At 61.4% G+C, this 41,784-nt stretch carries 35 protein-coding genes and 1 pseudogene (1 of these 36 only partly in view); 15 read left to right on the top strand and 21 right to left on the bottom strand.

Features of this window, described 5'->3' with window-relative positions; genetic code table 11:
* Window positions 1-160 precede the first annotated feature (160 nt).
* Window positions 161-394 (bottom strand): annotated as a pseudogene (locus AQS8620_RS12795) (transposase); the annotation flags it as partial.
* Window positions 395-952: 558 nt separating this feature from the next.
* On the opposite strand from AQS8620_RS12795, the gene AQS8620_RS16920 reads away from it, so the two are divergent.
* From AQS8620_RS16920 to AQS8620_RS12770, 4 genes are all read left to right on the top strand, one after another.
* On the top strand, window positions 953-1,459 hold the full coding sequence (locus AQS8620_RS16920; RefSeq protein ID WP_143267520.1) for a hypothetical protein: 507 nt from the start codon (window positions 953-955) through the stop codon (window positions 1,457-1,459).
* A 53-nt stretch (window positions 1,460-1,512) separates the two neighbouring features.
* Window positions 1,513-2,106: a hypothetical protein gene (locus tag AQS8620_RS12780; RefSeq protein ID WP_085837289.1), complete on the top strand. Its 594-nt coding sequence runs from the start codon at window positions 1,513-1,515 to the stop codon at window positions 2,104-2,106.
* A 58-nt stretch (window positions 2,107-2,164) separates the two neighbouring features.
* Window positions 2,165-2,431 carry a hypothetical protein gene (locus AQS8620_RS12775; RefSeq protein WP_085837288.1) on the top strand — a complete coding sequence of 89 codons (267 nt, stop codon included), beginning with the start codon at window positions 2,165-2,167 and terminating at the stop codon, window positions 2,429-2,431.
* Window positions 2,432-2,867: 436 nt separating this feature from the next.
* Window positions 2,868-3,146, top strand: coding sequence for a hypothetical protein (locus tag AQS8620_RS12770; RefSeq protein WP_085837287.1), 279 nt, complete (start codon window positions 2,868-2,870; stop codon window positions 3,144-3,146).
* A gap of 299 nt (window positions 3,147-3,445) precedes the next feature.
* On the opposite strand, the gene guaB is transcribed toward AQS8620_RS12770, so the two are convergent.
* The 7 genes from guaB to yajC form a co-directional block, all read right to left on the bottom strand.
* Complete coding sequence (gene guaB, locus AQS8620_RS12765; RefSeq protein ID WP_085837286.1) at window positions 3,446-4,897, bottom strand: IMP dehydrogenase; 1,452 nt, start codon at window positions 4,895-4,897, stop codon at window positions 3,446-3,448.
* Between the two features lie 143 nt (window positions 4,898-5,040).
* The gene (locus AQS8620_RS12760; RefSeq protein WP_234990484.1) at window positions 5,041-5,421 is read right to left on the bottom strand and encodes a chemotaxis protein CheD; all 381 of its coding nucleotides are present in this window, start codon (window positions 5,419-5,421) and stop codon (window positions 5,041-5,043) included.
* 133 nt (window positions 5,422-5,554) lie between these two features.
* The gene (locus tag AQS8620_RS12755; protein WP_085837285.1) at window positions 5,555-6,601 is read right to left on the bottom strand and encodes a protein-glutamate methylesterase/protein-glutamine glutaminase; all 1,047 of its coding nucleotides are present in this window, start codon (window positions 6,599-6,601) and stop codon (window positions 5,555-5,557) included.
* 54 nt (window positions 6,602-6,655) lie between these two features.
* Complete coding sequence (locus AQS8620_RS12750) at window positions 6,656-9,745, bottom strand: methyl-accepting chemotaxis protein (protein WP_085837284.1); 3,090 nt, start codon at window positions 9,743-9,745, stop codon at window positions 6,656-6,658.
* 125 nt (window positions 9,746-9,870) lie between these two features.
* Window positions 9,871-11,451, bottom strand: coding sequence for an aldehyde dehydrogenase family protein (locus tag AQS8620_RS12745; protein ID WP_085837283.1), 1,581 nt, complete (start codon window positions 11,449-11,451; stop codon window positions 9,871-9,873).
* 141 nt (window positions 11,452-11,592) lie between these two features.
* On the bottom strand, window positions 11,593-14,244 hold the full coding sequence (gene secD / locus AQS8620_RS12740) for a protein translocase subunit SecD (protein ID WP_085837282.1): 2,652 nt from the start codon (window positions 14,242-14,244) through the stop codon (window positions 11,593-11,595).
* Between the two features lie 122 nt (window positions 14,245-14,366).
* On the bottom strand, window positions 14,367-14,696 hold the full coding sequence (gene yajC, locus AQS8620_RS12735) for a preprotein translocase subunit YajC (RefSeq protein WP_085837281.1): 330 nt from the start codon (window positions 14,694-14,696) through the stop codon (window positions 14,367-14,369).
* A gap of 267 nt (window positions 14,697-14,963) precedes the next feature.
* On the opposite strand from yajC, the gene serS reads away from it, so the two are divergent.
* The 3 genes from serS (at window position 14,964) to AQS8620_RS16915 (ending at window position 17,937) form a co-directional block, all read left to right on the top strand.
* On the top strand, window positions 14,964-16,256 hold the full coding sequence (serS, locus tag AQS8620_RS12730) for a serine--tRNA ligase (protein WP_085837280.1): 1,293 nt from the start codon (window positions 14,964-14,966) through the stop codon (window positions 16,254-16,256).
* 189 nt (window positions 16,257-16,445) lie between these two features.
* Window positions 16,446-17,192: a TspO-related membrane protein gene (locus AQS8620_RS12725; protein ID WP_085837279.1), complete on the top strand. Its 747-nt coding sequence runs from the start codon at window positions 16,446-16,448 to the stop codon at window positions 17,190-17,192.
* 325 nt (window positions 17,193-17,517) lie between these two features.
* Window positions 17,518-17,937 carry an RcnB family protein gene (locus AQS8620_RS16915; protein ID WP_159453245.1) on the top strand — a complete coding sequence of 140 codons (420 nt, stop codon included), beginning with the start codon at window positions 17,518-17,520 and terminating at the stop codon, window positions 17,935-17,937.
* Window positions 17,938-18,012: 75 nt separating this feature from the next.
* On the opposite strand, the gene uvrA is transcribed toward AQS8620_RS16915, so the two are convergent.
* Window positions 18,013-20,886: an excinuclease ABC subunit UvrA gene (uvrA, locus tag AQS8620_RS12715; protein WP_085837277.1), complete on the bottom strand. Its 2,874-nt coding sequence runs from the start codon at window positions 20,884-20,886 to the stop codon at window positions 18,013-18,015.
* A gap of 233 nt (window positions 20,887-21,119) precedes the next feature.
* Between uvrA and AQS8620_RS12710 the strand changes: the two genes are divergently transcribed.
* Window positions 21,120-21,464, top strand: coding sequence for a rhodanese-like domain-containing protein (locus AQS8620_RS12710; RefSeq protein ID WP_159453244.1), 345 nt, complete (start codon window positions 21,120-21,122; stop codon window positions 21,462-21,464).
* Between the two features lie 17 nt (window positions 21,465-21,481).
* Here the strand turns inward: AQS8620_RS12710 and AQS8620_RS12705 are convergent, their stop codons facing one another.
* The 7 genes from AQS8620_RS12705 to AQS8620_RS12675 all read right to left on the bottom strand — a co-directional run bounded on the left by AQS8620_RS12705 (window position 21,482) and on the right by AQS8620_RS12675 (window position 29,120).
* Window positions 21,482-21,898 carry a YeeE/YedE family protein gene (locus AQS8620_RS12705; protein WP_085837275.1) on the bottom strand — a complete coding sequence of 139 codons (417 nt, stop codon included), beginning with the start codon at window positions 21,896-21,898 and terminating at the stop codon, window positions 21,482-21,484.
* A gap of 10 nt (window positions 21,899-21,908) precedes the next feature.
* Window positions 21,909-22,334 carry a YeeE/YedE family protein gene (locus AQS8620_RS12700; RefSeq protein WP_085837274.1) on the bottom strand — a complete coding sequence of 142 codons (426 nt, stop codon included), beginning with the start codon at window positions 22,332-22,334 and terminating at the stop codon, window positions 21,909-21,911.
* A gap of 261 nt (window positions 22,335-22,595) precedes the next feature.
* Window positions 22,596-23,984, bottom strand: coding sequence for a TRAP transporter large permease (locus tag AQS8620_RS12695; RefSeq protein WP_085837273.1), 1,389 nt, complete (start codon window positions 23,982-23,984; stop codon window positions 22,596-22,598).
* 3 nt (window positions 23,985-23,987) lie between these two features.
* Window positions 23,988-24,677, bottom strand: coding sequence for a TRAP transporter small permease (locus tag AQS8620_RS12690; RefSeq protein ID WP_085837272.1), 690 nt, complete (start codon window positions 24,675-24,677; stop codon window positions 23,988-23,990).
* A 77-nt stretch (window positions 24,678-24,754) separates the two neighbouring features.
* Complete coding sequence (locus AQS8620_RS12685) at window positions 24,755-25,756, bottom strand: TRAP transporter substrate-binding protein (protein WP_085837271.1); 1,002 nt, start codon at window positions 25,754-25,756, stop codon at window positions 24,755-24,757.
* 370 nt (window positions 25,757-26,126) lie between these two features.
* Entirely contained in the window at window positions 26,127-27,362 is a 1,236-nt protein-coding gene (locus AQS8620_RS12680; protein WP_085837270.1) for a sigma-54-dependent transcriptional regulator, read from the bottom strand.
* Window positions 27,363-29,120, bottom strand: coding sequence for a sensor histidine kinase (locus AQS8620_RS12675; protein WP_200809629.1), 1,758 nt, complete (start codon window positions 29,118-29,120; stop codon window positions 27,363-27,365). It lies immediately after the preceding gene.
* Window positions 29,121-29,255: 135 nt separating this feature from the next.
* Here AQS8620_RS12675 and AQS8620_RS12670 point away from each other — a divergent pair, with 135 nt between their 5' ends.
* Window positions 29,256-30,440, top strand: coding sequence for a cytochrome P450 (locus AQS8620_RS12670; protein WP_085837269.1), 1,185 nt, complete (start codon window positions 29,256-29,258; stop codon window positions 30,438-30,440).
* An 81-nt stretch (window positions 30,441-30,521) separates the two neighbouring features.
* On the opposite strand, the gene AQS8620_RS12665 is transcribed toward AQS8620_RS12670, so the two are convergent.
* On the bottom strand, window positions 30,522-30,986 hold the full coding sequence (locus AQS8620_RS12665; RefSeq protein WP_085837268.1) for an Lrp/AsnC family transcriptional regulator: 465 nt from the start codon (window positions 30,984-30,986) through the stop codon (window positions 30,522-30,524).
* A gap of 149 nt (window positions 30,987-31,135) precedes the next feature.
* Between AQS8620_RS12665 and AQS8620_RS12660 the strand changes: the two genes are divergently transcribed.
* The 5 genes from AQS8620_RS12660 to AQS8620_RS12640 all read left to right on the top strand — a co-directional run bounded on the left by AQS8620_RS12660 (window position 31,136) and on the right by AQS8620_RS12640 (window position 35,267).
* A complete protein-coding gene (locus AQS8620_RS12660) occupies window positions 31,136-31,438 on the top strand; it encodes a DUF2849 domain-containing protein (protein WP_085837267.1) in 303 nt (100 codons plus the stop codon).
* Window positions 31,439-31,449: 11 nt separating this feature from the next.
* On the top strand, window positions 31,450-33,120 hold the full coding sequence (locus tag AQS8620_RS12655) for a nitrite/sulfite reductase (protein ID WP_085837266.1): 1,671 nt from the start codon (window positions 31,450-31,452) through the stop codon (window positions 33,118-33,120).
* Window positions 33,110-33,934, top strand: a complete 825-nt coding sequence (locus tag AQS8620_RS12650) for a phosphoadenylyl-sulfate reductase (protein ID WP_085837265.1) — start codon at window positions 33,110-33,112, stop codon at window positions 33,932-33,934. Before AQS8620_RS12655 ends, AQS8620_RS12650 begins: the two co-directional genes overlap by 11 nt.
* The gene (locus AQS8620_RS12645) at window positions 33,931-34,344 is read left to right on the top strand and encodes a DUF934 domain-containing protein (RefSeq protein WP_085837264.1); all 414 of its coding nucleotides are present in this window, start codon (window positions 33,931-33,933) and stop codon (window positions 34,342-34,344) included. Before AQS8620_RS12650 ends, AQS8620_RS12645 begins: the two co-directional genes overlap by 4 nt.
* Window positions 34,345-34,427: 83 nt before the next feature.
* Window positions 34,428-35,267, top strand: coding sequence for a ferredoxin--NADP reductase (locus tag AQS8620_RS12640; protein WP_085837263.1), 840 nt, complete (start codon window positions 34,428-34,430; stop codon window positions 35,265-35,267).
* Window positions 35,268-35,443: 176 nt separating this feature from the next.
* On the opposite strand, the gene AQS8620_RS12635 is transcribed toward AQS8620_RS12640, so the two are convergent.
* The gene (locus AQS8620_RS12635; protein WP_085837262.1) at window positions 35,444-36,334 is read right to left on the bottom strand and encodes a hypothetical protein; all 891 of its coding nucleotides are present in this window, start codon (window positions 36,332-36,334) and stop codon (window positions 35,444-35,446) included.
* 302 nt (window positions 36,335-36,636) lie between these two features.
* On the opposite strand from AQS8620_RS12635, the gene infC reads away from it, so the two are divergent.
* On the top strand, window positions 36,637-37,131 hold the full coding sequence (gene infC, locus AQS8620_RS12630) for a translation initiation factor IF-3 (RefSeq protein ID WP_234990483.1): 495 nt from the start codon (window positions 36,637-36,639) through the stop codon (window positions 37,129-37,131).
* Window positions 37,132-37,445: 314 nt separating this feature from the next.
* On the opposite strand, the gene AQS8620_RS12625 is transcribed toward infC, so the two are convergent.
* From AQS8620_RS12625 to AQS8620_RS12620, 3 genes are all read right to left on the bottom strand, one after another.
* A complete protein-coding gene (locus AQS8620_RS12625) occupies window positions 37,446-39,575 on the bottom strand; it encodes an enoyl-CoA hydratase-related protein (protein ID WP_085837260.1) in 2,130 nt (709 codons plus the stop codon).
* A gap of 536 nt (window positions 39,576-40,111) precedes the next feature.
* Window positions 40,112-40,312, bottom strand: coding sequence for a hypothetical protein (locus AQS8620_RS16910; RefSeq protein WP_143267517.1), 201 nt, complete (start codon window positions 40,310-40,312; stop codon window positions 40,112-40,114).
* A 441-nt stretch (window positions 40,313-40,753) separates the two neighbouring features.
* A protein-coding gene (locus AQS8620_RS12620) for a flagellar motor switch protein FliM (RefSeq protein WP_159453243.1) crosses the window boundary here: on the bottom strand, window positions 40,754-41,784 show its 3' portion. It continues 1 nt past the right edge of the window; 1,031 of the gene's 1,032 nt are visible here — the last part of the coding sequence; the start codon is cut by the window's right edge — 2 of its three bases fall inside, at window positions 41,783-41,784; its stop codon occupies window positions 40,754-40,756.

The raw sequence follows: 41,784 nt of genomic DNA, 5'->3' as shown, positions 1-41,784 counted from the left end.
CACAACCGCGACGTCACCACTCTCAAGTGCGCATCAGCCCATGTGCCACGTTTTTTAACGGGGTCCAGCCCACCAATAAGCCATCGGCAACTGCCCTTCGGCGTCAGTGTAGCACAGGCTGTTTCTACCGCGCACAGGCGGGCGTCGGCCCAGAATGGTTTTTTAGGATGTCGCGCTCCGCCGTGACCCGGGCCAGCTCTTTCTTGAGACGGCGAACTTCGGCATCCTGATCCGTCTGCCTCTGCGGCTTCGAAAATTGCGCCATCCAAGTGTAGAGAGATTTGGTGCTCACCCCGAGCCGTTCGGCGACCTCCTTGACCGAATAACCCCGCTCCGTGACCTGCGCCACCGCATCGATCTTGAACTCATCCGAGTAGCGAATTTGCCTTGACATTTGCATCGTCCTTTGCTTCCAAAATTATCAAGCAAAGCGTCTACAAATCTAGGGGCACCTCATCTTTGGTTTTAGCGTATATGCAAGACGGCGGTTACATTGCTGACTGGGGTTCTGCGGGTGAGGCCAATCGTCATGACTACTTTGTCGAGCTCAACAACGGTCGGACAGCTATCATCGAATTGAAGGGGTGTCTTGACGGCAACAACACAAACATATTCCAACGACCTCCGCACGTCGATGAGTTTATCGTATGGAGTGTGTGCAGCAATCCAGGTGCCGCCCCTAGACACAACGTCTGGTCCGGCATTCACACACGCCTCAGTGCGGAGATGATAGACCGCAACCAGCGCATAGACGGCTTGGTTGTATGGGACTGGATCTGCGGAACGACCGCAAGACCCTGCCCCAAGCTGCGCGGTGCTGAGGATCGCCTAACAGACATCGGCCCTTATCGACTGCCCCCACCCTGCATCTACCTTTTCCCTGGCACCGTGCCCAGCGTTCGCAACAACCCCGATCCTCGCGTCAACACGCTCGGCGACGTGGGTATACTGGATGCTATGCATCGTTGCTTTGGGGGTGAAGATGCTGAAGTTAATAGCGTCGGAATTGAGGTCGCACATCGCGGCGTCGAAACAGTCAGAACAACAACAATTCGAAGGGATGGTGTCGTGCAAAAGACTACTGACCCGACGCCTATTAGACGATCATAGCGAATTATTCAGTCGAATACTAAAAAATCCTGATTTCATTTTGAATCAGGAATCCCTTCTCTATTTCCACTGTATCGGAGTGACACAGCGCCCGATGCACACTGAAAATGGAGAAGAACAAATGACGGAAAAAACAATCTTCAAGCTACATCTTTGCGATGATCAAGAACACGTCCGCGAAGACTGCGACTTTGTGCGTAGCGAAACGGATCAACTCGAAATCGCACGGATGGACGAAACTGAGATCGCGGAACCAGCGTTTCTCTTGAGTAGGCTTAGCGTTCGGATCGAAACTCTGCTTGAGAAAAAGCGGTTAGAAACAGCCAGGCTCTACGGCGACATTCAATAATCAGAAACCACAAAGATCTCCGCCTCCCCGCCGGGCGGTTACGGAGACTAAACATGACTACACAATACGAAGATGATAAAATAATTGATGCTGTTTATGTCGAAAAAGACTGGCGCGAAATTGAGCTCGGACGGCTTGCTGCATTGCCGGGCGCGACTTTCGCAAGCACATTTGTCAAAGCGATATATGATTATGCCCGCGAAGATTTGTCAAACCGCGGCAACTACTACGGCTGGACAGAGCGCGATCGCGAAGCGCATTGGCCGACGGCTTTGACTAATGGTTACAAAATATATTCGGGCAACAAGCTTGCGGCAGGCTTCGATGACACGCCGACGCCAGAGCAGATAAAGACCGCTCAGTTGCGCTCCAAACAATTTTTGGACGGATGGAAGTTCATGACCGGCAACGACATGAAAGGCGGCCTACTGTTTGCACATGCTCGAATTGAAATCGGAAAGGGTGTTTCGGAAAATTTCAGGGACGCAGCAAAGGAGTTGAGAGATGAGGGCGTAACAGCTTTCGTCGATAAGCAACTGCAGCGCGGCTACATGCTGTCTCACGCAGAACGTGACCATCGAGATATGCATCAGGGGCGAGCGATAGCGCCGGTTAAAACGGCGCGTCAAAAACAGCGGGTGAGATGACCCTCGCAAATATGACAGCTCTTCGATATGAGAGCCGTCAAAATTGTGAGGATAGATTGTGGCAGATGATGAATTTGAGACTGCGTTCAAGCAATTGGGCGCGGCTGTTGATGTTTTTGCGGGCCCGATTGAGAAGAGCCCTCTGGCGCAGAGTGCGGTGCATATCGAGCGCCAGGACGGGGCTGACTATGTGCTTGTGAACCGGGACGTGTTCGAGGCTGTAGAAGCTAAGGCAGCGGCTTGGGATGAGGCTCACCGCGACGGCGATGCTGAAGTATCTGCAGAGGCAGAGCTGCTTGGGATGCTGAGTGAGCGCAAGCACTGAAATTGCCGAGGGCGGATCTTGAGACCCGCCCTCTTGCTTCCGGACCGGAGCGAACCCGGTGCCTGCCCTCCGCGCGGGGCATCCTCTTTGCAGTCAAGTGAGTCCGTGTTGACAAAATCGGCCGGACACGAACCCAACGCTTGAGGCGCTGGCGGTCATCGCCGAGGCGTGCCGCAGTTGAGACGAACACCAAAATTCAGGGTCGCAGGTAATGTGAGCCGGGGTATCAGTAGATCCCCGGCCCTGTCGTTTGCCAGCATCATCCGGTCATGAACCCGGCGATCGGCTGACTGAAAACCCCGCTGTTGCGCTTCGCCGAGAGGCGTGCGGGGTGTGTTGAATAGGAGATGTGTCCCAGCACGCCATTTCGTGCGCATTCCCAATTTTTTTTGATCGGCTCCGGGGACTAATTCCTTTTCAGAAAAAGGAGTCTGGCATGAGCGCAACAACGATCACGGATCAGGAGATCGAAAAAATACACGAGGCGCTCAGTGATGCATGGAGCGAGTATTCTGAGTGGATGCAGATCGCAGATGCCGCCGCCGAGGACGGCAAGGAGTTCCCGTTCTACATCTCCGGAACCAAGCGGCGCAGAGATCGGATGCACGGTGCCCGGGGGCTCATGCATAAGCTGAGGTGGGCCCTTGACGAGATGTCTGCATACCAGGAACTTCAGCATGTCGCGACGAGGTCTCGAGGGAATGCTGATGTTTGACTGACATGACACGCAACACATACGGCCGCCTGGTCGCCGCTGCCCACAAATACAACCGCACTCGCCGACCAGGAATTTTCCTGAAGCTGGCCGTCTGGCGATTACGTCGGATTGATCCGCGTAATCCGGCGTTGAAGGATGCATCAGTTGACGGGCAAGGCTATCTCAACCTGCATCAGTCCAGCAACTGATGCAATGTCCAGTTCAGGGTATGTTCCGTCCCGTTCACGGTGCGCTCCGACAAAAAAGCCGGAGCGATTTCCCGCCCCGGCCTCCGTAACGCACTGAAATATATAACTTTACCCGATCCTGTAGTTCGGCGATTCCCGGGTGATCTGCACATCGTGGACATGGCTTTCCTTGAGGCCCGCGTTGGTGATGCGCACAAAATTACAATTCTTGCGCATCTGCGCCACGGTCGCATTGCCCGTATAGCCCATCGAGGCCCGCAGACCGCCGACCAGCTGATGCAACACGGTGCCAGCCGGACCTTTATAGGCTACCTGCCCCTCGATGCCCTCGGGCACGAGTTTGTCGGAGGCGGCGTCTTTTTGGAAGTAGCGATCCGCGGATCCGCGCGCCATCGCGCCCAGCGACCCCATGCCCCGATAGGCTTTGAACGAGCGACCCTGATAGAGGATCACCTCCCCCGGGGATTCATCCGTGCCCGCGATCATCGAACCGACCATGGCCACAGAGGCCCCCGCCGCGATGGCCTTGGAAAAATCGCCCGAGAACTTGATCCCGCCATCGGCAATCACCGGAATGTCTTTGGCGGCTTTGGCGCAATCCATGATCGCCGTCAGCTGCGGCACGCCCACGCCTGCCACCATCCGCGTGGTACAGATCGACCCGGGGCCGATGCCGACCTTGACCGCATCCGCACCAGCACCGATCAGCGCTTTGGTCGCCTCGCCCGTGGCGACGTTGCCCGCGATGATCTGAACCTTATCGCCAAAAGCGACTTTGGCACGTTCGACGGCTTCAAGCACCCCTTGCGAGTGGCCATGCGCCGTGTCGATGACGATGATATCCACCTCGGCATCCACCAGCGCCGAGGACCGCTCGAACCCCGCATCCCCCACGCCCGTTGCAGCCGCCACGCGCAGACGGCCAAGGCCATCCTTGCAGGCAGAGGGATTCAGCACGGCGGTTTCTGTGTCTTTGAGCGTCAGCAGACCGGTCAGATGGCCGCTCGCATCCGTCACCAGCAGCTTCTCGATGCGGCGCGCTTTCATCAGGGAAATCGCCTCATCGCGGTCCGCCGGCTCGTGCAGAATCGCCAGATTGTCAGCCGTCATCACCACCGAAACCGGCGTGTCGTCGGAGGTCGCAAAGCGCATGTCGCGGTTGGTCACGATCCCGACCACGCGACGATTGGCGTCCACCACCGGAAAGCCGGTGAAATTATAGCGCTCGGCCAGCGCGCGTGCATCGGCGATGGTCTGATCGGCGCGCAGGGTCACGGGATTGTACACAATGCCGGACTCAAACCGTTTGACGCGGCGCACCTCGATGGATTGCCGCTCGATGTCGAGGTTTTTGTGGATCACCCCGATGCCGCCCGCCTGCGCCATCGCAATGGCCATACGCGCCTCCGTCACCGTGTCCATCGCGGACGACATGAGCGGAATGTTCAATTTGATCGATTGGGTCACCCAAGTGGATGTATCTGCCGTGGACGGCAAAACGCTGGACGCAGCGGGAACCAGCAATACATCGTCGAAGGTGAGAGCCTCGCGAATCTCCATCGGGTGTCTCCTTTGGGTGATCGATTTGGCACGTCCCTATTACATGGAAACGGGAGGCTGAAAAGCCAAATATGCCCCAGCCCGAAATTGAACGCCCGATGGTTTGTGCAGGCCACAGCCAATCTGCCCCCCAGCGCCGCGGATCAGAACAGTTCGACCTCATTGGCCGGAAGAACCACCGCCGCGACCGCGCGGATCGGTGCGTCAGAGACGTATTTTTGCCGCGCCTTGCCTTCATAGGGCACGAATTCAACCCGCCGTGCATGCGTCCCGCCCAGACTTTTACCCTCGCAAGGGATATTTTCGCGCTCGAGATAATCAAGCACAAACCGCCCGTTGAGCGTGCCGGCATCGGTCAGACCGCGATACATCTGCGCGCCGCCAAAAACCTTGGCGCGCAAACGGTCGCGATTGGCCCCGTGCCGGATCAGCGCATTGATCAACAGCTCCATGGCATTCGCTCCGTAGGAACTGACACCTTTGGTCGCATCGCCGCCCCCCTCCGGGAGAAGGAAATGATTCATGCCGCCGATCTGCTTTTGCGGGTCCCACAGACAAGTGGCGACACAACTCCCTAGAATCGTTGAAATAACGATGCCTGGTCGATCACCGACCGCGAATTCCCCTTGGGTGATGTAGCAAGATTGCATCGGACGATTATCCCCCATGCGCCGCGCTCCGTGGCGCGGTGGCCGCCAGGGCCAAAATGCGGTCCCCCATATCCTCGAGATCGACCCATTCGCTGACACCGCCCATTTCCCCGGCAACGCGGGGCATGCCAAAGACGACGCAGCTGTCTTTCGATTGCCCTAGGGTCACAGCCCCTGCGTCGCGCAACGCGGTCAAGCCGTCGGCACCGTCACGTCCCATGCCCGTCAAGATTGCCGCAACCACGCGCGGCGCGTGCGACAGGGCCGAGCGAAACATCACATCCACCGACGGGCGATGCCCCGACACCGGCGGCGATTGCAGCAAGCGGGTTACGGGCGTGCCTTCCGGTCCAAGTTCCAGATGGAAATCGCCCCCCGGCGCCAGGACCACCTCGCCTGCGCGCAGGGGCCGTCCGTTTTCGGCCAAAGTGACATGCGGTTTCACAATCGGGTCCAGCCGCGCCGCAAAACTCGCCAAGAACGGGGCCGGCATATGCTGGGTGATCATTGTCGGCGGGCAATCCGCAGGAAAGCGGGATAGAATCCGCTCGATCGCGTCCACAGCACCGGTCGAGCCGCCGATCAGGCAGATTTTTTGATAGGTCTGCCCCGACTGCACCCGCGCGACATGCGGCGTAACGGCTGCATCTTTCACCCGGGCATTGGCGGCAACGCAAATCGCTTCGATGAGCTTCTCGAAGGTGTCTTGCGCATTGCCATACCGCGGCTTTTCGATGCATTCCACCGCGCCGAGCGCCAAGGCCTCGACGGCGGCAGCGCTTCCCTGACGCGTCAGGGTCGATATCATGACAACCGGCATCGGGCGATGACGCATCAACCGTTCGAGAAATTCCAGCCCGCTCATATTGGGCATCTCGATATCCAGCGTCATCACGTCCGGCGCGTGAAGATTGACCGCATCACGCGCCTCACGGGCATCGCTGGCTTCGGCCACCACGTCAATGCGTGGGTCGGCGCTGATCGCCGTGCGGATCAATTTTCGCATCGTCGCTGAATCATCGACGATCAGAACACGGATCTTTTTCAAACTCATACTCCCGCTTTAAAACGCCGCCGCCTGTGGGCGCACTGCCCTTCGGTCGGCCTCCTAAAAATCTTCCCATCCGCCATCCGAGGCGGCGCCGGGCATTTCCGGAGCGTTCACCGCCTGCTTGACGACAGGGGCTGTCACGGCAGCGCGTGTCTGCGCAGGCGGCGTGGCCGGAGCCCGCGCTGCGGCCTGCCGTCGCCCGCTGTCGATGGTAAAGCGCGCCATTGTCACGGTGAGGGTTTCGGCCTCGCGGGTCAGCGAATGGCTGGCGGCGGTCGTTTCCTCGAACATGGCGGCATTTTGCTGTGTCACCTGATCCAACTGGTTCACGGCGATGTTGATTTCCGCCAAGCCTGAGGATTGCTCTCGCGAGCTGACCGCAATTTCGGCGACATGATTGGCGATTTCGGACACGGAAACGACGATTCCGCGCAACGCCTCCCCGGTGTCTCCGACCAGGCTGACGCCGCGTTTGACATGGGTGCCCGACTGGGAGATCAGATCGTTGATTTCGCGCGCCGCATCCGACGAGCGCTGCGCCAGGGCGCGCACCTCGGAGGCCACCACCGCAAAGCCACGCCCCGCCTCACCGGCCCGCGCCGCCTCGACACCCGCGTTGAGCGCCAGCAGGTTGGTTTGGAAGGCAATATCGTCAATCACAGACGTGATTTTGGAAATCTGCTCCGATGACGACTCGATCTCGCTCATCGCGCGGACGGCCTCTTCGACCACCTTGCCCGAGGCCTCGGCGTTGGATTTGGCGGAGGCGACCATTTCGGAGGCCTGATTGGCCCCATCCGCCGCAGAGCGGACCGAGGAGGTCAGCTGGTCAAGCGCGGTCGCCGTTTCCTCAAGCGTTGCCGCCTGTTTTTCGGTGCGCCGTGACAAATCGTCTGCAGCGTTGGAAATTTCCGACGCCTCGCCGCGGATCATATCGGCATTCTCGACAACGCTGCTCATGGCGTTCAACAGGTTTTCCATCGCCAGATTGAAATCGGCACGCAGGGTTTCATAGTCTTGCGCGAAAACCGTCTCGATCTTGCTGGTCAGATCGCCATCCGCGAGCTTTTTCAAGCCGACGCGCAGCGCATCCACAACCGATTGCTGGGCTGCCTGCATTTCTTCGCGCCGGACTTCGCCGTCGCGCAGGGCCTGCTGGGATTGCGTGATGTCATTGCCCAGCAGAATGACGCGAAACGGCTTGCCGCCCTGTTCCTTGACCGGGCTGAACGCCCCGTCAATGATCGAGGTCGCCCCCGCCCCATCGGTCAGGTTGAAGCGGCCATAGACGCTTTCGCCCGCCGTCACCCGATCCCAGACCGCGCCACGCTTTGCCGCCAGCGCCGGATCAAAGGCAAAGAGGTGATCGTGGTCACGTCCCACAAGTTCCTCAGAGGTCGCCCCCGCCAATTTGCAGAAGTTTTCGTTTGCGACCAGAAGCTTGCCATCCAGAGAAAACTCGGCCTTTGCCTGATTGGCATCCAGGGCCTCGATGATGGCGGCATTCTTGCGCATCTCGGTGACGTCTTTCCATTCCATCACACAGCCGATTTGCTGCCCTTCGAGATCGACCACAGCATTCACATCGAGCGCCAGATAGGTCTCGCCCACCTTCATGTCGGTGTAAAAGGGCAGTTTCGCCGGATCGGAAAGCGTCTGGCGGATCTCCTTTGGGTTTTTGTAAAATATATCAATTGTTTGACCGACGATCTTTTCAGCATCAAAGCTCGGGACCGTCTGGCGAAAGCTGGTATCATGGGCCTTCATCAGGGCCGAGGCCGCCGAATTCATGTAGATGACTTCGAAATCCGTGTTGATCATCATCAAGGCCGCGGAGGACCCTTCAAAGGCTGCGCCTTTGAACAAACCGTCGCGCGTGGCCTGTTGGGCACGCGACAAGGCGCCGCGAAAATCATCAAGGGCTTTCGCAATGCCGCCGATTTCATCCTGGCGTTCAATACCTTCGACGCTGATCCCGTAGTCGCCTTGCGAGACGGTGCGCATCGCACGCTCGACCAAGGTCAGTGGGCGCGACACCGAGCGGGCAATCAGATAGCCGATGATCCCGACGCCCAAGATCATCAGGCCGCCCTGCCACATCATCTTGAAGGCAAGGGCTTTGGCGGGCGCAATGATTTCGTTGACCTCCTGGGAGACGAGAACCCCCATGCTGATGCCTTCGAATTGCAGCGGGCGGTGGAAAATCAACACCTCTGCCTGCGTGCCTGCACGCGGAATCAGCGCGGTGACCATACCGCGCTCACCGCGCAGGGCCGCTTCGGTTGCGGGGCCCTTGACCGGTGTTTCCAGCGGCTTGGCCTCGGGGTCGAGACGCAGAGAGGTCCGGGTGGTGTAATCGGTGCCAAACAGCAGTGCCTCGCCCGTTTCCCCAAGCCCGTCGGGGCTGTTCATGATCGCATCCATGCGGCTGATCGGCATCTGGAACGCAATCGCGCCCTTCACATTGCCACGACGGTCAATGATCGGTGACGCGATAAAGGAGGCCGGAGCCCCGTAAGAGGGCGCATAGGACTGAAAATCCGCAAAGACGACCGTCGGCTCCGTGGCCGCCAGCGCGGCGGTGATCACCGATTGCAGCCCCGTGCCATCCACAATGCCGTCATTGATATTGGTGGCAAAATCCATCTCTTTGAAGACGGAGTAAACGATATCGCCCCCCTCGTTGACGATGAACACATCGTAATATCCACGCTGTTCTACGAGCGAGCGGAAATACGGGTGGTAGAGTTTGTGAACCTGGCTATAGGCGGAGCCGTCCTCTGCAAAGTCGAGGTTCAGTTTCTCGCCCTGTGCGAAGCTATTGTCCTCGATATACCACTTTTGCAGGTAGCCCTGCGGGTCCTCTGCGATGGCGCGCCATGCCTCGCCAAAACCGCGCACCGCCGAGCCGACGGTCGGGTTTGCGGCCTGACTTTCGATGTCCACATGGATCGAATCAAGGAAATCCGTCAGTTGGGTGGTGCGCGCATCCGCAACGACACTCAGTTTTGATTCCGCCTCCACCAGCAGCGATTTCGACGCGGCCTGATAGGACACGATGCTGCTGATCAGGATGGCAATCGCCGTCAGTCCGACCATGAAAACCGGCAGCTTGCGCGCCAATTTGATGCGATTCAAAAACTTCATTCAACGTCTCCTCACGGCGCTGATGGTCGCCGCCCCATCAGGTCGGGGCGGCAGCATCGCGAATTCCAGGCAGCGCGCAGGGCGCCGGATGGTCAGAGAATTGTCCGCAAGGAATGAAGATTCGTTTAAGTTGGCTCGTTTTTCGGCGGCTGCCGGTGCAAGCCCGCAAAAGACCTGTCGAAATCCGGCACCCCTGACAGGGATTTGACCCGTTGAAAGGCGCGAATGCCCCAAATTCCGGCCTCGCGGCCAAAGCCCGACGCCCCCGTCCCCCCGAAGGGCGCACCGGCCGCGCGGCTCTGGCCGTTGGCCTGTACCATGCCGCACCGAAGCTGCGCGCCGACCCGTGCAAGGCGCGCCGGATCCCTGGTTTGCACATAACCTGCCAGCCCGTAATCGGTGGCATTGGCCAATGCGATGGCCTCGTCTTCGCTGTCAAAGGGCGTGATGACCAGCACGGGGCCAAAGACCTCACGCTGGAAAATGGCCATCTCGGGGGTGACATCGGCAAAGACCGTCGGCTTGCAAAAATAGCCCCGTTCGACACCCTCGGGGCGTCCCAAACCGCCCGCAACCAGCCGCGCGCCCTCGTCAAGCGCCTGTGCGATGTGATCCTGCACCGCCGCGAATTGACGCGCATTTACCAGCGGTCCCAAGGGGTTGCGCGCGCCCGGGCTTTCGCCGCCCTGCCCCGCGCTGGCCACATCATAGGCCGCGCTTTCAGCGGCGGCTTTGGCGACCACCCTGTCGTAGATGGCGCGCGCAACCAGCATCCGTGAGGCCGCATTGCAGGACTGGCCCGAATTGCGCAGGCAATGCGCAACCCCTTGGGTGACGGCCAGATCGACATCGCAATCGTCAAACAGGATATTGGCGGATTTCCCGCCCAATTCCAACGCACAAGGGATCAGATTGCCCCCCGCAGCCGCGCCGATCCGCCGCCCCACCGCCGTTGAACCGGTAAAGGAAATCACATCGACGCCGCGCGCCGCCACCAGAGCCGCGCCGGTGTCGCCCGCCCCTAGAACCAGCGAAAACAGCCCCTGCGGAGCATCGGCCGCGGCCAGCGCCCCGGCCATGACCTGCGCAAAGATCAGCCCGCTCAGACTGGCCTGTTCGGAGGGTTTGAGGACCATGGCACAGCCAGCTGCCAGCGCCCCGCCGACCTTGAGCGCGATCTGGTTGAGCGGCCAGTTCCACGGCGTGATCAGCGCGGCAACGCCCAGCGGTTCGAAATGGGTAAAATGCCCGCCCTGCGCGACCTCTGTGGTGGTCTCATGCGCGACAAGCGCGGCGCGGGTGGCCTCAAGATGCGCCAAAGCAGCATCGACTTGCGCGCTTCGGGCCACCGCCAAAGGCGCGCCCATTTCGCGGTGGATCGCCTGCGCGAGGTCTTCGTGGCGCGTTTTGATGCCCGCGATCACCGCGCTCAGAACGGCCAGCTTGCAGGATGTATCGCCCCGCCCCTCCCACGCGCGCAGCCCGTCGCGCGCCCGCGCCACAGCGGCGGCGACATCCTGCGCGTCGCCCAGCGGCAGGCCCGCGACGGGCTGCTGCGTGTAGGGATCGGTGAGGGTCTGCGTTGCGGCGCTGTCCCAGCGCGCGGATCGGGGAAACAAAGGGTCCGCCCCCGCCTGAAAAACGGGGCGCGTCACGCGTCGCACTTCCTCGCCCCGTTGCGGGCGTTCCTGCGGGGTTTCGCTCATCGCGGCTCTCCAATCGCGCTGGCAAACCAAAGGGCCAAAGGTCCGTCGCAGCGCCTTGCGCCATCTCTTGCCACAGATCATCGCCCAAAGAAAAGGGCCGGTCCTTGCGGGCCGGCCCTTGGTCGTCGCAGCACGCGCGGCTTATTTGGCGCCGTCGTCCTTGGACACCCGTTCGGCGCCGGCAAACTGCGTCCCGGCGGTTGCGTCCTTTTTGTCCCAATCGCGTTTCACACCGAGCCAGAGCAGGATGTTGGAGGCGACGAAGACCGAGGAATAGGTCCCGATCACGATGCCCATCGTCATGGCAAAGACGAAGTTGCGGATCACATCCCCGCCCAGCACCAACAGCGCGATCAAGGCCACAAGCGTGGTGCCAGAGGTCATCACCGTGCGCGACATGGTTTCGTTGATCGAGAGGTTCAACACGCCCCGCAGGTCGCGCTTTTTGAACTTGCGCAGGTTTTCACGCACGCGGTCAAACACCACCACCGTATCGTTGAGCGAATAGCCGACGATGGTCAGAAGCGCCGCAATAATCGACAGATCGAAGGGGATGCCAAACAGCGCGAAGACCCCGATGGTGATCGACACATCATGCACCAGCGCCACAACCGCGCCGACCGCAAACTGCCACTCGAACCTGAGCCAGATATAGACCAGCACCACGGCGATGGCGGCCACAACCGCTTCGATCGCAGTCCAGATCAACTCGCCCGAGACTTTGGGCCCGACGCTTTCGACAGAGACAAACTCGATCGAGGGCACCACCGCGCTCAGGGCGTCCTCCACCCGTTTGATGGTTTCGGGGCTGATCGCGGCCACCTCATCCTGCGCGCCGATGCGCACGGAGGCGACATGTTGGTCGGCGGCGAAATTGGGATCGAAGATTTCCGTGATGGAAATATCGCCCAAATCCAGCGTGTTCAGCGCCGCGCGGTATTCGGCGATATCCACGGCCTGTGTGGCCTGGGTGCGGATGGTCGTCCCGCCCTTGAAGTCGATGCCGAAGTTCAGGCCCAGGGCCCCGAAGGCCACGACAGAGGCAAGAACCATCGCCACCGAAAAGCCGAAGGTATATTTGGCGCGGCGGAAGAAATCCCACGTGGTTTCATCGGGCACAAAGCTAAAGCCCTTGAGTTTCCAGCCCTTGCGGTTCTTGCGCCCGTACCACATCGTCACCATCGCCCGCGTCACATAAATGGCGGTGAACACGGAGGTCAGGATGCCAAGCGCCAGTGTCACCGCAAAGCCGCGCACCGGACCCGACCCCATGATAAACAGGATCGCCGCCGTCAGGAAGGTGGTCACATTGGCGTCAAGAATGGCCGAAAGTGCCTTTTCATAGCCCAGTTCGATGGCGCGGGCGGCGGATTTCGAATTGCGCAGTTCCTCGCGGATACGCTCGAAAATCAGCACGTTGGCGTCCACGGCCATGCCGATGGTCAGCACGATCCCTGCAATCCCCGGAAGGGTCAGCGTGGCCCCGATCATCGAGAGAAGCCCGAACAACAGCCCGACGTTGATCAGCAGCGCGATATTGGCGAAAATCCCGAAGGTCGTATAGCTGATCACCATGAAGACCAGCACCGCAGCGATGCCCACGAGCGAGGCGATCTTGCCCGCCTCGATGGAATCCGCGCCCAGTTCCGGCCCGATGGTGCGCTCTTCGAGGAAATTGATCTTGGCCGGCAAAGCGCCTGCGCGCAGCAGAACCGACAGGTTTGTAGATTCTTCGACCGTAAAGTTGCCCGTGATCTGGCCCGAGCCGCCGCGAATGGCTTCGTTGATGCGCGGGGCGGAAATGACTTCGTTATCGAGAACGATGGCGAAAGGCGCGCCGACATTGGCGGCCGTGTAATCGCCAAACTTGCGCGCCCCCGCGGCATTGAAACGGAAGGTCACCGAAGGCTGGCCGTTCTGGTCAAAGGCAGGCTGGCTGTCGGTGAGTTCGTCGCCCGTGACGACGGGTGCGTCTTCGAGCACGTAGAAAACGCCGTTGCCGCTGATGTCAGGCGCCACGAACTGCCCCGTGGACACGGCCGCATCGGCGGAGGCAACCGTGCCCACCACCGGGTTGAACGTCAGTTGCGCTGTGGTGCCGATCAGCGCCTTGAGTTCCTCGGCAGAGCCGATTCCGGGAACTTCGATCAGCACGCGGTCATCGCCCTGGCGCTGGATCGTCGGTTCCCGTGTGCCGACCTCATCCACACGGCGGCGAATGATTTCAACGGATTGCTGCATGGTGCGCGTGTCGGTGGCCGCGCGTTCGGCGTCTGAAAGCTGCACCGTGATCAGCGCCCCCGAGGCGGAGACGTCGATATCGCTCTGACCGCCCGCCGTGAGCGAAACCACCGGTGTCGCCAGCGCGCGCACGGCCGCAAGCGCTGCCTCCATGCCTTGAGGTTGGGAAATCTGGATCTGCAACTGGCCGGCGGGCGCATCCTGGCGGCGGATGGTGCCCACCGTGTCGCGCTCGGCGCGCAGCGCGTCGCGCACATCGGGCCACAGCGCATCCATGCGCGCCTGATAGACATCGGCCACCTGCACTTCACCGAGCAAATGCGCCCCGCCGCGCAGATCAAGGCCAAGGTTCACAAGCCCCGAGGGCAGGAAGGCAGGCCAGCCATCCGCAGCGGCCCGTTTCTGGGGCGTCTCCCCCGCAGCAACGATATCGGCGCGCGCGTCGTTGCTGGTTTCAACCCGCGTATAAAACGCATTGGGCAAGGCAAGGAGCAGGCCGATCGCGACGAGCCCCCAGATGGTGATACGCTTCCACAACGGGATATGCAGCATGAACCTGTCTTCTCTGGTTGGACGTGAATGCGGGGCTGACGGGCATTTCCCACCAGCCCCGCATCACATCGGAATCACTTGGCGCAAGTCGGGTGCACCGCCTGCACCGGTCCCAACCGCCCTCAGGCGGCAGGTTCGGTTTTGGAGATCACATTGGCCAGCGTGCCCTTGAGAACCCGCACCTTGATGCCTTCTGCAATCTCGACTTCCAGCTCGCCGTCTTCTTTGACTTTGCTGACCTTGCCGATCAGGCCACCGGCAGTCACCACTTGGTCGCCGCGCCGCACAGCTTCGATCATCGCCTTGTGTTCTTTGGCTTTTTTCTGCTGGGGACGGATCATCAGGAAATACATGATGGCAAAAATCGCGATCAGCGGCGCAAACTGCATGATCGGGTTGGTGCCGGCACCGGCTGCTTGCGCATAGGCAGGTGTCACAATGAAATCGAGCATCAAAGAAGTCCTTTTGGCGTGTGCGCGGGGTCTTTCCCGCTTTTGAGCAAGGCGCGCGAAAGAATTCCCGCGCGGGTTTGGCGCGCACCCTAGTCGCGCCCTTCGCGGAAGGCAAGAAAGCAACGCCCTTTGCCCCTTGCGGCGCGTCTGTTGCGGGCCGGCGTCCTGCGCGGCGCTGCTTGCGTCGCAATGCCCCTTTCCCTTGCCCCCCGTTTTCGGCCATAACCTGCCCCAATAAACCGTCCCAATCGACCAAGGTTCAGCCAAATGCACGATATCAAGACCATCCGCGAAAACCCTGCCGCATTCGACGCTGCGATGGCGCTTCGGGGGTTGTCCGGTCTCTCCGACCAGGTGCTGGCCGCAGACGAGGCCCGCCGCGCCAAAATCCAGGCCGCCGAAACCGCGCAGGCCGAGCAAAACAAAGCCTCCAAAGAGGTGGGCGCTGCAAAGGGGCGCGGCGATGAGGCGGAATTCGAACGTCTGCGCGCGCTGGTTGCGGAAAAAAAGGCCGCCGTTGCCACCCTGAACGAAGAGGCCAAGGCCTGCGACGCCGCGCTTGCGACGCTGCTGATGGGCCTGCCCAACGTGATGTACGACGATGTGCCCTTGGGCGCGGATGAGACAGAGAATGTCGAAATCCACCGCTGGGGCACGCCCAAAACATTCGACTTTGCCCCCAAAGAACATTTCGAACTGGCCTCGGTCACGCGCGGGATGGATTTTGGTGCAGGCGCGAAACTGTCGGGCGCGCGCTTTGTAGTGCTCAAGGCAGGCGTTGCACGCATCCACCGGGCGCTGGCGCAATTCATGCTCGACACCCATGTCGAAAAACACGGGCTGACGGAGGCCATCACCCCCGTCCTCGTGCGCGAGGAAATGATGATCGGCACAGGCCAACTGCCGAAATTCGGGGAAGACAGCTATAAAACCACGGACGGGTGGTGGCTGATCCCCACCGCCGAAGTGACGCTGACCAACCTTGTGAACGGCGAAACCGTTGAGGAAAGCGACCTGCCGATGCGCTATGCCGCGCACACGCAATGCTTTCGCTCCGAAGCGGGGTCGGCGGGGCGCGACACCTCGGGGATGCTGCGCCAGCACCAGTTCGAAAAGGTCGAAATGGTCTCCATCCTCAAACCCGAAGACTCCGAGGCCGAACATGCCCGCATGACGACGCAGGCGCAAAACATCCTTGAAGCACTCGAGCTGCCCTATCGCACCGTCAAACTCTGCACCGGCGATATGGGCTTTTCGATGAAGCGCACCCATGACATCGAGGTCTGGCTACCGGGACAGGACAAATACCGCGAGATTTCGTCGATTTCCACCGCAGGCGACTATCAGGCGCGCCGCATGAACGCGCGTTTCAAACCGAGCGGCGGCGGCAAGCCCGAATTCCTTCACACGCTCAACGGCTCCGGCCTTGCGGTCGGGCGCTGCCTGATTGCCGTGCTTGAAAACGGGCAAAACGCCGATGGCACCGTCAGCCTGCCCGTGGCCCTCCAGCCCTATCTGGGCGGTCGCAGCCTGCTCACGCTTGACGGCACCCTCGCCTAGGTCGACGCTTACGCATCCTCTGCCTCGCAGGCGCTTTCAACAGGCGCTTGCGCGGCAGATTTTCGATCAAATCGCCCCGCATGCGCACGACCGCCCCCGACATCAGCGCCTTTGGGAAAAAAACGCGCAGTTTCGGCTTTTTTTGTGATTGCGATTGAACCCGAGCGCGGTTTGAGACGTTAATCGCATATGATGCGTTTAAAAGCTTTCCTCCTTTTGATTGTCACCATCGCTTTTGCCTTGGGGCCGGTGCTCTTTCCCGGCTTTGGCGGCTTTGACCCCGACCTCTACCCTGTCCCCCAGATCGACCCGCCCGTGCAACCGGCCGGCTATGCTTTCGCGATTTGGGGGGTGATCTATCTTTGGCTGCTGGTGCATGCGGTTTTCGGCCTGTCCAAACGGGCGCAAAGCAGCGATTGGGACGCGCCGCGCTGGTCGCTGATCCTGTCGCTGGCCATTGGCGCCATCTGGCTGCCGACCGCGCAGATATCAGCGGTCTGGGCAACGGTTGAAATCTTTGCCATGCTGTTTTTCGCCCTTATCGCCCTGTTTTCGGCGCATCGCGAAACCGGTTTTCCCAAACCGCAGGTCACCGATCCATGGCTCTTGACGGCCCCGATTGCGCTCTATGCGGGCTGGCTTACGGCGGCGTCCTTTGCCGCCCTTGCCATTCTGGGCGCAGGTTTTGGCGCTGTGTTGGGGCAGATCGCCTGGGCCTTATTGGCACTGGCAGGCGCGCTGACGGTAGGATCGCTGGTGCAACTGTTGCGCCCCTCGGCGACCCTCTATGCCGTGGGGATCGGCTGGGCGCTGATTGGCATCGCGGTGCACAATTGGGGCACGGTCTGGATTGTCGCCATTCCCAGTTTGATCGCCACCGTGATCATTGCCGGCGTTGCATTTTTGGGTCTTTTGAAACCCGAAATCATCAAGTAACCCCAAAAAAACCGCCGCCCAAGTGAACTTTTTCGCGCGCGAGGTGTTGGTTTGCCTTATTCACCTGCGCGCACCGTTGCGTCCCTGTCGAAACACGCGATGACACACACCCAAGGCAAGACACACGCCCATGTTTCCTGACTTCCCCCCCAACTCTCGGCCCCCCAACTCTCGGCGCCCAAACTTGTGGCTCCAGAATGCGTGGCTTCAGGCGCTTTGGCGCGACCGCGCGCACCGTCGGGACCGCCGCGTTGCGCGGGCAGGTTGCATTGCACTCGCTTTGGTCCTCAGCGCCACCTCAGGTATCGCCAGCACGTCGGGGTCCGTGACAAGCACGGGAGCGACCCTGCAAACAGCGCTCCCGCTCGACATGGCGCTGTTCACCCCCTCGACCCTGAGCGCGGCACAGGCCAAAAGCCTGAAAAACAACCGCCTTCTCGTCGAGGGCAAGGCAAAAAGCAAAGCGCCCAAGCTTGCAAAACCAAAGGCCAGTGCCCCCGCCCAGCCCCCCGCTCAGACCCAAGTCACGCCCGCCCCGCACGCCAAAACCGTGAAAACCGGCGACACGCTTGCCGGGACGCCCGACCGGCGGATGCGCATGCGCGACTGGGACCTGTGGGGTTTGAGTGCGCCGCCCAGCGGTGCTGCGTGGTTTCGCTTTGGAACGGATGCGGTTCTGCTTGATCGCACCTCTCTGGAAGTTCTGAAAGTCCGCCCCAAAGCCCTGGATTTCGAAGACCAGTAGGCGCGCGCCACCCACGCGAGGCTTTGATGAAAAAACCGCGCCCTCACCGGCGCGGTTTTTCGTTCCAACCTTGATCTACTGCGCCGCAACCCTTTTTTGCAGCATGGATTTAAGGTAGCGCCCTGTGTGCGAGGCAGCGACCCCGGCCACATCTTCGGGCGTGCCTTGGGCCACAACCTGCCCGCCGCCATCGCCGCCCTCGGGGCCGATATCGATGATATGGTCGGCCGTTTTGATGACATCGAGGTTATGTTCGATCACAATCATCGAATTGCCCTGATCGACCAGCTCGTGCAGCACTTCGAGCAGCTTCTTCACATCCTCGAAATGCAGCCCCGTTGTCGGCTCGTCCAGAATATACAGCGTGCGTCCGGTTGATCGGCGCGCCAGCTCCTTGGACAGTTTGACCCGCTGCGCCTCGCCTCCCGAGAGGGTCGTCGCCTGTTGGCCCACCTTGATATAGCCCAATCCAACCCGCATCAGCGCATCCATTTTCTCGCGGATCGACGGCACGGCGGCGAAAAAGCTTTGCGCATCTTCGACAGTCATATCAAGCACATCGGCGATGCTTTTGCCCTTGAACTGGATTTCCAGCGTCTCGCGGTTGTAGCGCTTGCCCTTGCAGGTCTCGCATTCGACATAGACATCGGGCAGGAAGTGCATCTCGATCTTGATGACGCCGTCCCCCTGACAGGCCTCGCAGCGCCCGCCCTTGACGTTGAAGGAAAAGCGCCCCGGTTTATAGCCGCGCGCCTTGGCCTCCGGCAGGCCGGAAAACCAGTCGCGGATCGGGGTAAAGGCGCCGGTGTAGGTCGCAGGGTTCGAGCGCGGCGTGCGACCGATCGCGCGCTGGTCGATGTCGATCACCTTGTCGAGATGTTCGAACCCCTTGATCGTTTCGCAAGGCGCAGGCGTTTCGCGCGCGCCGTTCAATTTCGACGCGGCGTTTTTGTAGAGCGTCTCGATGGTAAGCGTCGATTTACCGCCCCCCGACACGCCCGACACGCAGACGAATTTACCCAGAGGAAAATCGACAGTCACCTCTTGCAGGTTGTTGCCCGTTGCCTTGACCACCGTCAATGTCTTGCCCGACCCCTTGCGCCGCTCGGCGGGCACCGCAATCTCGCGCGCGCCCGAAAGATACTGCCCAGTCAAGGACTTGGGGTCGGCGGCAATTTGGGGCGGGGTGCCTTTGGCAACGACCTGCCCCCCGTGCACCCCCGCGCCGGGGCCAAAATCGAACACATAGTCCGCCTCGCGGATCATGTCCTCGTCATGCTCGACCACCAAGACCGTGTTGCCCTGATCGCGCAGGGATTTCAGCGTGCCGATCAGCCGGTCGTTGTCGCGCTGGTGCAGGCCGATGGACGGCTCGTCGAGCACGTAAAGCACGCCTTGCAGTCCCGAACCGATCTGGCTTGCCAAGCGGATGCGTTGGCTTTCGCCGCCCGACAGCGTACCCGCATTGCGCGCCAAAGTCAGATATTCCAGCCCCACGTTGTTCAAAAATCCGAGCCGCTCGCGGATTTCCTTCACAATGGCACGGGCGATTTCCTCTTTTTGTTTGGACAGATGGTTGGGCGCGTCCTCGATCCAGGCCAGCGCCTCGCGGATCGATTTTTCCGTGACCTGCCCGATGTGCAGCCCGCCGATCTTGATCGCCAGGGTTTCTTCGCGCAGGCGGTACCCGTGGCAATGACCACAGGGGCGGTTGTTTTGATAGCGCTCGAATTCCTCGCGCACCCAGGCGCTGTCTGTCTCGCGGTAGCGGCGTTCCATATTCGGAATGACCCCTTCGAAACTGCGCGTGACCTCATACACCCGCCCGCCCTCATCGTAGCGGAATTTGATCTCATCCTTGCCGGATCCCCGCAAAAACACCTTTTGCACCTTGGGATCGAGGTCTTTCCACGGCTTGGACGCCTTGAACCCGTAGTGTTTGGCCAGTGCTTCGATCGTTTGCAGGAAATAGGGCGACTTGCCCTTGCGCCAGGGCGCGATGGCCCCGTCCGACACCTTCAGCGCGGCATCGGGCACCACGAGACGCTCGTCGAAAAACAACTCGACCCCCAGCCCGTCACACTGCGGACAGGCCCCGAAAGGCGCGTTGAAGGAAAACATCCGCGGTTCGATTTCGGGAATGGTAAAGCCGCTGACGGGGCACGCGAAATTTTCCGAAAACGTGATGCGCTCGGGCTCGGGTTCGGTCCCGTCGTCCAGCGCCCGCGGCGCGGTTTCGAGGATGGCGATGCCATCGGCCAGATCAAGGGCGGTGCGAAAACTATCCGCCAGCCGCGTTTCCAACCCCTCGCGCACCACGATGCGGTCCACGACCACGTCGATGTCGTGGCGGAATTTCTTGTCGAGGGTCGGCACCTCGTCGATTTCGTAAAACTGCCCGTCCACTTTGACGCGCTGGAACCCCTGTTTGCGCAGGTCGAGAAATTCCTTTTTATACTCGCCCTTGCGGTCGCGCACGATGGGGGCCAACAAATAGCCGCGCGTGCCCTCTACCATGCCCATGACGATATCGACCATGTCCTGCACCTGCTGTGCCTCGATGGGCAGGCCGGTGGCGGGCGAAAACGGCGTGCCTGCGCGCGCAAACAACAGGCGCATGTAGTCGTAAATCTCGGTGACCGTGCCCACGGTCGAACGCGGGTTTTTGGAGGTGGTCTTTTGCTCGATGGAAATCGCGGGGCTCAGGCCCGAAATGTGATCCACATCGGGTTTGCCCATCATATCAAGGAACTGGCGGGCGTAGGCACTCAGGCTTTCGACGTAGCGCCGCTGCCCCTCGGCATAGATCGTATCAAAGGCAAGCGAGGATTTCCCCGACCCCGACAGACCCGTGATCACCACAAGCTGGTCGCGCGGAATATCCACGTCGATATTCTTGAGGTTGTGCTCGCGCGCGCCGCGCACTTCGATTGTCTTGAGATCGGCCATGTCGAAACTATCCTCGGAAATCACGTTTGTAACGCCGGCTCGAAAGCGCGCGTTAACGGTTGATCCATATTTAGGCGAGAAGCGGCGCGCTTCCAACGGGAAAATGAGAACATTTTGTGAACCTGCAGGAAAAGACCACAATAAGGTGATTTTTCCACCAAGCGTTTCTTGCGCGCGGTCCGCGTTTGCCCATGCTAGCCTGTGCCAAATGTTTTACGGTAAGGACCAAGATGATGACCCCCGCCAACGCTCCCCTGCCCACGCCCGACGCAGTCGAGGCCGGTATCGCCGCCGGTGACATGGTTTTGCTGGATGTGCGCGAACTGGACGAAGTGGCCCAAAGCGGTATGGCGCGCGGCGCCCTGCATGTGCCGCTGATGAGTCTGCCGATGCGCGCCGACCCGCAAAGCGCGGATCATTTGCCCGACATCGACCCCGATAAAACGGTGGTGATCTACTGCGCTGTGGGCGGGCGCGCCGCGCAGGCGGGGGCCTATCTGAACGGTCTGGGGTTTGACAAGGTCATCAATTACGGCGGCCTGTCGGATTGGGTGCGCGCGGGCGGCGCTGTCGACTGAGACGCCCGCGCCGTCGTTCAGGCGCGCCGGTTCAGCACGGCTTTGGTCATGAGAATGCCCGCCGAAAGCGCCAGCACGAAAATCACGACATCGCTGTTGCCGGTCAAAAGCACCGGCAAGGCCCCGCCCGGACAAAAGCCCGCGATGCCCCAGCCGATGCCAAACACCGCAGCGCCGCCAACCAGCCGCGCATCGATCTTTCGGTTGGCTGGCAGGTGAAAGCGGGTGTCGAACAGCGGGGCCGCGCGGCGAAACACCTGCCGGTAGCCCAAAAAGCTGACAAGAACCGCGCCGCCCATCACGAAGGCGAGCGACGGGTCCCAAGTGCCCGCGACATCGAAGAAATTCACAACTTTGGCCGGATTTGCCATGCCCGACATCGAAATGCCAAGGCCGAACAACAGCCCCGCAAAATAGGTCATGATCAGTTTCATCGTCGTGCCCTCACAACAGGTGGCGCAGGGTGAAAACCGTCAGCCCGGCCGTGACCATAAAGGTCACAACCGCGACCGCCGAGCGCGGGCTGAGCCGCGCCAGGCCGCACACCCCGTGCCCCGAGGTGCAGCCCGCGCCAAGCGTCACCCCGATTCCGACGATCACGCCACCGACGATCAGCCCGAATTTGGACACAGGCACGCTGATCTCGGGCAGATGACCGCTGAAGGCGGCAAAAACGAATGGCCCCGTCATCATCCCCGCCAGCGCAACGGCGCGCCAGATCCAGTCGCTGCGGCCATGCGGCAACAACACCCCCGTCAGCACGCCGGTCGCGCCGAAAATCCGCCCGTCAGCCAGCATCAAAAGCACCGCGCCAAGGCCGATCAACAGCCCGCCCCCCAGCGACACAAGCGGTGTAAATTCGGTAATCATCGGCCCGCCCGCCCCGACGGGAATTCTGGTGTGATCTGTGCCATCGCTGCGCTCCGCTGCTGTTTTCAGGTTCTGCCCCTGCCCTCGCACAAAGCGCAGCGCTTGTCAGTACAAAATCAATTTCTTGAATGAATAACCCTGCAGCCCGCGCGCGCGCGCGCGACAGAGGCACAAAAAAGGCCGCCAGTCTGCACTGGCGGCCTCGGGCATCGCGCGCTCGAAGGGAGGAGAGAGGCGCGCGAAACATTTGGGGCCTGCGCCCTATTTTATGATGATCTCCGGTCCCATCACTGCCGTGGGCAGCGCCGTCGAAATCCACGGCACATAGGTGACAAGGATCAGGAACACAAAGAGGATCGCCAGGAAGGGCGCCGCGGCGCGCACCACGGCCATCATCGGCATGCCCGCCACACCAGAGGTCACAAAGAGGTTCAGACCGACGGGCGGGGTGATCATCCCGATTTCCATGTTCACCACCATGATGATGCCCAGATGGATCGGATCGACACCCAGTTGCAGCGCAATCGGGAACACCAGCGGCGCGACGATCACGATCAGCCCCGAGGGTTCCATGAACTGCCCGCCGATCAGCAGGATGATATTGACGACGATCAGGAACATGATCTTGCCAAAGCCTGCGTCCAGCATCGCACCGGCGATCTGTTGGGGCACCTGTTCGGCGGTCAGCACATGTTTGAGGATCAGCGCATTGGCGATGATGAACATCAGCATGATGGTCAGCTTGCCCGCATCCAGCAGCGTCTTGCGTGTATCGGGATGCACCAGCGCCGTGATCAACGCCGAGGGGCGTTTGGCCAGCGGCACGGCAACCCCATCCTCGTTCAGCGGCCCCATGTCGCGATAGACAAAGGTGGCCACGATAAAGGCGTAGATCGAGGCGACAGCCGCCGCTTCGGTGGGCGTGAAAATCGCCCCCGTAATGCCGGGAATGCCATAGATGCCGACCATGATGATGACGATCAGCATCAGACCCCAAAAGGCGTCCTTGAAGGAGGCATAGACTTCGCCCCAACCGGCCCATTCGCCTTTGGGCAGGTTCTTGACCTTGGCGATGACATAGATCGCGACCATCAACATGGTGCCCGCCAGAATGCCCGGAATGACACCCGCAAGGAACATGCGGCCCACGGAAACTTCGGTCGCAGAGGCGTAGACCACCATCACGATGGAGGGCGGGATCAGAATGCCCAGCGTTCCGGCGTTACAGATGACACCGGCGGCGAAATCCTTGGAATAGCCCATCTCGCGCATCGCGGCGATGACGATCGACCCGATGGCGACCACCGTGGCCGGCGAGGAGCCCGACAGCGCGGCAAAAATCATGCAGGCAAAGACCCCTGCAATCGCCAGACCGCCGGGAAAATGGCCTACAAGCGCGATGGAAAACCGCACGATGCGCTTGGCCACGCCGCCCGTGGACATGAAGGACGAAGCAAGGATGAAAAACGGGATCGCCAGCAGCGTGTAATGCCCCGCCATGCCCTGATAGAGCGACTGCGCCACGGAGGCGAGGCTGTCGGTGGAAAACAGCAGCATGAACAGGATCGACGACAGGCCAAGCGAGACCGCAATCGGCACACCGATCAGCAACATGCCGACGATCATCACAAAAAGAAGGAGCACTTCCATGGGTTATACCTCTTTCGCGTCTGGCGTGGCATCGATGGCGGCACGCTCGACGTCTTCTTCGGCCTCGTGGCTGACAATCAGGCTTTTCTGTTCGCCGCGAATGATGCGCAGCCCGGCCTGGGCGACACGCACCACCAGCAACAAAATGCCAAAGGGCAGCACGAAATAGGGAATGACGCGGGGCAGCTTGTCATAGGTTTCGCCCATGTTGATCAGCGGCTCCAACCATTTGAACACCCAGATCATCGGCACCTGATCGGTGACGTACCAGGCCTGATCGCGCGTCGCCTCAAAGCCCAGCGGGAACCAGCGACCGGCGGTGCGATCCAGCCCCGCATAGGGCGCCCAGTAGTCCCACGCGCCCTTGAGCAGCAGCAGCGCATAGACCAGACAGGCCAGCGCCGAGACCAGCGCCGTCACCCGTTGCGCGCGCGTCGGCAACAGGTTGATGATCGCATCCACGCCCAGATGCATGGTCTTTTTGAAGCCGTAGGAAATGCCCAGCAGCACCAGCCATGCAAAGAGGATCAGGGTCACTTCGAGACCCCAGATAAACGAATGGTTGAACACGTAGCGCAAGACCACGTTGATGAAGGTCACAAGGGTCATCGCGCCGAGGATAAAGGCGATGACGCTTTCCTCGAAGGTGTCCCAGAATGTGCCCGATGCGGGTGAATGCCCCTGCGATGCCATGTCGGCCCCCTCGCTGGATGATGACAAAAGCGGCCCCGCCCGCAAAGGCAGGACCGCACGATCTGCATGTGTGCAAATTAGTGTTTGGCGTTGATTTCCTGCGCCATGTCGATGTTGCTCTGGCCAACGTCATCGGCGAATTCTTCCCAGACGGGCATCATCACTTCGACCCAGTCCTGACGCTGCTCGGGGGTGAGTTCACGGATTTCGCCGCCCGCATCGAGGATCGCCTGACGGCTCTGCAGTTCGACCTCGCCGACGGCGGCGTTGCGCTCCATCGACACCTCATGCATGATCTGGGCGATCTCGTCGCGCAGATCGGCGTCAAGGCTGTCCCACCAGTCGGCAGAGGTCACGACCATGTAGTCAAGCACGCCGTGGTTGGTTTCGGTCACACCGTCCTGCACCTCGAAGAATTTCTGGCCGTAGGTGTTGGACCATGTGTTCTCCTGCCCGTCCACAACGCCGGTTTGCAGCGCGCCGTAGACTTCGGCAAAAGCCATCGGTTGGGGCGATGCGCCAAGCGCTTTCATCTGGGCAACCAGCACATCCGAGGGCTGGACGCGGAACTTCAGACCCTTGGCATCGCCCGGCTCCAACAGCGGCTTGTTGGCCGAGAACTGTTTCATGCCCGAGTGCCAGAATTCAAGGCCGACCAGACCGCGACGCTCCATCGAGGATTTCATGTCCTGACCGGTGGGCGAGTTCTGGAATTCATCCACCGCATCCATGTTTTTGAACATGAAGGGCAGATCGAACAGGCCGAACACCTTGGTGAAAGTTTCGAATTTCGACAGCGACGGGGCGGCCATCTGCACGTCGCCCTGCAACATCGCCTCAAGCACCTGATCGTCGTTGTACAGCGTCGAGTTCGGGAAGACCTCGACACAGGCACGCCCGTCCATCTGGTCGTTCACACGCTCGGCAAAAAGGTTCGCCGCGATCCCTTTGGGATGTTTGTCGGTGTTGGTGACGTGGCTGAATTTGATCACCATTTCGCCCTCGTCGCAGGCAGCGAAAGCGGATGTTGCGGTGACAGACAAAGCGAGCGCCGTAGCGGCGGTTGCGAGAAATTTCATGGATGTCCTCCCAGACATGTTTCCTCCATCTGCTCAAAGATCAAACAGATTGCAGACATCAAATCGCCGTGAACCGCCCCTCACAAGGGCGATGTGACACCTTCGTGAAATTGGTATAATTTTTACTTTTAATCAGACTATTAGGCGAAACTTCTCATGTGGATCGACACAAGACCTACCCGCATGTGTCACTTTTTTCGCACGCGTGATTTCACCCTCTGTGCGAAAAACCGCACAGCTGTGCACGACGGGTTTTCCCCCAGACTCACGGCGTCCCAGACTCACGGCTTCCCAGACTCACGGCGTCCCCGACTCACCGCTTCAAAGCCTCACCGCTTCAAAGCCTCACCCAGCGCGCCCCGCCCAAGGGTCAGCCGCGATACAGATCCGCGCGCAGCCCGTGGCGCAGCAATTTGTCGTAAAATGTCTTGCGCGGCAACTTTAGCCCCTTGGCAGCCTCGGTGGCATTGCCGCCGTGGCGTTGCAGCGCAGCGATCAACAGCGACCGCTCGACCTGTGCCAATTGTTCCGACAGGCCCAGTTCGGCGCGCGCATCCTCGCCCTCCGACAACCCCATGGCAAAGCGCATCGCCGCATTCATCAGCGAGCGCGCATTGCCCGGCCAATCCTGCGCCATCAGCCGCGCGATGACATCGGGGGTGATCTGGGGCACCGGTAAATCCGACTGCTCGCAGGCAATATCCACATAATGCGCAAAGAGCACCGGAATGTCTTCGCGCCGGTCGCGCAGGGCCGGAATATTGACCTTTGCCGCCTGCAAACGGTAGTAAAGATCCGCCGAATAGCGCCCCTCGCTGACCTCGCGCGCCAGATCGGCATAGGTGCCCGCGATCACCCGCGGGCGCGCGTGGGTTTCGAGCAATTCCAGCAGGGCAAACTGCGCATTCGGGCTGAGATGGGCGACCTCGTCGAGAAACACCGACCCGTCCTCGGCCCGCTCGAAGGCCTGCGCAAGGCTTTCGGCACTCTGGCCCATCGCGGGCAGTTTGAGAAAGGGCGCGTTCGATCCGGCCCCGAGCAAATGCACCACTTCGGCCATTTTGGCCGTGCCGGCCCCTGCCTCGCCGGTGACCAGCACATCCGCCGCCGTGCGCGCCACTGCCCGGGCCTCAAAGCGCATCGCCTGCGCCGCCGCCGAGACGCCGCGCAACAGGCGTGCCGCCGCATCTCCGGCTTCGACCGCGCGGGTGAGACGACGGTTTTCCAGCACCAGAGCGCGGGTTTTCAGCGCCTTTTCCACCGTCGCCAACAGATCCTGCGGCGCGCAGGGTTTTTCGAGAAAATCAAACGCGCCCGCCGCAATGCCCCGCACCGCCATCGGGATATCGCCCTCGCCGGTCAGCAGGATCACCGGCAATTCCCTGTCGATTCCCATCACATATTCCAGCAACTGAAAACCGTCCTTGCCCGGCATCCGCACATCGCTCACGATGACGCCGGCAAAGGCTTTGGACACGTGATCCTTGGCCGCGATGTAGCTGCCCGCGAGCACCGGAACCAAATCGGCCAGTTCCAGCGTCTGCCCCAGCGCCTCGCGCACATGGGCATCGTCATCGACCAGCAAAACCTGCCGAGTGCTTTCCATTCACGCGCCCTTTTGTAGCGCCGCAACGGGCACAAAGGCCCGCGCGGGTTGAAGATCAATATCAAACTGCGCACCGCCCTGCGCCTTGTTGCGCCCGCGGATTTGACCGCCAAAGCCCTGCACCAACCCGTAGCTGATCGACAGGCCCAGCCCCATCCCCTCGGCGGCCCCTACCTCTTTGGTGGTGTAGAACGGGTCGAAAATCCGGTCGGGATCGCTGATGCCGCTACCCGTATCCGCGATGCTCAAACGTACCATGCCGGACTGCTGCGCCCCATCCAGCGTGATCGTGAGCACGCGGTGCGCCTGTCCGACCATCGCATCGACGGCATTGGACATCAGGTTCAGCACCACCTGTTGCAGGCGCACCTCGCCCCCGCGCGCCCAGATTTTCGGCCCCTGCGCAAAGTCGACCTGCACCTGCGCCGCCGCGATCTTGCTATTGGCCATCTCCAGAGCCGCCTCGACCACCCCGCGCAATTCCACATCTGTCAGCGCTTCGGGTTCCTGGCGCGCAAAGGCCCGCAAGTTCTTGATAATGCGCCCCATCCGGCGCGCCAGCTCCGAAATCCGCAGCAGGTTCTGCGCCGCTTTGTCGGGCTGGTCGCGCTCGACAAACAGCGCCGCGTTTTCGGCAAACGAGCGGATCGCCATCAAAGGCTGGTTCAATTCATGGCTGATGCCCGCCGACATCTGCCCCAAGGCCGACAGCTTGCCCGCCTGCACCAGATCGGCCTGCGCACGCGTCAACTGCGCCTCGGCGCGGGTCCGCTCGCCCACCTCGCGCGTCAGCTCCGCAATGGCGCGGCGCAGCTCGCTGGTGCGCGCCTGCACCCGCGCTTCCAGCTTGCGGTTGGCCATCGCCAGCGCACGCCTGCGCTCGGTCGCCAGAAACAGCAGCGCCCCGAACGCAAGGCAAAGCGCCGCCGCCATCCCCGCCGTGCGCCACGCCAGCGCCCGCACGGGCGCCACATCCAGCAAAAGCGCCCCCGTAAACCCGACCACCGGCATCTCCTGCGTCAGATAGAGCGCGCGATCGGGGATGTAGGGGCCGCCATCGAGCCGCCAGACCAGATGCGCCCCGACCCGGGTCTGCGCGACCAGCGGAAAGGGGCGCTGCGCACTGCCCGCCAACACCAGCTCGGTCAGATTGGTGACAAAGACCACGCCGCTGTCATCGGTGAAAAACACCGCCGAGGGGGTCACCGGCCAGCCCCATTCGATTCCTGCCACATCGGTGGATACAACAATCGCCCCCACCGCAGGCCCCGCCCCGTCAAAGATCGGCGCGGCATGGACATAGCGCCGCTGCCCCGCCTCATCCACGAAATGCGCCGCCCCCAAGGCCCCCTCAAGCGCCCGCGTCACCGCAGGGGCCACCCCCGCAGGCAGCGGCAGACCGCTGGAACTGGCGCGCATCACGCCGTCGCGCCCGACAACGGTGATGGATTGGGTGCCGGTCTTATCGGCCATTTTTACCAAAAGATCATGCGCCCCTGCGCGCGCCACCGCATCGGGACGCGCCTGAACCACAAGGCTGTGCAAACTGGGATGATCCGACAGGATGACCGCAATCTCGCGGTAGCGTTTCAACGCGCCGGTCAGACGGTCCGCCGCCAGGGTCATGCTGGCCCGCCCGCGCGCCGCGGCCTGATCCAGCGTCGAGCGATAGGACAGCTGCCACACCCCGACCGTAAACACCGCCAGCAGCGCCGCAAAGATCAAAACAACCGCAACGCGGCGCGACAGAACCGGCATGACGCCTCCTTGAGCTGGTGTCAGTCTAACAAACCTGCCCGCCCTTTGACCAGATGCGGCCTGCGCATCGCGCCCCCTCTTGCCTTTGGCCTGCGATCTGGCCCAGACAGGGCGGCACCATAGGAGCCGTTTCGCATGATCCACCTGTCCCAATCGCCCACCGATCCGGCGTTCGTTCAAAATCCCTACCCGTTTTACGACCGCCTGCGCCGCGCCGGAAAAATGGTCTGGTGGGACGACTATGACATGCCGGTGATCGCGAATTACGAGGGCGTCAGCATGGCCCTGCGCGACCGCCGTTTTGGCCGCGAGGCGCCACAGGGCTTTGCCCCCGACACACCACCCCATCTGGCGGATTTCTATGCGGTCGAAGCCAATTCCATGCTCGAACTGGAAGGCCCGCGCCACAAACGCCTGCGCGGATTGGTCCTGCGGGCCTTCACCTCGCGCCGCATCAAATCCCTCGAAGCCGATATCGCCCAGATCGCCCATGAGCTGATCGACACCCTCCCCCAAGACGCGCCCTTCGACCTCATCACCCGCTTTGCCCAACCCCTGCCCGTGCGCATCATCGCGCGGCTCCTGGGCGTGCCCGAAACCATGGCCCCCGAGTTGCTCGCATGGTCCAACGCGATGGTCACCGTCTATCAGGCAAGCCGCACCAAGGCGGGGGAAATCGCCGCCGCCAAAGCGGCCCGCGACTTTTCCACCTTCCTGCGCGGCTACATCGACAGCCGCCGTGGCGACCCGCGCGACGACCTGATTTCCGAACTGATCGCCGCCGAGGAAGACGGGGAAAAACTGACCACAGACGAAATGATCGCCACCTGCATTCTGCTGCTCAATGCTGGCCACGAAGCAACCGTCCACACCTTAGGAAACGGCGTCAAAGCCTTGATCGAACACGATTTCGGCCGAAACGTCCTCACCGATCAGCGCATCGAGGCCACGCTTGAGGAAATCCTGCGCTTTGACCCACCACTCCATCTGTTCACCCGCTGGGTGCTGGAGGATACCCGGTTTCTGGATCACGACCTCAAACGTGGAGATCGCATCGGCCTGCTGCTCGCCGCCGCCAACCACGATCCCGAGGCCTTCGACGGCCCCGACAGCTTCGAGCCCGAACGGCGCATCAAACAGAACATGAGCTTTGGCGCAGGCGCCCATTTCTGCCTCGGCGCCCCTCTGGCACGGCTGGAAATGCGCGTCGCCCTTCAGGTGCTGTTCGATCGCTGTGGCCACCTGTGGCTCAGCGCGCCGCCGCGCTACGCCGACCTCTATCATTTTCACGGGCTCGAGCAGTTGATGCTGCGCAGATAATGTCTTCTTTCGGATAAAAATACCCATTTTGCGCGGCATGCCGTCACGCTGCCCCAAGTATAGCGCACAGCCGCTCAAGGCTCAGTCAAGCGGCAGCATCGTCGTATTCTTGATTTCTTCCATCGAAAGCAGGGCGGTGACGTTGTAGATGGCCACCTCTTTGATCAGTGCCTGATAGAACTCATCATAGGCACGCGCATTCTTGACGCGCACTTTGAGGATATAGTCGATTTCGCCCGCCAGCCGGTGCGCTTCCAACACCTCGGGGCGCGACCGCAGCGCCTTGAGAAATTTTTTCTGCCAGTCCGCTTCATGGGCATTGGTGCGCACAAGGACGAAAAAACAGGCTTCCAGCCCCAGCGCATCGGGGTCGAGAATGACCGTCTGTTGACCGATCACCCCGCCCTCGCGCATCTTGCGAATACGGTTCCACACCGGCGTCTTGGAGGAGCCGACCTTGCGGGCAATATCGTCAAGAGACTGACTCGCGTCCTCCTGCAATTGCTGGAGTATCTTCCGGTCCATCGCGTCGATCTGGACAGTCATTTGCCTTTTCCCCTGTTTAGCGGAACATCGCCCCGCGCAGGTCGCACATGGGAAACGATCGTCCTTATTCCCGCGCGGGCATGGCGGGGAACAGGGACAATGTTCTATATAGTGGTTCACAAAACGCAACAGATTTGGAAGAGATAGCCATGGCCCGCGCCTTTAGCCCCAAAGTGGTCACCGCCAACGCCCTGCTTGAGGGCGATGTCATCTACCTGACCGCCGATGGCATGTGGGTGCGTGACATGTCCGCCGCCGCTCTGTTCACCGACGAAGAGGCCGCCAATGCCGCCCTTGCATCCGTCAAAGGTGACAACCAGCTCGTCGGTCCCTACCTGTTTGATGCAAAGGCCGGTGAAAACGGTCCCGAGGCCGTACATTTTCGCGAAGACTTCCGCCGCACCGGCCCGTCCAACTATTTCCACGGCAAGCAAGCCGATCCGCAAGCTTAAGGAAACACGCCATGTATAAATATAACGACTTCGACGAAGGTTTCGTGCGCGCGCGTGTGGCCCAATTCACCCAACAGGTCGAGCGCCGCATCGACGGCTCCCTGACGGAGGACGAATTCCGCCCCCTGCGCCTGATGAACGGGCTCTATCTGCAATTGCACGCCTATATGCTGCGCATCGCCATCCCCTATGGCACGCTCAACAGCCGCCAGATGGACCAGCTCGCACTGATTGCGCAAAAATGGGACAAGGGCTACGGCCATTTCACCACCCGTCAGAACATCCAGTTCAACTGGCCCAAGCTGCCCGACGTGCCCGCCATTCTTGGCGCTTTGGCCGATGTGGAAATGCATGCGATCCAGACCTCTGGCAACACCATCCGCAACGTGACGGCGGACCATTTCGCCGGTGCTGCCGCTGACGAGGTCATGGACCCGCGTCCCGTGGCCGAATTGCTGCGCCAGTGGTCCACGGACCATCCCGAATTCCAGTTCCTGCCGCGCAAGTTCAAGATTGCCGTGACGGGGGCCGAGGCCGACCGTGCGGTGGTGCGCGCCCATGACATCGGGATCGTGCTGCGGACGCGCAACGGCAAAATCGGCGCTGAAGTGCTGGTGGGCGGCGGTCTGGGCCGCACGCCGATGGTGGGCAAGACGCTGAACGATTTCGTCCCCTTCGAGGACCTTCTGCCCTATTGCGAGGCGGTGGTCTCCGTGTGGAACCTGCTGGGCCGGCGCGACAACAAATATAAAGCGCGCATCAAGATCACCGTGCACGAGCATGGGATTGACGACATTCGCGCCCGCGTCGAAGAACGCTTTGCGATGATCAAACCGACCTTCTCGGGTGTCGATCAGGACATGTTGCGCGAGATCGAGACCTATTTCGCCGCCCCCGACTATGTCGAAAAATCCACGCAAGCCTTTGACACAGCTTACGAAAGCGATGCTGTGTTCCGGGCCTGGGCCGATATGAACCTTGCGGCCCACAAGGCCGAGGGCTACGCGATTGCGACGATTTCGCTGAAAAAACACGGCGAAACGCCGGGTGACGCCACTGCAGAGCAGATGCGCGTCATGGCCGATATCGCGCGCCGCTTTGCCCATGACGAGCTGCGCATCAGCCACGAGCAGAACGTGATCCTGCCCCATGTCCATAAATCGGACCTGCCGCAGATTCACGCCGAACTCAAAGCGGTGGGGCTTGCGACGGCCAATATCGGGCTGATTTCGGACATCATCGCCTGCCCCGGCATGGATTACTGCGCGCTGGCAACGGCCCGCTCGATCCCCGTGGCCGAACAGATCGCGCTGCGCTTTGACGAGCTGAAGCTCGAGCATGACATCGGCGCGCTCAAGATCAAGATCTCGGGCTGCATCAACGCCTGTGGCCACCACCACGTGGGCCATATCGGGATTCTGGGCCTCGATCGCGCCGGCGTGGAAAACTATCAGATCACGCTGGGCGGCGACGGGACGGAAACGACCGTCATCGGGGAACGCACGGGTCCGGGCTTTGCCTATGATGAAATCGTGCCGGCCATCGAGCGTCTGATCAATGCCTATCTGGAGGTGCGTCTGAGCGCCGAGGAGACCTTCCTCGAATGCTACCGCCGCACCGGGATGGGGCCGTTCAAAACGGCGCTCTATCCCGAAAAGGAGGGAAAGGCCAATGCCGCATAACGCCGCTGCCGTCGCCGCGTTGCACGAAGAATTCGGCACCGTTTCCGAGCGGGTCGAACGGCTGAATGCGCGCTACAAACACCATTCCGCTACCTCGGTGCTGGAACTGGCGCTAAAGGACCGTGAACTGGGGCGCATTGCGCTTGTGTCCTCTTTTGGTTCGGAATCGGTCGTTCTGTTGCACATGCTGTCGGTGATGGCGCCCGACACGCCGGTGCTGTTTATCGACACGCAGATGCTGTTTGAGGAAACGATCCAGTACCAGCTTGATCTGATTGACAAACTTGACCTGCGCGATGTGCGTCGCATCACGCCCGATGCCGCGCGGCTTGCCGAAATCGATCCCGACAACACGCTGCATCAACGCGACACAGATGCCTGCTGCACCATTCGCAAAACCGAGACGCTGCAAAATGCGCTCTCGGGATTTGACGCTTGGGTGACGGGGCGCAAACGCTTTCAGTCGGGCACGCGCGCAGCGCTCGAGTTCTTCGAAAACGAGGCCGACCTGCGCATCAAGATCAACCCGCTGGCGCATTGGGCGCCGTCCGATGTGCAGGACTATATGATCAACAACCGCCTGCCGCGTCACCCGCTGGTGGCCAAGGGCTATCCCTCGATTGGCTGTGCGCCCTGCACATCGCCTGTCAAAGAGGGCGAAGACCCCCGTGCCGGTCGCTGGCGCGGGGCCCAGAAAGAAGAATGCGGCATCCACTTTGTGAACGGCAAAGTCGTGCGCGGCCCGATCCGCAAGGAAGGCCACGAAATGGACGCCTCACCCCAAACGAGTTCCGCAAAAGGAGACGCCGCATGAGCGTTATCGTCACCGATACGGGCTTTGGTCCCGATGATTTCACCGCTGACTGGACCGATTTCGAGGGCCAGCCGGCCAAACATCTGCATATCGCCTCCGACACCGACCCCGCCGCCCTGACGCAGGCGCTGGACGGGGTGGAAAGCCTGCGCATCGACTTTCCCAGCTTTTCGGACGGGCGGGGCTTTACGCTGGCAAAACTGGCGCGGATGTCGGGCTTTACGGGGCGCTTGCGCGCCCATGGCCATGTGATTTCCGATCAATATGCGATGGCGCGCCGCTCAGGCTTTGACGAGGTGGAAATTCCCGACGATCTGGCCGCGCGCCAGACCGAAGACCAGTGGCTGTTTCGCGCCGATTGGCAAGCCCATGACTATCAGACCCGTCTGAAATCACGCGCCAACGCCTGAGCCCCCTTCGCCGGGTTGCACCGCTTGCAGCCTGCATCCTTTTTTGACACGACAGAAGGCAGGCACCTCCCGCCTGAATTTATATGACCGAGACCGCCGCCGTGACCGATACACCCGCCGCCCGCCCGACCCCCAAGCTGCCCGACAGCGCCAAAGTGCTGTCTGTAAAACATTGGACCGACAAGCTGTTTTCGTTCCGCGTCGAGCGCCCGCAGAGCCTGCGCTTTCGCTCGGGTGAATTCGTGATGATCGGATTGATGCAAGACCCCGATCCCAAAACCGGCAAACAAAAACCGCTGCTGCGCGCCTATTCCATCGCCTCCCCCAACTGGGACGAGGAAATGGAATTCTACTCGATCAAGGTGCAGGACGGCCCCCTCACCTCGCGCCTTCAACATATCCAGCCCGGCGACGAGATCATCCTGCGCCCCAAGCCCGTGGGCACGCTGGTCACGGATGCTCTTTTGCCCGGAAAACGTCTGTGGATGTTTGCGACCGGCACCGGCATCGCGCCCTTTGCCTCGCTGATCCGCGACCCGGAAGTCTATGAAAAGTTTGAGGAAGTCATCCTCATGCACACCTGTCGGGAAGTGGGCGAGCTGGAATATGGCCGCCAGTTGGTCGAGGATGTGAATGCCGACGAAATGCTGTCGGAAATCGTCAACGGCAAGCTGCGCTACTACCCGACCACCACGCGCGAAGATTTCCACAAGATGGGCCGCGTGACTGACAACCTGTCCTCGGGCAAGGTTTTCAAAGACCTCGGGATCGAGCCGATGAACCCCGAAATGGACCGCGGTATGGTCTGTGGGAACCTGGCGTTCAACAAGGACATCATGGTGATCCTTGATGGCTTCGGCCTGCGCGAGGGGGCCAATTCCGACCCCAAAGAATATGTGGTCGAAAAGGCCTTTGTGGACTGATCGACAGCCGGTTTTGAGACAAGAAAGGGGCGTGGCCACAGCCGCGCCCCTATTTGCGTGGCGCGCCCCGTGTCTGCGCGCGTAAATCGGGTATTTTTATCCGAAAGAAGCCAAAAATAGCGCATAGAAAAGGGCCGCACCTGGGGGCGGCCCTTTTGTGATGTCAACCTGTTGCCTTATTCAAGGATCAGCAGCGATTTGACTTTGTCGAGCGCGGTGCCCAGCAGCATCGGATTGTTGCGCACCTTGTCGAGGGTCGTCAGCACGGTGGTTTTGGCCTGTTCCTCAAGGGAAGAGGCGTTCACGACCTCGACGACCTTGTCGTAATCAAACCCGTCCACGGTAAAGAGGCTTGCGGCCACCTCACCTGCGCCGGGCACCTCGACGGTGCTGGCGTTGTCAGCGGCTTGATTGGCGGCTTCGGTCGCGACGGAGGCCGCCTCGGAGGCTGCACCTGCGGCGGTTGCCGCAGCGCTGGCCGCTTCACCCGCGGCATCGGACGCGCTTTGCGCCGCCGTTGCTGCAGCGTCCGACGCCGAATCTGTGGCCGACTCTGCGGCATCGGCGGCAGCCGCCGCTGCCTCGGTTGCCGCCGTTGCGGCTTCGGCGGAGGCTTCGCCTGCCGCATCGGCGGCGTCATTTGCTGTGGTCGCGGCCGTATCTGCGGCTTGGGCGGCGGCATCGCTTGTGGCGTCCACAGTGGTGTCGAGCGCTTCGCCGCTTTCGTCGCCAACCTCTTGCGCCGCGTCGGAGGCCTGCGTCACCGCGCCGCTGGCCGCTTCGGAGACCGCATCGGCGGCGGCTTCAACCGCATCCGTGGCGGCCGTTGCCGCATCGCTGGCCGCATCGGCGGCAGCCGTCGCGGCATCGGCCGCGGCCGTCGCCGCATCGCTCACAGCGTCGCTGACAACATCGCTCACCTCGGCAGTTGCATCCGTTGCGGCCTCGGTGGCGGTGGTTGCGGTCTCTGAAACGGTTGCCGCCGCCTCTTGCGCGTCTTCTTTACACCCGGCCACACCAAGGGCAAGCGCTGCAACAAAAACACCGGTCGAAATACGCATCGTCATCGAAAATATCCTCACTAGATCGGGGACACGTTCTGTTCCCCCTCCCTTTGGATATGGCATGGCGCAGGCATGATGAAAAGACGTGGGAGCCGTGACGCGAACAATTTAGCGCTCACATTGGACCAATTGGCAGCGGATGCCCCGAAAGGGCAGCATTTTCGCGTCTTGATGACAATCCGACCTTGAAGATCGCGGCCAAGGGGCCTATTTTGCAGCCTCGGAATACGTTAACAACTTGAAGGACCTGCATCATAGCCCGTCGCCCCCACAACGCCCCGCCGACCCGTGACACTGGACCCCGCGTGAATGACCGCATTCGCTGCCCCGAGGTTCGTCTCATCGGCGCAGAAGGCGAAAACGTCGGTGTTGTCACACCGGCACGCGCTCTTGCCATGGCTGAAGAAGCCGGTCTCGACCTCGTCGAGATTTCCCCCAATGCTGCCCCGCCCGTGTGTAAAATCATGGACTTCGGCAAGTTCAAATATGAACAGCAAAAGCGGGAATCCGAGGCGCGCAAAAAGCAAAAGACGATCGAGATCAAAGAGATCAAGTTCCGTCCGGGCACCGACACCCACGACTACGATGTCAAGATGCGCTCGGTGTTCAAGTTTCTCGACGAGGGCGACAAGGTGAAAATCACCCTGCGTTTTCGGGGACGTGAAATGGCGCACCAGGATTTGGGTCGCCAGCTTCTTGAGCGCGTGTCAGAAGATGTCAAAGACATCGGCAAAGTCGAGAACATGCCCAAGATGGAAGGCCGCCAGATGGTCATGATGATCGGGCCGCTCCAGAAATAACGACGCGGGCAGTTTGCCGCGATGTCAAACCCCTGCGCCATCGCGCGGGGGTTTTTTCATGCGCGCCGTCGCGCTGCCTGCGCCGCTGGTCCTGCAAAAAAGGGCGTTGCGGGGGAAACGCAGACCCGCAACGCCAAGGATGTATGCTGCCCACGCACAACAGGCAGGATACCTGCGGCGCGCATGCGCGCCGCGCCCGTCGCAAGGGGGTGATCTGACTGCGAAAAACCGCCCCTGCGCCTGTCCACTGTCTAGGGCGTTTTGGCAGGCGTTGCTTTGATCTGGGTCAAGCGGGGCGACGATCTGTCCCTGTGTCAGACAGCGCGGGCGATGAAATGGCGGCCGTTTTTGATCGCCTCGGCCCAAGCGGGTGCGGGCGCCCAAATATCGGGGGCTTCATCGCCATAGGCATGAAGGCGCTTTTGCATCCTGAGCAACCCAAGTTGATCGGCATGGCACATCGGCCCGCCACGCCAGCGCGGAAAGCCCAAGCCCACCAGCGCCACCATATCGATGTCGATCGCCCGCGCCCCCAGCGGTCCCCCCATCAATCGCGCACCGGCATTTGCCATCGCCGCAAGCACACGCTCGACAATTTCGGACGGCGAAAAGGCGTAAGCCTCGATCCCGGCGGCGGCGCGAATGGCGTGTAGGGTCTCTTCCACCTCAGGATCACGCTCGGGGCTGCGCAGATCGGTGCTCCAGCGCAAAAATCCGCCCTCAAGGCTGCGCCCGACGCGCCCCTCCTGCAACAAGTGCCGCGCAACCGCCCCCATGTTGGTGGACAATCCGGCATTGTCGAGCATGGCGCAGGGCCCGATGGCAAAGCCATAGTCCCGCAGCGCCAGATCAAGATCCCAAGGTGTGGCGCCCATCAGCAGCAGCACATCCACCGCGGCCGCAATCGCATCATTGAGCGCGGTCGCAATCCGCGATCCGGCCCGCATCAAAGCCTGAGCGGGGCGGCCTTGGGCCTCAGACCCGCCTTGCTGCGGTGCGGGGGCATCGAAAACCGGCGTGCCGTTCACACAGACCGCCGCCTTGCCCATCTTGCGCATCACGGCGTGCAGCGTGGCCATCGTCGCATCGGAGGTCCGCACAAAGCGGATCAGCTCGGCGCAGCGGACCAGTTGCAGGGGCGAAAACACATGCAACCCGACAACGCGCGGGTCCAGGTCACTGTGCGCAAAGGTAAAATCCTGACGCCCCGCGGTCAGCAGCACCACGATTGCCTTTGGCGAAAGCTGCTGCGCCAGCCCCTCGGGATCAGGGCGATCCGCCGTGCTGGTGCTATGGCCATCGTAAAACACCATATCCGCTGCGTGCATCGCCGTCACATCCAGCGAGGTCGAGAACCGTTCAAGTCGCGCCTCCAGCACCTCACGGCGCAACTGGCCGAGTTTCACCGCGCGCTCGTAGGAGGCCGCCATGCGCTGATGGGCCCGCACCAGAGCATCGGCATCCGCGCCCACCATCACCACCTCGAACCCGTTCTCGAGCAACTGCATGGCCATGGCTGTCGAGAGGGCGCTGGTGCCGATGAGGCCCATCCGTGCCACGCTGCGCGCCTGTTTGGGATCAAAGCCTTGCGCCCGCGCCGCGCGGCGTTCGGCAAAGAAGGCATGGCGCAGGGCTTCGGTTTGGGGCGCTGTCAGCGTGTCGGCGAAACTGGTCTCCTCAAAGCCCACCGCCCCGTCGAAGGGCATCATCATCGCCGCTTCGACGCAGTCGATGATGCGCGCGGGGGTTTGCAACCGCGACCGCGCCAGGGCATCGCGCCGCCTGCGCAGGTGTTCCATGATCTGCGCCCCGTCGCGCAGATGCTCGCCAAGCGCAGAGCTGCGGCGTGGCGCAAGGCCGCTCTGTGCCATTTCGCGCCCCAATTCACGTGCATAAGCAAAGGCTTGCGGCCCCAAGCGCCCCGTGGCGACCAAATCCGCCAGCCCCAATCGCCGGGCTTCGGCCGCGGGGATCGGTTGCCCCCCCAGCATCAAATCCAGGGCCGCCTCGACACCGATCAAACGTGTGAGGCGTTGGGTTGCGCCGCCCTGCGGCACCGATCCCACCGTCACATCCGGAAAGCCCATCCGCGCCATGCGACCGGCGATCCGGTAATGACACGCCAGCGCAAGCGACAGCCCGCCCTCGATCACCGAGCCCGAAAGGGCGGCCACGACGGGTTTGGGGCTGGCCTCGATCACGGCGTTCAGCGCGCTCAGGCTTGGCGACAGGTTTTGCCCCCATTCGCGTTGATCGAGGCCGGAGGGAAAGGTGGTGCCCTGCCCCTCGATCAGGATCGCGCTGACGACAGGATCGTCAATGGCATTGCGCACCGCCGCGATCAGGTCACGGCGGATATCACGGCTCAGCGCATTGGCTGGCGGATTGTCGATCCCCACCAGCGCCACGCCATCCTCGATGCGAAGCGTCACCTGTCCTGCCATGTTCAACCCTGCCCGCAGTTGATGCCCGCAAAAATGCCAGCGCTGTTTCTGTCCTGCGCTGCCGCGCGGTGGTGGCGGTCAGGAGGCACCGGATGCACCGGATGCACCGCCTACCGCCGCGGTCTGTGCCGCGAATTGACCCTATTTTGTAGGCGAGGACGCGGGAAACGCAAGGATTTCATGCGCTTGGGGCTCTGATCTGTGCCGCAAAAGCTGCGCGACGCTCCTGCGGACCGCAAAACGCGCCCCGCGCGCGCGGGGCGAACGGGGTGAAAGACAGATCGGGGCTTGGACTGTGGGGCTTGGAATTGGGGGGCTTGGAGTGGCCGCACAAAACGGTGCGACCAAGCTGGCCCCGTCGCCCCCCTTGCCGTTGTTGCTCTGCATCTACCGCCAGCCGTCACTGCGGCCGGCGGTCTGTTGTCACACAGGTTTGTTCAACACTGGTTTGTTAAGGCTGGTTTGATAACACTGGTTTGTTAAAGCTGAGCACCGCTGTTCTTTTCAATACGGGACTCTTCAACGCTGTCCGGCCTCTAAACGGGCAAATTGTCCCACAGCTCGGCTTCATCCTCGTGATCTTCTGCCGCCGTCATCGGGCGAAACCGGTCTGCCCGGGCGCGCAGCGGTGCAGAAGGCGCAGGTGTTGCGGGCGCTGCACTATGCGGCCCGCCGTGGCCTGACGTTTTGGGGTGAATCGGAGTCGTGCGGTCTTGGGTATCGTCGCTGAACTGCATGATGATCTCTCCCGACAGGGGCCTTCGCAGCCCCGTCCCTGATCTGGTGAACACTGGCCAAGACTGGCCTGATGCGCCCCGCCTCCCCGCGGGATACATCATTGGGTTGTGCGCTCCGGCCAGCGCGGGGCATTTGAAAGCCCGCGCCGGACTGGGCGCCGTCTGTGTTTCCCGAACCGATATTTACCCCCGCCAAGGCGCATGTCTTCCCGTCAAAAGGCCTCTGATGTGAAGGCTTGGCGGGGGTGCAAACGTACAGGGCAAAATCGGATACCGGACGTCCCCTCCTTAGGACCCATCCTCGTCATATCTTGCAGGCAGGCTTTGACACAGGTCAAGCGGTGTTGTGGCAATTGACACAATTGCGCGCCTCTTTGCCGTGTTTTCGGGCGCGACCGGCGGATGATTCCCCCAGCGAAACAGGCAAAAGCGGCTGTGAGACTAGCTTGGGCTGTCGAGCGGCGGCAGGTCGCCAAGACCGCCAAAATCACCCAGATCCCCAAGGGGAGGCAGGTCTGGCAGGTCGGGTAAATCCGGTAAGTCCGGCAGCGGGGCGTCCTGTGGGGCGGGCGCGGCTGCGGGCATCGCGCCGGGAAGGCTGCTTAGGGCGCTTGCGCCGCCCGGGCCTGCATTCAGACTTGCGACCCCTGCGCCGAATCCTGCCTGCGCGCTGTCGTCTTCATCGGCTGCCAGCAAGGTGACCCGCACCGCGCGCATCCCATTGACCTGACCCAGCTTTGCACGGCTGATTTTCTGCCCGTCCGCGAGAATCTCCACCCGCGCCAGCGCTTCGCGCGGAATCGGAATCATCATATCGACTTCCAGCTCGCTGATGGTTTCGATCGGCAAGCTGACACGGTGCAGCACCGTGTCGAGCGTTGCGTGCGTCTTGAGGACGGCCTGTTCAAAATTGTGCTGCCACTCGCCGGTTTCGCCGGGTTCGCGCTTGGGAAGCGGGCGTTCATAGGGAAAGACCAGCTGGATCACCCCCTCCTTGGCCCCGCTGCCCAGATCGATTTTTATCTCGAACATCCGATAGGCTATATCGTCATAAGCCATGGAAATAGAGCGCTTTTCCGAAAGCATCGTGCTATAGCGATACCCCTCGACAGGCGGCGGGTCAGCGGCCTCTTGTACCGTGACCTCAAAGCTTGCCAAAAGTGCGTCGATGAAATCGCGACACATCACAGCATCGGTTTGAGTGGGCTTTCGATCCTCGCTCGCCGAATGCAGGACGGTGCCCGTGGTCACGGCTTCGATGATGCCGGCGACCATGCTGCAATCAAGGGTGCAAAGCCCGTAGGCCCCTTCGGGGCCGTCAAGCAACACCAACATGCCCGGATCGGGCACCTCATCGACAACGCGCGTCACGGTGGTGCGCGATTGCACGACCCCGATCACCGACGCGGCCATGCCCAGCACCTCTTCGGCCTGCTTGGCGACCTCCAGGCGCAGCGCCTTGGTCGCAGACA

Source organism: Aquimixticola soesokkakensis, from assembly GCF_900172375.1.
GTDB classification, from domain to species: Bacteria; Pseudomonadota; Alphaproteobacteria; order Rhodobacterales; family Rhodobacteraceae; genus Aquimixticola; species Aquimixticola soesokkakensis.
This window is presented reverse-complemented; position numbering and strand designations above follow the sequence as displayed.

Coding starts and splice junctions, on each gene's coding strand:
- AQS8620_RS16920 (WP_143267520.1), top strand. CDS start 953: ATGCTATGCATCGTTGCTTTGGGGGTGAAGATGCTGAAGTTAATAGCG.
- AQS8620_RS12780 (WP_085837289.1), top strand. CDS start 1,513: ATGACTACACAATACGAAGATGATAAAATAATTGATGCTGTTTATGTC.
- AQS8620_RS12770 (WP_085837287.1), top strand. CDS start 2,868: ATGAGCGCAACAACGATCACGGATCAGGAGATCGAAAAAATACACGAG.
- guaB (WP_085837286.1), bottom strand. CDS start 4,897: ATGGAGATTCGCGAGGCTCTCACCTTCGACGATGTATTGCTGGTTCCC.
- AQS8620_RS12760 (WP_234990484.1), bottom strand. CDS start 5,421: ATGAATCATTTCCTTCTCCCGGAGGGGGGCGGCGATGCGACCAAAGGT.
- AQS8620_RS12755 (WP_085837285.1), bottom strand. CDS start 6,601: ATGAGTTTGAAAAAGATCCGTGTTCTGATCGTCGATGATTCAGCGACG.
- AQS8620_RS12750 (WP_085837284.1), bottom strand. CDS start 9,745: ATGAAGTTTTTGAATCGCATCAAATTGGCGCGCAAGCTGCCGGTTTTC.
- AQS8620_RS12745 (WP_085837283.1), bottom strand. CDS start 11,451: ATGAGCGAAACCCCGCAGGAACGCCCGCAACGGGGCGAGGAAGTGCGA.
- secD (WP_085837282.1), bottom strand. CDS start 14,244: ATGCTGCATATCCCGTTGTGGAAGCGTATCACCATCTGGGGGCTCGTC.
- yajC (WP_085837281.1), bottom strand. CDS start 14,696: ATGCTCGATTTCATTGTGACACCTGCCTATGCGCAAGCAGCCGGTGCC.
- serS (WP_085837280.1), top strand. CDS start 14,964: ATGCACGATATCAAGACCATCCGCGAAAACCCTGCCGCATTCGACGCT.
- AQS8620_RS12725 (WP_085837279.1), top strand. CDS start 16,446: ATGATGCGTTTAAAAGCTTTCCTCCTTTTGATTGTCACCATCGCTTTT.
- uvrA (WP_085837277.1), bottom strand. CDS start 20,886: ATGGCCGATCTCAAGACAATCGAAGTGCGCGGCGCGCGCGAGCACAAC.
- AQS8620_RS12710 (WP_159453244.1), top strand. CDS start 21,120: ATGACCCCCGCCAACGCTCCCCTGCCCACGCCCGACGCAGTCGAGGCC.
- AQS8620_RS12705 (WP_085837275.1), bottom strand. CDS start 21,898: ATGAAACTGATCATGACCTATTTTGCGGGGCTGTTGTTCGGCCTTGGC.
- AQS8620_RS12700 (WP_085837274.1), bottom strand. CDS start 22,334: ATGATTACCGAATTTACACCGCTTGTGTCGCTGGGGGGCGGGCTGTTG.
- AQS8620_RS12695 (WP_085837273.1), bottom strand. CDS start 23,984: ATGGAAGTGCTCCTTCTTTTTGTGATGATCGTCGGCATGTTGCTGATC.
- AQS8620_RS12690 (WP_085837272.1), bottom strand. CDS start 24,677: ATGGCATCGCAGGGGCATTCACCCGCATCGGGCACATTCTGGGACACC.
- AQS8620_RS12685 (WP_085837271.1), bottom strand. CDS start 25,756: ATGAAATTTCTCGCAACCGCCGCTACGGCGCTCGCTTTGTCTGTCACC.
- AQS8620_RS12680 (WP_085837270.1), bottom strand. CDS start 27,362: ATGGAAAGCACTCGGCAGGTTTTGCTGGTCGATGACGATGCCCATGTG.
- AQS8620_RS12675 (WP_200809629.1), bottom strand. CDS start 29,120: ATGCCGGTTCTGTCGCGCCGCGTTGCGGTTGTTTTGATCTTTGCGGCG.
- AQS8620_RS12670 (WP_085837269.1), top strand. CDS start 29,256: ATGATCCACCTGTCCCAATCGCCCACCGATCCGGCGTTCGTTCAAAAT.
- AQS8620_RS12665 (WP_085837268.1), bottom strand. CDS start 30,986: ATGACTGTCCAGATCGACGCGATGGACCGGAAGATACTCCAGCAATTG.
- AQS8620_RS12660 (WP_085837267.1), top strand. CDS start 31,136: ATGGCCCGCGCCTTTAGCCCCAAAGTGGTCACCGCCAACGCCCTGCTT.
- AQS8620_RS12655 (WP_085837266.1), top strand. CDS start 31,450: ATGTATAAATATAACGACTTCGACGAAGGTTTCGTGCGCGCGCGTGTG.
- AQS8620_RS12650 (WP_085837265.1), top strand. CDS start 33,110: ATGCCGCATAACGCCGCTGCCGTCGCCGCGTTGCACGAAGAATTCGGC.
- AQS8620_RS12645 (WP_085837264.1), top strand. CDS start 33,931: ATGAGCGTTATCGTCACCGATACGGGCTTTGGTCCCGATGATTTCACC.
- AQS8620_RS12640 (WP_085837263.1), top strand. CDS start 34,428: ATGACCGAGACCGCCGCCGTGACCGATACACCCGCCGCCCGCCCGACC.
- AQS8620_RS12635 (WP_085837262.1), bottom strand. CDS start 36,334: ATGACGATGCGTATTTCGACCGGTGTTTTTGTTGCAGCGCTTGCCCTT.
- AQS8620_RS12625 (WP_085837260.1), bottom strand. CDS start 39,575: ATGGCAGGACAGGTGACGCTTCGCATCGAGGATGGCGTGGCGCTGGTG.
- AQS8620_RS16910 (WP_143267517.1), bottom strand. CDS start 40,312: ATGCAGTTCAGCGACGATACCCAAGACCGCACGACTCCGATTCACCCC.